General features: G+C 67.8%; 66 protein-coding genes, 2 tRNA genes and 2 pseudogenes. 40 read left to right on the top strand and 30 right to left on the bottom strand.

The window, feature by feature from the left end:
• Positions 1–122 precede the first annotated feature (122 nt).
• Both ACO1BU_RS22500 and ACO1BU_RS22495 read left to right on the top strand, forming a co-directional pair.
• The gene (locus tag ACO1BU_RS22500; RefSeq protein ID WP_424138211.1) at positions 123–278 is read left to right on the top strand and encodes a helix-turn-helix transcriptional regulator; all 156 of its coding nucleotides are present in this window, start codon (positions 123–125) and stop codon (positions 276–278) included.
• Positions 278–1,219 (top strand): annotated as a pseudogene (locus ACO1BU_RS22495) (tyrosine-type recombinase/integrase); the annotation flags it as partial. The gene ACO1BU_RS22500 and the pseudogene ACO1BU_RS22495, both read left to right, overlap by 1 nt.
• Positions 1,220–1,418: 199 nt before the next feature.
• Here the strand turns inward: ACO1BU_RS22495 and ACO1BU_RS22490 are convergent.
• From ACO1BU_RS22490 to ACO1BU_RS22445, 10 genes are all read right to left on the bottom strand, one after another.
• A tRNA-Phe gene (locus ACO1BU_RS22490) sits at positions 1,419–1,494 on the bottom strand.
• A gap of 76 nt (positions 1,495–1,570) precedes the next feature.
• Positions 1,571–1,756, bottom strand: coding sequence for a DNA gyrase inhibitor YacG (gene yacG, locus ACO1BU_RS22485; protein WP_424138210.1), 186 nt, complete (start codon positions 1,754–1,756; stop codon positions 1,571–1,573).
• Complete coding sequence (locus ACO1BU_RS22480) at positions 1,734–2,864, bottom strand: ribonuclease E/G (RefSeq protein WP_424138209.1); 1,131 nt, start codon at positions 2,862–2,864, stop codon at positions 1,734–1,736. The genes yacG and ACO1BU_RS22480 overlap by 23 nt, the downstream gene beginning before the upstream one ends.
• Positions 2,865–2,925: 61 nt before the next feature.
• The gene (locus tag ACO1BU_RS22475; protein ID WP_424138218.1) at positions 2,926–3,540 is read right to left on the bottom strand and encodes a Maf family protein; all 615 of its coding nucleotides are present in this window, start codon (positions 3,538–3,540) and stop codon (positions 2,926–2,928) included.
• Between the two features lie 53 nt (positions 3,541–3,593).
• Positions 3,594–3,812 (bottom strand): translation initiation factor IF-1, encoded by a 219-nt coding sequence (infA, locus tag ACO1BU_RS22470; RefSeq protein WP_007003972.1) that lies wholly within the window; start codon positions 3,810–3,812, stop codon positions 3,594–3,596.
• A 249-nt stretch (positions 3,813–4,061) separates the two neighbouring features.
• Entirely contained in the window at positions 4,062–5,357 is a 1,296-nt protein-coding gene (gene hisD / locus ACO1BU_RS22465) for a histidinol dehydrogenase (RefSeq protein ID WP_424138208.1), read from the bottom strand.
• Positions 5,354–6,049, bottom strand: coding sequence for an ATP phosphoribosyltransferase (gene hisG, locus ACO1BU_RS22460; RefSeq protein WP_424138207.1), 696 nt, complete (start codon positions 6,047–6,049; stop codon positions 5,354–5,356). Before hisG ends, hisD begins: the two co-directional genes overlap by 4 nt.
• A gap of 49 nt (positions 6,050–6,098) precedes the next feature.
• Positions 6,099–7,358, bottom strand: a complete 1,260-nt coding sequence (gene murA / locus ACO1BU_RS22455; protein WP_424138206.1) for a UDP-N-acetylglucosamine 1-carboxyvinyltransferase — start codon at positions 7,356–7,358, stop codon at positions 6,099–6,101.
• Positions 7,359–7,372: 14 nt separating this feature from the next.
• The gene (gene dcd / locus ACO1BU_RS22450; protein WP_424138205.1) at positions 7,373–7,927 is read right to left on the bottom strand and encodes a dCTP deaminase; all 555 of its coding nucleotides are present in this window, start codon (positions 7,925–7,927) and stop codon (positions 7,373–7,375) included.
• A gap of 95 nt (positions 7,928–8,022) precedes the next feature.
• Positions 8,023–8,190, bottom strand: a complete 168-nt coding sequence (locus ACO1BU_RS22445) for a hypothetical protein (RefSeq protein ID WP_424138204.1) — start codon at positions 8,188–8,190, stop codon at positions 8,023–8,025.
• Between the two features lie 110 nt (positions 8,191–8,300).
• Between ACO1BU_RS22445 and ACO1BU_RS22440 the strand changes: the two genes are divergently transcribed.
• Positions 8,301–8,375 (top strand) — tRNA-Thr (locus ACO1BU_RS22440).
• An 80-nt stretch (positions 8,376–8,455) separates the two neighbouring features.
• Here the strand turns inward: ACO1BU_RS22440 and ACO1BU_RS22435 are convergent.
• The 15 genes and pseudogenes from ACO1BU_RS22435 to ACO1BU_RS22365 form a co-directional block, all read right to left on the bottom strand.
• A complete protein-coding gene (locus ACO1BU_RS22435; protein ID WP_424138203.1) occupies positions 8,456–9,577 on the bottom strand; it encodes a site-specific integrase in 1,122 nt (373 codons plus the stop codon).
• 14 nt (positions 9,578–9,591) lie between these two features.
• Positions 9,592–9,747: pseudogene (locus ACO1BU_RS22430) on the bottom strand (helix-turn-helix domain-containing protein); the annotation flags it as partial.
• Positions 9,740–10,198 carry a hypothetical protein gene (locus tag ACO1BU_RS22425; protein ID WP_424138202.1) on the bottom strand — a complete coding sequence of 153 codons (459 nt, stop codon included), beginning with the start codon at positions 10,196–10,198 and terminating at the stop codon, positions 9,740–9,742. The pseudogene ACO1BU_RS22430 and the gene ACO1BU_RS22425, both read right to left, overlap by 8 nt.
• Positions 10,199–10,451: 253 nt before the next feature.
• Positions 10,452–10,817: a hypothetical protein gene (locus ACO1BU_RS22420; RefSeq protein ID WP_424138201.1), complete on the bottom strand. Its 366-nt coding sequence runs from the start codon at positions 10,815–10,817 to the stop codon at positions 10,452–10,454.
• Positions 10,817–11,110 carry a hypothetical protein gene (locus tag ACO1BU_RS22415; RefSeq protein ID WP_424138200.1) on the bottom strand — a complete coding sequence of 98 codons (294 nt, stop codon included), beginning with the start codon at positions 11,108–11,110 and terminating at the stop codon, positions 10,817–10,819. Before ACO1BU_RS22415 ends, ACO1BU_RS22420 begins: the two co-directional genes overlap by 1 nt.
• Positions 11,107–11,310 (bottom strand): hypothetical protein, encoded by a 204-nt coding sequence (locus tag ACO1BU_RS22410; protein WP_424138199.1) that lies wholly within the window; start codon positions 11,308–11,310, stop codon positions 11,107–11,109. Before ACO1BU_RS22410 ends, ACO1BU_RS22415 begins: the two co-directional genes overlap by 4 nt.
• On the bottom strand, positions 11,303–11,548 hold the full coding sequence (locus tag ACO1BU_RS22405) for a hypothetical protein (RefSeq protein ID WP_424138198.1): 246 nt from the start codon (positions 11,546–11,548) through the stop codon (positions 11,303–11,305). Before ACO1BU_RS22405 ends, ACO1BU_RS22410 begins: the two co-directional genes overlap by 8 nt.
• Complete coding sequence (locus ACO1BU_RS22400) at positions 11,538–11,852, bottom strand: hypothetical protein (protein WP_424138197.1); 315 nt, start codon at positions 11,850–11,852, stop codon at positions 11,538–11,540. The genes ACO1BU_RS22405 and ACO1BU_RS22400 overlap by 11 nt, the downstream gene beginning before the upstream one ends.
• Positions 11,852–12,205 (bottom strand): hypothetical protein, encoded by a 354-nt coding sequence (locus ACO1BU_RS22395; protein ID WP_424138196.1) that lies wholly within the window; start codon positions 12,203–12,205, stop codon positions 11,852–11,854. The genes ACO1BU_RS22400 and ACO1BU_RS22395 overlap by 1 nt, the downstream gene beginning before the upstream one ends.
• Positions 12,205–12,480 carry a hypothetical protein gene (locus ACO1BU_RS22390; RefSeq protein ID WP_424138195.1) on the bottom strand — a complete coding sequence of 92 codons (276 nt, stop codon included), beginning with the start codon at positions 12,478–12,480 and terminating at the stop codon, positions 12,205–12,207. The genes ACO1BU_RS22395 and ACO1BU_RS22390 overlap by 1 nt, the downstream gene beginning before the upstream one ends.
• Complete coding sequence (locus ACO1BU_RS22385) at positions 12,477–14,210, bottom strand: hypothetical protein (protein ID WP_424138194.1); 1,734 nt, start codon at positions 14,208–14,210, stop codon at positions 12,477–12,479. The genes ACO1BU_RS22390 and ACO1BU_RS22385 overlap by 4 nt, the downstream gene beginning before the upstream one ends.
• A 122-nt stretch (positions 14,211–14,332) precedes the next feature.
• Positions 14,333–14,698, bottom strand: a complete 366-nt coding sequence (locus ACO1BU_RS22380) for a hypothetical protein (RefSeq protein WP_424138193.1) — start codon at positions 14,696–14,698, stop codon at positions 14,333–14,335.
• A 23-nt stretch (positions 14,699–14,721) separates the two neighbouring features.
• Positions 14,722–15,513 carry a BRO-N domain-containing protein gene (locus tag ACO1BU_RS22375; RefSeq protein WP_424138192.1) on the bottom strand — a complete coding sequence of 264 codons (792 nt, stop codon included), beginning with the start codon at positions 15,511–15,513 and terminating at the stop codon, positions 14,722–14,724.
• Positions 15,514–15,588: 75 nt separating this feature from the next.
• Positions 15,589–16,332, bottom strand: a complete 744-nt coding sequence (locus ACO1BU_RS22370) for a helix-turn-helix domain-containing protein (RefSeq protein WP_424138191.1) — start codon at positions 16,330–16,332, stop codon at positions 15,589–15,591.
• 263 nt (positions 16,333–16,595) lie between these two features.
• The gene (locus tag ACO1BU_RS22365) at positions 16,596–16,949 is read right to left on the bottom strand and encodes a hypothetical protein (protein WP_424138190.1); all 354 of its coding nucleotides are present in this window, start codon (positions 16,947–16,949) and stop codon (positions 16,596–16,598) included.
• Positions 16,950–17,018: 69 nt separating this feature from the next.
• Here ACO1BU_RS22365 and ACO1BU_RS22360 point away from each other — a divergent pair, with 69 nt between their 5' ends.
• The 9 genes from ACO1BU_RS22360 (at position 17,019) to ACO1BU_RS22320 (ending at position 24,212) form a co-directional block, all read left to right on the top strand.
• Positions 17,019–17,486 carry a phage regulatory CII family protein gene (locus tag ACO1BU_RS22360; RefSeq protein WP_424138189.1) on the top strand — a complete coding sequence of 156 codons (468 nt, stop codon included), beginning with the start codon at positions 17,019–17,021 and terminating at the stop codon, positions 17,484–17,486.
• Positions 17,483–18,769, top strand: coding sequence for a hypothetical protein (locus ACO1BU_RS22355; protein ID WP_424138188.1), 1,287 nt, complete (start codon positions 17,483–17,485; stop codon positions 18,767–18,769). The genes ACO1BU_RS22360 and ACO1BU_RS22355 overlap by 4 nt, the downstream gene beginning before the upstream one ends.
• A complete protein-coding gene (locus ACO1BU_RS22350; RefSeq protein ID WP_424138187.1) occupies positions 18,766–19,080 on the top strand; it encodes a hypothetical protein in 315 nt (104 codons plus the stop codon). The genes ACO1BU_RS22355 and ACO1BU_RS22350 overlap by 4 nt, the downstream gene beginning before the upstream one ends.
• Positions 19,077–21,455, top strand: a complete 2,379-nt coding sequence (locus tag ACO1BU_RS22345) for a phage/plasmid primase, P4 family (protein WP_424138186.1) — start codon at positions 19,077–19,079, stop codon at positions 21,453–21,455. Before ACO1BU_RS22350 ends, ACO1BU_RS22345 begins: the two co-directional genes overlap by 4 nt.
• Before the next feature lie 257 nt (positions 21,456–21,712).
• A complete protein-coding gene (locus ACO1BU_RS22340) occupies positions 21,713–22,192 on the top strand; it encodes a hypothetical protein (RefSeq protein ID WP_424138185.1) in 480 nt (159 codons plus the stop codon).
• Entirely contained in the window at positions 22,189–22,575 is a 387-nt protein-coding gene (locus tag ACO1BU_RS22335) for a hypothetical protein (protein WP_424138184.1), read from the top strand. The genes ACO1BU_RS22340 and ACO1BU_RS22335 overlap by 4 nt, the downstream gene beginning before the upstream one ends.
• A complete protein-coding gene (locus ACO1BU_RS22330) occupies positions 22,572–23,090 on the top strand; it encodes a hypothetical protein (RefSeq protein ID WP_424138183.1) in 519 nt (172 codons plus the stop codon). The genes ACO1BU_RS22335 and ACO1BU_RS22330 overlap by 4 nt, the downstream gene beginning before the upstream one ends.
• Positions 23,087–23,812, top strand: coding sequence for a DUF6456 domain-containing protein (locus ACO1BU_RS22325; RefSeq protein ID WP_424138182.1), 726 nt, complete (start codon positions 23,087–23,089; stop codon positions 23,810–23,812). Before ACO1BU_RS22330 ends, ACO1BU_RS22325 begins: the two co-directional genes overlap by 4 nt.
• A gap of 106 nt (positions 23,813–23,918) precedes the next feature.
• Complete coding sequence (locus ACO1BU_RS22320) at positions 23,919–24,212, top strand: hypothetical protein (protein WP_424138181.1); 294 nt, start codon at positions 23,919–23,921, stop codon at positions 24,210–24,212.
• A 727-nt stretch (positions 24,213–24,939) separates the two neighbouring features.
• Here the strand turns inward: ACO1BU_RS22320 and ACO1BU_RS22315 are convergent.
• Positions 24,940–25,197 (bottom strand): hypothetical protein, encoded by a 258-nt coding sequence (locus ACO1BU_RS22315; RefSeq protein ID WP_424138180.1) that lies wholly within the window; start codon positions 25,195–25,197, stop codon positions 24,940–24,942.
• A 44-nt stretch (positions 25,198–25,241) separates the two neighbouring features.
• Positions 25,242–25,499, bottom strand: coding sequence for a hypothetical protein (locus tag ACO1BU_RS22310; RefSeq protein ID WP_424138179.1), 258 nt, complete (start codon positions 25,497–25,499; stop codon positions 25,242–25,244).
• A gap of 91 nt (positions 25,500–25,590) precedes the next feature.
• Here ACO1BU_RS22310 and ACO1BU_RS22305 point away from each other — a divergent pair, with 91 nt between their 5' ends.
• From ACO1BU_RS22305 to ACO1BU_RS22225, 17 genes are all read left to right on the top strand, one after another.
• Positions 25,591–25,905: an AAA family ATPase gene (locus tag ACO1BU_RS22305; RefSeq protein WP_424138178.1), complete on the top strand. Its 315-nt coding sequence runs from the start codon at positions 25,591–25,593 to the stop codon at positions 25,903–25,905.
• Complete coding sequence (locus ACO1BU_RS22300) at positions 25,902–26,675, top strand: hypothetical protein (RefSeq protein WP_424138177.1); 774 nt, start codon at positions 25,902–25,904, stop codon at positions 26,673–26,675. Before ACO1BU_RS22305 ends, ACO1BU_RS22300 begins: the two co-directional genes overlap by 4 nt.
• Positions 26,676–26,966: 291 nt before the next feature.
• Positions 26,967–27,515, top strand: coding sequence for a hypothetical protein (locus ACO1BU_RS22295; protein WP_424138176.1), 549 nt, complete (start codon positions 26,967–26,969; stop codon positions 27,513–27,515).
• Entirely contained in the window at positions 27,508–29,637 is a 2,130-nt protein-coding gene (locus ACO1BU_RS22290; RefSeq protein ID WP_424138175.1) for a terminase gpA endonuclease subunit, read from the top strand. Before ACO1BU_RS22295 ends, ACO1BU_RS22290 begins: the two co-directional genes overlap by 8 nt.
• 3 nt (positions 29,638–29,640) lie before the next feature.
• Positions 29,641–29,865 (top strand): hypothetical protein, encoded by a 225-nt coding sequence (locus ACO1BU_RS22285; RefSeq protein ID WP_424138174.1) that lies wholly within the window; start codon positions 29,641–29,643, stop codon positions 29,863–29,865.
• Between the two features lie 10 nt (positions 29,866–29,875).
• Complete coding sequence (locus ACO1BU_RS22280; protein WP_424138173.1) at positions 29,876–31,543, top strand: phage portal protein; 1,668 nt, start codon at positions 29,876–29,878, stop codon at positions 31,541–31,543.
• Positions 31,544–31,591: 48 nt separating this feature from the next.
• Positions 31,592–33,892 carry a head maturation protease, ClpP-related gene (locus ACO1BU_RS22275; RefSeq protein WP_424138172.1) on the top strand — a complete coding sequence of 767 codons (2,301 nt, stop codon included), beginning with the start codon at positions 31,592–31,594 and terminating at the stop codon, positions 33,890–33,892.
• Between the two features lie 78 nt (positions 33,893–33,970).
• Positions 33,971–34,300 (top strand): DUF2190 family protein, encoded by a 330-nt coding sequence (locus ACO1BU_RS22270; protein WP_424138171.1) that lies wholly within the window; start codon positions 33,971–33,973, stop codon positions 34,298–34,300.
• Positions 34,301–34,317: 17 nt separating this feature from the next.
• Positions 34,318–34,629: a hypothetical protein gene (locus ACO1BU_RS22265; RefSeq protein ID WP_424138170.1), complete on the top strand. Its 312-nt coding sequence runs from the start codon at positions 34,318–34,320 to the stop codon at positions 34,627–34,629.
• Positions 34,626–35,180 carry a hypothetical protein gene (locus ACO1BU_RS22260; RefSeq protein WP_424138169.1) on the top strand — a complete coding sequence of 185 codons (555 nt, stop codon included), beginning with the start codon at positions 34,626–34,628 and terminating at the stop codon, positions 35,178–35,180. Before ACO1BU_RS22265 ends, ACO1BU_RS22260 begins: the two co-directional genes overlap by 4 nt.
• Before the next feature lie 9 nt (positions 35,181–35,189).
• On the top strand, positions 35,190–35,384 hold the full coding sequence (locus ACO1BU_RS22255) for a DUF2635 domain-containing protein (protein WP_424138168.1): 195 nt from the start codon (positions 35,190–35,192) through the stop codon (positions 35,382–35,384).
• 6 nt (positions 35,385–35,390) lie between these two features.
• Positions 35,391–36,872 carry a phage tail sheath subtilisin-like domain-containing protein gene (locus tag ACO1BU_RS22250; protein ID WP_424138167.1) on the top strand — a complete coding sequence of 494 codons (1,482 nt, stop codon included), beginning with the start codon at positions 35,391–35,393 and terminating at the stop codon, positions 36,870–36,872.
• 12 nt (positions 36,873–36,884) lie between these two features.
• Entirely contained in the window at positions 36,885–37,256 is a 372-nt protein-coding gene (locus ACO1BU_RS22245) for a phage tail tube protein (RefSeq protein WP_424138166.1), read from the top strand.
• Positions 37,253–37,771: a phage tail assembly protein gene (locus ACO1BU_RS22240; RefSeq protein ID WP_424138165.1), complete on the top strand. Its 519-nt coding sequence runs from the start codon at positions 37,253–37,255 to the stop codon at positions 37,769–37,771. The genes ACO1BU_RS22245 and ACO1BU_RS22240 overlap by 4 nt, the downstream gene beginning before the upstream one ends.
• A 129-nt stretch (positions 37,772–37,900) precedes the next feature.
• A complete protein-coding gene (locus ACO1BU_RS22235) occupies positions 37,901–39,739 on the top strand; it encodes a hypothetical protein (RefSeq protein WP_424138164.1) in 1,839 nt (612 codons plus the stop codon).
• A complete protein-coding gene (locus ACO1BU_RS22230) occupies positions 39,736–40,518 on the top strand; it encodes a DNA circularization N-terminal domain-containing protein (protein ID WP_424138163.1) in 783 nt (260 codons plus the stop codon). Before ACO1BU_RS22235 ends, ACO1BU_RS22230 begins: the two co-directional genes overlap by 4 nt.
• On the top strand, positions 40,515–41,045 hold the full coding sequence (locus ACO1BU_RS22225; protein WP_424138162.1) for a hypothetical protein: 531 nt from the start codon (positions 40,515–40,517) through the stop codon (positions 41,043–41,045). The genes ACO1BU_RS22230 and ACO1BU_RS22225 overlap by 4 nt, the downstream gene beginning before the upstream one ends.
• A gap of 2 nt (positions 41,046–41,047) precedes the next feature.
• Here the strand turns inward: ACO1BU_RS22225 and ACO1BU_RS22220 are convergent, their stop codons facing one another.
• Complete coding sequence (locus ACO1BU_RS22220) at positions 41,048–41,434, bottom strand: hypothetical protein (protein ID WP_424138161.1); 387 nt, start codon at positions 41,432–41,434, stop codon at positions 41,048–41,050.
• A 53-nt stretch (positions 41,435–41,487) separates the two neighbouring features.
• On the opposite strand from ACO1BU_RS22220, the gene ACO1BU_RS22215 reads away from it, so the two are divergent.
• The 3 genes from ACO1BU_RS22215 to ACO1BU_RS22205 are packed head-to-tail and all read left to right on the top strand — an operon-like array spanning position 41,488 to position 43,645.
• Positions 41,488–42,714: a phage baseplate assembly protein gene (locus tag ACO1BU_RS22215; protein WP_424138160.1), complete on the top strand. Its 1,227-nt coding sequence runs from the start codon at positions 41,488–41,490 to the stop codon at positions 42,712–42,714.
• A complete protein-coding gene (locus ACO1BU_RS22210) occupies positions 42,711–43,193 on the top strand; it encodes a phage baseplate assembly protein domain-containing protein (RefSeq protein WP_424138159.1) in 483 nt (160 codons plus the stop codon). Before ACO1BU_RS22215 ends, ACO1BU_RS22210 begins: the two co-directional genes overlap by 4 nt.
• Positions 43,190–43,645: a phage GP46 family protein gene (locus ACO1BU_RS22205; protein WP_424138158.1), complete on the top strand. Its 456-nt coding sequence runs from the start codon at positions 43,190–43,192 to the stop codon at positions 43,643–43,645. Before ACO1BU_RS22210 ends, ACO1BU_RS22205 begins: the two co-directional genes overlap by 4 nt.
• A 32-nt stretch (positions 43,646–43,677) precedes the next feature.
• Here ACO1BU_RS22205 and ACO1BU_RS22200 read toward each other — a convergent pair whose 3' ends face one another.
• The gene (locus tag ACO1BU_RS22200) at positions 43,678–43,941 is read right to left on the bottom strand and encodes a hypothetical protein (protein WP_424138157.1); all 264 of its coding nucleotides are present in this window, start codon (positions 43,939–43,941) and stop codon (positions 43,678–43,680) included.
• A 97-nt stretch (positions 43,942–44,038) separates the two neighbouring features.
• On the opposite strand from ACO1BU_RS22200, the gene ACO1BU_RS22195 reads away from it, so the two are divergent.
• The 8 genes from ACO1BU_RS22195 to ACO1BU_RS22160 all read left to right on the top strand — a co-directional run bounded on the left by ACO1BU_RS22195 (position 44,039) and on the right by ACO1BU_RS22160 (position 51,340).
• On the top strand, positions 44,039–45,154 hold the full coding sequence (locus ACO1BU_RS22195) for a baseplate J/gp47 family protein (protein ID WP_424138156.1): 1,116 nt from the start codon (positions 44,039–44,041) through the stop codon (positions 45,152–45,154).
• On the top strand, positions 45,154–45,750 hold the full coding sequence (locus tag ACO1BU_RS22190) for a YmfQ family protein (protein ID WP_424138155.1): 597 nt from the start codon (positions 45,154–45,156) through the stop codon (positions 45,748–45,750). Before ACO1BU_RS22195 ends, ACO1BU_RS22190 begins: the two co-directional genes overlap by 1 nt.
• 9 nt (positions 45,751–45,759) lie before the next feature.
• The gene (locus tag ACO1BU_RS22185; RefSeq protein WP_424138154.1) at positions 45,760–46,401 is read left to right on the top strand and encodes a hypothetical protein; all 642 of its coding nucleotides are present in this window, start codon (positions 45,760–45,762) and stop codon (positions 46,399–46,401) included.
• The gene (locus tag ACO1BU_RS22180) at positions 46,401–46,823 is read left to right on the top strand and encodes a hypothetical protein (protein ID WP_424138153.1); all 423 of its coding nucleotides are present in this window, start codon (positions 46,401–46,403) and stop codon (positions 46,821–46,823) included. Before ACO1BU_RS22185 ends, ACO1BU_RS22180 begins: the two co-directional genes overlap by 1 nt.
• Before the next feature lie 75 nt (positions 46,824–46,898).
• Positions 46,899–49,589 (top strand): hypothetical protein, encoded by a 2,691-nt coding sequence (locus ACO1BU_RS22175; protein ID WP_424138152.1) that lies wholly within the window; start codon positions 46,899–46,901, stop codon positions 49,587–49,589.
• Positions 49,590–49,602: 13 nt separating this feature from the next.
• On the top strand, positions 49,603–50,370 hold the full coding sequence (locus ACO1BU_RS22170) for a hypothetical protein (RefSeq protein WP_424138151.1): 768 nt from the start codon (positions 49,603–49,605) through the stop codon (positions 50,368–50,370).
• 56 nt (positions 50,371–50,426) lie between these two features.
• Positions 50,427–50,840 carry a hypothetical protein gene (locus ACO1BU_RS22165; RefSeq protein ID WP_424138150.1) on the top strand — a complete coding sequence of 138 codons (414 nt, stop codon included), beginning with the start codon at positions 50,427–50,429 and terminating at the stop codon, positions 50,838–50,840.
• On the top strand, positions 50,837–51,340 hold the full coding sequence (locus ACO1BU_RS22160; protein WP_424138149.1) for a hypothetical protein: 504 nt from the start codon (positions 50,837–50,839) through the stop codon (positions 51,338–51,340). The genes ACO1BU_RS22165 and ACO1BU_RS22160 overlap by 4 nt, the downstream gene beginning before the upstream one ends.
• Before the next feature lie 382 nt (positions 51,341–51,722).
• On the opposite strand, the gene ACO1BU_RS22155 is transcribed toward ACO1BU_RS22160, so the two are convergent.
• The coding region (locus ACO1BU_RS22155; protein WP_424138148.1) for a hypothetical protein at positions 51,723–51,955 on the bottom strand (233 nt) is incomplete at its 5' end.

Below are 51,955 nucleotides of genomic sequence, written 5' to 3'. Positions count from 1 at the left end.
CTAGCCCGGCCGGCGCCAAAACCGGTGGAAAGGCCAGTGATCTCATGAGGGGGGCCACAGCTCTCCCATACTGGCCGCGTGTGCTGCGTCGTGAGAAGGCGGCTGCTTACCTGGATTTATCGGTGTCCCTCTTTGACCGCGAGGTGGCGGAGGGGCGCCTGCCGCCGCCGGTGGTCATCACCGCTGGCGTGAAGGGCTGGGTACGCGATGTGCTCGATGCCTGGATTGACGACCGGATGGGCGCACCGGCCGAACAGCCGAACCCCTGGGACGCCTAATGATCTACGTCCGCCGCCGATACCGCCATGTGGTGCAGGACCGGGACCGGCACGGCAACGTGCGGACCTATCTGCGCCTGCCTGGCCGGCCGAAGGTGCGGCTGCACCATGAGCCGGGCACGCCCGAGTTTGATGCGGAGTATCGCGCCGCGCTGGAGGCCAGGCCGAAGACGCCCGAGAAGCGGGCGGTGGGGCAGGTGGTGCCGGGCAGCCTGCACGCGGCCTGCATCGCTTACTATGGGTCCGCCGAGTTTAAGCGCATGGCGCCCCGCTCCCAGCAGGTGCGCCGGTTGATCCTGGATCATCTGCAGGAGGCGCATGGCACCAAGCCCGTGAACCGGCTAGAGCCGCATCACGTCCGCAAGTTGAGGGACGACAAGGCCGAGACTCCCGAGGCTGCCAACAGCATCCTCAAGGCGCTACGCGCCGTGTTCCGGCACGCGGTGGCGACGAAGCTGATGCCGAGCAATCCGGCCGAGGCGGTGCCCTACATCCAGACCGGCAGCGAGGGCTTCCACACCTGGACCATCGAGGAGGTGTGCCAGTTCGAGGAGCGCTGGCCGGTGGGCAGCAAGCCCCGCCTCGCGCTGGCTCTTCTTCTCTACACGGGCGTGCGCCGGAGCGATGCGGTGCAGCTTGGTCAGCAGCACATCCGCGATGGGCACTTGCATTTTCTGGTGCAGAAAAATCGGACGCGGAAGCCGGTGCGCCTGGTGCTGCCCATCGTGCCCGAGCTGGCCCGCATCATCGCGGCGACGCCTACGGGCGAGTTGTCGTTCCTGACCAGTGAGTGGAAGCGCCCCTACACGGTGGACAGCTTCGGGAATCGCTTCCGGGGCTGGGCGCGTGCTGCAGGGCTGCCGCACTGTACGCCGCATGGGCTGCGGAAGGCTGCCGCTGTGCGCCTGGCCGAGCTGGGATGCAGTGCCCACGAGATCATGGCCGTGTTGGGCCATGCGACGCTGAAGGAGGCCGCTCGCTACACCGCGAAGGCCGAGCAGCGGCGTCTCGCCGCGAGCGCATTCGCTCGCATGTCCGGTTCGATGCTGGACAAAGAAAAGTCCCACCCTGGCGCTGCAACGCCGGAGTGGGACGAAAACGCTCAACAAGTGCCTGAAAACAATGGAGCCAAAAAATGGATGGTGCCCAGGGGCGGAATCGAACCACCGACACTGCGATTTTCAGTCGCATGCTCTACCAACTGAGCTACCTGGGCCCAAGCAAAGCGGCGGTTGCCGCCGGTAGAGGTGGCGGGGGATATCCGATGCCAAGCGGCCTGTCCAGGGGGCGCGTTACCGTTCCGCCTCGTCATCATCCTTGTCTTCCGGCGCGGCGGGAATGGCATAGGCGCCGCCGAACCAGCGCCCCAGGTCGATCGTCCGGCAGCGCGGCGAACAGAAGGGGCGCGCCTCCGGCCGCGCCGGCTGGCCGCAGACCGGACAGGGACGGGGCGTGTTAGCGGGGGCGGAGCTGTGCATCCTCGATCACCTCCTCACCCGGCGCCAGGGCCGGGTCGGGCTGAAGAAAAATGGGGTGCGCGGCCAGGGTAGAGAAGTCCTCCAGCGCCCCTGGCCAGTCACGCAGTGCCGCCAGAACCCGCGGGTGTGCCCGCAGGGTCAGCGGCGCCCCGGGGCACGCCACCGCTTCCCGCGCCGCCTGCCGCAGGGCGGACAAGCCGCGGGTCAGAGGTGAGGGAGGGGAGCCCAGAACTTCGTGGAGCGGTGGATGAACCCGCGTGCGAACCATTTCCATCAGCCCGAGCCCCGTGAGTCCAACAACACGCAGCAGCGGATCTGCACCTGCCGCGGAGCGCAGCGCCGGGAGCAGCGCCGCGCGGGATTTCGCGGAGCCGCCGGCCAGATCCAGCAGAATCGGCCCGGCGAGATGCCGAAGGCGGATCTGGCGGGCTGCCTCGGCCAGTGCCGTGGCATTGACGGTGCGGTGGGCAGCCGAATCCCGCCCCGCTGCGGCACCCGTATCGACGTCCAGCGCGGTCAGGGCGGGGGTCGGGTGCACCAGCAGGCGTCCTCCACCGGGCAGCGGCACCTCGGGAGAGGCAAGCTGCTCGAAGGCGGCCTCCACCTCCTCATCGAAGGCGGGATGAGAGAGAAGCTGCACGCGGTCATGGCCGAGCGCCGCTCGCAGCCGGGCTGCCTCGCCCGGCTGGTCCACCATCACGGGCAGAGTCGGATGGGCGGCAGCCAGGCGCAGCGCGGCATCCGGCCCGCGGCGCAGCAGGCGTGGCGGCCCATTCCGCGGCAGGTCCTTCGGCAGGCCCGTCCCGGCCAGGCGAGGGCCCTTTCCCCCCTGCGCTGCACGGGTGACGCGGAGCGGGAGATAAGTGCCCTCGGGTAGCCCCTCGCCACCTTGGGCATCGGGCAGGAAGCCGCTCAGGCCGCCTTCCAGCACTACGAAAGAGCCGGACAGGGCGGGCACGCGGGTGGCGATCCGGCCGATATGAATGTCGCCTACCCCGTCTGGACAGGCAGGCCGCTCGATGAAGGCGGCCTGCAGCGTGCCGTCCTGCCAGAGCGCGACACGCCGCTCGCCGGGGGAGGCGGAAACGAGAATGCTGGCGTCAGCCATCACAACCTACTGCAGAGTGCAGCGGCAGAGCGCTCCCTGGTCAGAGAGCGCTCCGCGGGCATCAAGGCCGAAGCCACCCGACGCCCCGCAGGAGCTGCGCCGTCTCGAAGAGCGGCAGCCCGACCACATTGGAATGGCTGCCGGACAGGAAGCGCACGAAGACCTCGGCGCGCTGATGGATGGCATAGCCGCCCGCCTTGCCTTCCCACTCGCCAGAGGCGACGTAATCCTCCGCCTGGGCGTCGGTCAGGCGCTGGAAAGCCACCGTGGTCTCCACCAGCCGGGTCCGCAACTTGCCATCCGGGGTGACCAGGGCCACGCCCGTCGTCACGCGATGCCGGCGGCCGGAAAGAAGCTCAAGGAAGCGCCGGGCCTCCGCCGCATCGGCGGGCTTGCCCAGGATACGGCGGCCCACTCCCACCACCGTGTCGGCGGCCAGGACCAGGGCCCCGGGCGCGCGGGCGGCGACCGCCTCGGCCTTGGCGCGTGCCAGGCGCTGCGCGAGCTGGCGCGGCAACTCCGCTTTTCGCGGGGTTTCGTCGATATCGGCGGGGTCTACGCGGTCGGGGCGGATGCCCATCCGGGCCAGAAGGTCCAACCGGCGCGGGCTGGCGCTGGCAAGAACAAGGGGCGGGCGAGGGGCATCGGCCCCGCCAGCCAGTTCCGCCGGGCGCAGTTCATCGCCCAAGGCGAGGCTCACCGGAAGCGATCCGGTGCCGGCGTCGGCGCTCACTTGAACCGGAAGGTGATCCGGCCCTTGGTCAGGTCATAGGGCGTCATCTCGACGTTCACGCGGTCGCCCGCCAGCACGCGAATGCGGTTCTTGCGCATCTTTCCGCTGGTATGGGCCAGGACCATGTGCTCGTTATCCAGCTTCACGCGGAACATGGCGTTGGGCAGAAGCTCCACCACCTGGCCACTGAACTCGATCATGTCTTCCTTCGACATGCGTATCCTTCATCTCGCGGGGGCGCCGCGATCCCGCGAGGGGGAAGGGCGGCGCATGATATGCGGGCAGCGCGGTTGCGCGTCCGGCCCGGCACGCGAACAGGCGCGGCCCCGGAAGGTGGCCGCGCATCTTGTGACTGAGCGACGGGAACATGATGCGCCGGGCCATCTGGGTCAAGGAATCGAGGCCCGTCAGCCCGGATTCCTCGGCTCCTGTGTCCGGAACAGCTTGGGCGCGGAGGCTTGGGCTCAGGGAACCCCGATTCGCCCCGCCACGCTCCGCGCATGCGCCTCCAACCCCTCGGCTCGGGCCAGGGCCACGGCGGCGGGGCCGGTGGCCCGCAGCCCGGCTTCCTCCGCCGCGATCCAGGTTGTGCGCTTGAGGAAGTCGAAGACCGACAGGCCCGAGGCGAAGCGCGCGGTCCGCCCGGTGGGAAGGACATGGTTCGGCCCGGCCACGTAGTCGCCCAGCGCCTCCGGGCACCAGGGGCCGAGGAAGGCGGCGCCGGCATGGCGAATGCGGGCGAAGAGAGCCGCCGGGTCGGCGACCATGATCTGGAGATGCTCCGGTGCCAGCCGGTCGGTCAGGGCCGCGCCCTCCGTCCAGTCCCGCACCAGGATCACGGCGCCATGCCGGCGCCAGGATTCACCGGCGATGGCGGCGCGGGGCAAGGTGCCAAGTGCCGCCTCAACCGCAACCGGCACCGCCTCGGCTAGGGCCGGGCTGTCGGTGATCAGAATCGATTGGGCGGCCTCGTCATGCTCGGCCTGGGCCATCAGGTCCATGGCTACACGGGCCGGGTCCTGGTCGCCATCGGCCAGCACCACCACCTCCGACGGGCCGGCGATGGAATCGATGCCGACCCGGCCAAAGACCTGCCGCTTGGCTTCGGCGACATAGGCATTGCCGGGGCCAGTGATTTTGTCCACGGGCGCGATGCTGGCTGTGCCCCAGGCCAGGGCGGCGATCGCCTGGGCGCCACCGATGCGCCACACCTCGGTTACCCCCGCGCGCCCGCAGGCCGCGAGAACCAGCGGGTTGAGTTCTCCGTCCGGTGTCGGCACCGCCACTGCGACGCGCTGCACCCCCGCCACGCGGGCCGGGATGGCGTTCATCAGGACGGAAGACGGATAGGCTGCCTTTCCGCCCGGCACATACAGGCCGGCTGCGTCCACGGCGCCCCAGCGCATGCCCAGGGTGAGCCCGGCCGGGTCCGGCACGGTGATGTCGGCCGGCATCTGGGCGCGGTGGAAGGTCTCGATGCGGGTCGCGGCCGTATCCAGGGCTTCCATCAGGGCTGGATCGACGGAGGCGATGGCGTCCGCGATCTCCTCGGCCGTCACGCGCAGCGCGGCGGCATCCTGGGGCTGCCACCGGTCGAATTGGGCGGTCAGGTCCAGCAGGGCGGCGTCGCCCTCCTTGCGGACACGGGCGATGATCTCCGCCACCGCGCCATCCACCCGGGCGGTGGTGTCGCGGGCGGTGTCCAGCAGCGCGGCGAAGTCGGCCTCGAACCCGGCCTCTCGCGTATCCAGCTTCCTCATGCCGAAAGGGCTTCCCGGAAACGCGCCAGCCAGGCGCCGATCAACTCCGGCTCCGTCTTCAGCGCCGTGCGGTTGACGATAAGGCGGGAGGTGACCTGCGCGATGACCTCGCGCTCCACCAACCCGTTCGCCTTCAGGGTCGAGCCGGTCTGGACGAGATCCACGATCAGCCGGGCCAGCCCGAGAGAGGGGGCCAACTCCATTGCGCCGTTCAGGTGCACGATCTCCGCCTGTACGCCACGGGCGGCGAAATGGCGCTGGGCGATGCCGGGATACTTGGTCGCCACCGTTACGCGGGACCAGCGGCAGGCCTCCTCGGCAATCGGGTCGTCGGCCGGACCGGCGACGCTGACGCGGCAGCGGCCCACGCCCAGGTCCAGCGGGGCATAGATCTCGGGGTAGTCGAATTCCATCAGCACATCGGCGCCGCAGATACCGATCTGCGCCCCGCCATGGGCCACGAAGGTGGCCACGTCGAAGGGCCGCACCCGCACGACATCCACGCCCTCGTGGTTTGTGGGGAAGCGGAGATGGCGGCTGTCCTCGTCATGGAAGTCGCTGCCCGGCACCAGCCCGGCGCGGGCAAGGAGGGGCTGCACCTCCTTGAGGATGCGTCCCTTGGGCAGCGCGAGGATCAGGTTTGAGGTCCCGGCCGTGCCGGGAAGGAGGGGAGAGGTGATGGGGTGGTCCATGGGCGAGCCTAGCACCGCTCGCGCGGCACTCTAATGAAGGATTCTTGAGCTATCCGGGGATGCGTTCGATATCGGCGCCCACGGCGGCCAGCTTGGCCTCCAGCCGCTCATAGCCGCGGTCCAGGTGGTAGACGCGGTTGACGATCGTCTCGCCCCCCGCCGCCAGCCCGGCCAGGATGAGGGAGACAGAGGCCCGCAGGTCCGTCGCCATGACCGGCGCTCCGGAAAGACGGGAGACGCCGCGCACGATGGCCGAACGGCCCTGCACATTGATGCGCGCGCCCATGCGGTTCATCTCCGGCACGTGCATGAAGCGGTTCTCGAAGATCGTCTCGGTGATCATCGAGGCGCCCTCCGCCACCGCCATCACGGCCATGAACTGGGCTTGCATGTCAGTCGCGAAGCCCGGGAAGGGTTCCGTCATCACGTCCACGCCGCGCAGGCCGGACTTGCGCTGCACCAGCACGCCGTCTGGCGCCTCGTCCAGTTCCACGCCCGCCTCCCGCAGCACGCGGGCGACAGTGCCCAGATGCTCCATCCGGGCACCCTTAAGCAGGACCTCGCCACCCGCGACACCCACGGCGCAGGCGAAGCTTCCCGCCTCGATCCGGTCGGGCACGATGGCATGGGTGGCGCCGTGCAGTTCCTTCACCCCCTCGATCCGCAGGCGGTCGGTGCCGATGCCCTCGATCCTCGCGCCCATGGCGACCAGGCAATGGGCCAGATCATCGATCTCTGGCTCCCGCGCCGCGTTGACCAGCTCGGTCATGCCATCGGCCAGGGTGGCGGCCATCAGCAGGTTCTCGGTGGCGCCCACGGAGACCTGGGGGAAGTAGATCTTGGCTCCGCGCAGCCCTTCCGGCGCGCGGGCATGCATGTAGCCGGCGTCCAGCTCGATCCGGGCGCCCATCTGCTCCAGCCCCTTGAGGTGGAGGTCCACCGGGCGGGTTCCAATGGCGCAGCCACCGGGAAGGGACACCTTCGCGTCCCCATAACGGGCCACCAGGGGACCCAGCACCAGCACCGAGGCGCGCATCCTCCGCACGAGGTCATAGGGCGCGACCAGATTCGTCGCCGTCCCGCCCAACTCCATGGTGCGGGTTTCAAGGTTGTGGGAGACGGACAGCCCGTGCTGCTCCAGCAGCCTGGCCATGGTGCGGGTGTCGTCCAGTGCCGGGGCGTTGGTCAGCTTCAGCGTGCCGTCGGTCAGCAGGGCGGCGGCCATCAGAGGCAGGGCGGCATTCTTGGCGCCCCCGATGGGAATGGTGCCCTTCAGCGGCCGACCGCCGCGGAGACGGATGCGATCCATGTTGCTGGCTCCCCCTAGAGCCGCGGCAGCGCGACGCCGCGCTGGCCCATGTATTTCCCGGCCCGGTCAGCATAGGACACGTCCGGCGCGCCATCCCCCTTCAGGAAGAGGAACTGGCAGATCCCCTCATTCGCGTAGATGCGGGCGGGCAGGGGAGTGGTGTTGCTGATCTCGATGGTCACTTGCCCCTCCCATTCCGGCTCCAGCGGCGTGACATTCACGATCAGGCCGCAGCGGGCATAGGTCGACTTGCCCAGGCAGATCACCAGCACGTCCCGGGGAATGCGGAAATATTCGACCGTATGGGTCAGGACGAAGGAGTTAGGCGGGACGATGCAGGTATCGCCCGTGCGGGTCACGAACCCTTCCTCTGAGAAGGCCTTCGGGTCGACGATGGCATTGTCGACATTGGTAAAAATCTTGAACTCGCCGGCAGCGCGGGCGTCGTAGCCATAGCTGGACAGGCCGTAGGAGATCACCCCCTCCCGCCGCTGGGCCTCCACGAAGGGCTCGATCATGCCGTGTTCCGTCGCCATGCGGCGAATCCAGTGGTCGGGCATGATGGGCATGATGGGGTTCCCCTGACGCACCCCGGATGGGAGCAGTATCGGGCGGGATAGCCCCTGGGGTGCGGCCCGGCAACCGGCGGGGAAAGGGGGGCTGCCTAGCCCTTTTCAGGGGGAGACGGGGGGACGGGCGTGGCACGCTCGCGGGACTGGGCCTTGCGGCGTTTCAGGTTTTCCCGCAGGGCGGCAGCCAGGCGCTGCTCGCGCTCGGACTGCGCGGGCCGGGGGGGCTTGGGGGCAGGGGGGCTGGGTGGTTCTTCGGTCATGATGGGGCAGCCATTCGGCCTTCCTTCAGGAAGGTCAAGCGGCAGGGTTGCGCGGACCGGGCGCAGCGGCTAGTTAGCGCCTCGCCCACGGGCCCCGCCCGGTTTGGTTCGCTGCCGTAGCTCAGTGGTAGAGCACTCCCTTGGTAAGGGAGAGGTCGAGAGTTCAATCCTCTCTGGCAGCACCATTTCTTTTCAAGAGCTTGGACAGACTATCCACAGGGTTTAACCTGACGGTTGTCTCTCGGATTGCCTCTCCATTCCGCCTTCAGGCCGATTTTATCCTCCTCTTCCGCGGCGCCCGCGTCGGCTCGGCCGCGTCCGCAGTGATCTGCCCAATAGCCCCGGAAGCTTTGCGCAGGTGGTCCGGGCAGTGGTGCCCGTATACCCGCTCCATCATCGTCATGTCCTTGTGGCCCAGGAAGCCGGCCACCTCCCACAGCGGTACGCCGGCTTGACACATCCAGGTCGCGGCGGTGTGGCGCAGAGTGTGAGGGGTCACGTCCTTCAGGTCGGCGCGGACACAGGCTGCCCGGAAGCCGGTCTTGACCGACCCGACCTGCTCCCCGGCGTACTCCACCACATAGTCGGAGGTGGCCAGCTCGCGCGCGGTGGTCAGGGCGGCATGGAGTTCGTCCGAGATCGGCACCGATCGCGCTCGGTTCTTCTTCCCAGCCCCCTGGCCGAGGTCGATGCGGCGTTGCTCCAGATCTACTTGGTCCCAGGTCAGTCCAAGGATCGCCCCGCGCCGGGCTGCGGTGTGCAGGGCCAACAGGATGAAGAGGCGGACGTGGAACTCCTGGGACTGGTTGACCAGCCTGGCGGCCTCGCCCCGCCGGAGCCACCGGTCCCGGGCAGCTGGCGCCGGAATGCCCTCCACCTGCGGGGCGCTGGTTAGCCACTTCGCCCCCACGGCCCAGTTCAGCGCCGCCCGGAGGGTGTTCAGCTCCTTCAGGATGGTGCCGTCACTGACCGGCTTCGTCCGGCGCTTCTCGGCCGGACCGACCTCGTACCCCTCCGCGCGGCGCTTCCGAACATAGGCCCGGCTCTGTTCGCGGGAGAGGTGGTCCGGCTCCAGGTCCGCCAAGTGCCGCTTCAGGGCTTTCACTGCAAACTGGATGCCTTGGGGCGCGGCGACGCCGCCTTCCTCGCGGGGGCGGGTCCGATCCTTCTCGTAGGCGTCCAGGATGGCGCCCAGGGTCGGGTTCTGCGGCGGGGTGGGCGTATCCCAGCCTGCCTCGAACTGCGCTAGCTCGCGCCTGGCCTCTCCCTCATCCTCTTTCCCCGTTGGAACGCGCCAAGAGCGGCCCTCCCACCAGTATTCGATGGACCAGAACCTACCGCGCCGGGCGAGCTTGAAGGCTGGTCGGGTGAGGCGGGGGCGTGCCATGTGCGTTCCTCGTAGGCGGCCACGTCCTGGGCGCGGATGCGAATGGCCGAACCGATGCGAATGTGGCCGAGGTCACCCTTGCCGATCAGGGCATAGACGTGGCTCTCGCTCACGTCCCAAAGGGCGGCCAGGGATTTGACGGTGTGATGGCGGGCGGGGGTCTCAGGCACGGGCAGTCTCCTTCCCGTTCCGACGGGCCTGAACCCGCTGCACCAGATAATCAGCGGTGGCGGACTGCCTGCGGGTCAGGCGCCGGTGGCTCGCCGCAATGCCAAGCAGCTCGCGCAACTCTCCCTCCTTCAGGTGGTGCCGGTTTACGTAGAGGAAGCCGATGCGCCCATCTGGGTGGTGCTGAGGCTCCCGGCGGCGCTGGACATCGCGTGCGGCACGCAAGCAGTCCGCCACCGCCTTCGCCATCACTCGGTTGGGATGGAAGTCGTGCATGAACGGTGGAAAGGGCGGACGCATTTTGTACGCGCCCAGGAGCCCTGGCAGGTCCGCCCGCGTCTTCCCGCCCGCCTTCAGGATGCCGTCCACCTTCGACCAGGCCACGGCCGCCTCGTGCGGGTTCGGGCTGCTGGTCATCGCGTGGACCTTGCGGAGCTTTGCGATGTCGATCACTGACCGCCCTCCCCCTTCAGCCCTGGCCGCCCGGATACCGGGGGCGCCCCACTATTCCGCACCTGCACAAGAACCCGCGATCCGGCGCGCATGAGCGTTGACGTCGCCGCCCCAGGAGGCTGCACTGTTCGACATGGAGAGGGCCGACAATACCTCCGGCTTCCTATGACATCTCGTTCCTTGGACTTCGCACGGCCTGGACCGGCACGATCGACCACAAGTCGGACGTGCCGGTCCCCCTCCTTCTTGCCGTTCATGCTCCTTCTTCCGCCGCGCGCCGCCGCTCGATCAGCTCGCCCACGATCCGGTCGAAGGTCTGCCAGTACGCTTCGCCGGGCCGACGCTCGCGCGTGATGAAGGCGTGCGCCTCGCGCGTGATGTTCAAGGTTCCACGAGAACGGCCGGGCTGAGGCGTGCGCATGGCCAGCAGCGCCTTCTCCACCACCTCCAGCGGCAGGGTCAGTGTCCTGGCGATCTGGTCCGGATCCTGCCCCTTCTTCCGTTCACGACGGATGGCAATCACCAGTTCTTCGGACAAGCCGATGTCTGGACGCAGCCGCTTGGTCCGCGGCGAGATGTCGCCGGCATGGAAGCCGGGCGGGGTTCCCTGGAAGGTCATCAGTTCAGCACCCCCATGGACCCCGCGAGCGTGATCTCCATGGCCTTCGCGAAATCCACGCTCGGCGCCGGGAAGTACATGACCTTGCAGTCCCGGGTCTCGCCGGTCGCGATGATCTCTTCGAGTATGGCGAGACCCTTCACCACGACAGTGCTTTCGTCCGGCAGGACGGCGATCACGATCTGAGCGTCCCGCAGGGCCGTAAGCGACGCCCAGAATTCCCGCATGCCTGGGCTGGGCTTGAGGCGCATCGCCTCCTGCTTGCGGAGGGCTCTTCTTTCGGCGCGGTTCATTCCCCGAATGCCTCCCTGATCTTGCGGCGGAGCCGGTCGTCGCGGATGCGCGCCACCACGCGCGCTGCGACGTCTCCAATGCTGTTGAAGGCTTGTGGCGGTGGCGCCGGCAGCGCCCGGCAGGGGTCCTGCCAGAGGCGCCGGAAGGCCGGGTTCCTGTCCGGGTCGGACATGGCGGCGTAGCGCGCGGCGTCAGCCATGGCCGGCGCCTCCCGTCTCTTCGATGCACCCGCCGCCGCAGGCCTCAGCGCCCGGGTGGCAGGTCGTGCAGAACCAGCCGTTCTCGTTGCCATACCAGCGCTGGTCATTGCACTTGCCGCAGAAGGCGCCCCGACCCGGGACAGCGTCCGCGCCGGGCCAGCAGGACGGGCGCATCATGGCGGAGCGCCGGCGCCCGGCCCCGGTCGGGTCGTGGTTTTCCATGAAGTCAGGCGGCATTGGGTGCCTCCGCGCGGTCGATCGCGCGCTCCACCTGCATGGCGTCACGGGCCTCGGCCTCCCGCACAAGCGCCGCGAGGGTCACGACCGCCCTGCGCGCCCGCTCCAGCGATGCGATCCGCTCAGCCTGGTGCGTGGTGTCCGCGGGGTCGATCGCCCCAACATCGAAGCGGCGCTGGATCATGCGGATCGTGCGAGCGCCGGCATTGGACAGACGGAAAAGGTCCGCCGCCGTCGCGCCGCCCAAGACTAAGCGACGGATCTGCAGCACGCCGCGCGGCAGTTCCTGGATACGCCTCGGCATCACGCGGCCTCCGGTGGCGGGATCTGGCGCAGGTGCGCCGGCTGGCGGGGGCAGACGGGGTTGGCGCAGGAAAGCTCGGCCATGGCTAGGCAGGCGCAGGTGCCGGGTACGGCATCAGAAGCGGCGAGGCGAGGCTTCGGCCAGTCACCGTCCTCGACGTAGATGACCGCTCGCTTCACCCCGACCGCGGCCAGCATACCGGGACTGGGATGCCGATTGCCCTTCATGGCTTCGTGCACCTCCTGCCGGGTGAGCCCGTGTTTCCTGGCGAAGGCAGCCTCGCCGCCCGCGCCATTCACCTCCGTGTTCAGCCGCAGGTAGATGGCCGGGAGTGTGATCGTGCGCGGGGGCATTACGTCCGCCCTCCGCGCATGCGGCGGATTGGACGGTTCACGTCCGGGCAGAGGGTGAGCGGCTGAAGGCTCACCTCCGCCAGGTCGTCGTCATCCTCTTCCGGTTCCAGGTCCTCGATGGCGGCTTCGGCCGCGTCGAGCTGGGCGATGAGGCGGTCCGCTTCGTCCAGCAGATGCGTCTCCGACTGCACCGCCACGAAGATCATGGCGGCGGCCGGGGGCACGCCGAGGATTAGGGCGGCGGTCGCCGCCCAGGCGAGAACGCCCCGGGTCACGACGTCTTCTCCGGGAAGTAGGAGCCGCCCGGAACGGGGACAGGAAGCCGGGCCCCATTGTCGGCGCTGTGAAAGTGGAACTCAGCATCCGCCACCAGAGGGTGTGCGCCCCCCTTCAGGCTCCGCAGCAGCCGGAGCGCAGCATCGGCCTGCAGGGGCGTGCAGCGGCGGAACATCGCGAGCAGTTCAGCTTCGTCAGAGGCCTGCGCCTGGCTGTTCCGGGCGTGCGCGAACGGGTCGAGTTGCGCTGGGAAATAGTATTCCTGGATGCGGTCCGGAAGATGTCCGCCCCGCGCTCGCAAACCATCGTGCAACGACCACGCGAGGCGCCGCGCGCGGTTCAGCGCCGCGTCCGTGCAAGCGTCCTGCGGAGACCGGTCGTAAAGCTCCTGAACCTCGGCCAGGAGAATGCCGACCTGCAGCAGCATGCCCTTGAAGCTGTGCGGTGTGATGTCGGCGGCCGTGCTTTCGTCAGTGTCGAGCGGTCCCGTGTTCTTGTCCCATCCCGCGTCGATCTCTCCGATGAGATCCGCCAGCATGCAGTGCTCGGCCGGCGGGGCGTCCGGCACCAGCGCCAGAATGTTGTCGATCAGGGTGCCAGCCGCCGCGCAGTCCGCCGGCCAACTGCCGTCCACGTTGCGGAGAAGGTGCGCCTCCATGGCGCGGGCCTTGGCACGGAGGCCCTGCGGCGTCCCAGCCGTGTATCCGATGATCTCGTCCAGCCGATCGTGGTAGTCGGCCGATAGGGCCTCGATCCGCGACCGGATCTCAGCGGGTACCACTTCGGATTTTCCGAAGAACGGTTCCTCCAATGTCCAGGCCTCGCGCTTGCGCCGCACGAAATCGTCGCACCGCTCGATCAGATCGTGGTCGTCCACGCCGTCAATCGGTCGGAAGGTCAGGGCAGGAAGCGGGACGTCGAGCGTGCCGAAACCCGCATCGCCGACCAGCCCGCGCAGGATTTTCCCGGCGAGGATCAGCTCATCATTCTCTGACCAAGCCGGCGGTGAGAGATTGCAGCGCGCACACTCGGCCTCGTAGAGCGCGACGCGTGCGATGGCGGCGAGCCCCAACACCGTTTGCGGTTTGGCTTCGTGGATGGCCCGCTCATCCTCCCTGAGCGCCGGATACTCGCTAATCTCCTCGAACTCCTTGCCCGCCTCGGGGTGGCGCTCGGAGTTCATCCAGCGAGAGCGATTGATGTAGCGCTCGCAGGTCGCAATCAGATCGGCGTCCGCGCCTGTGGTCGGCAGAATAGCGCGCTCGCTCATCTCATCCCGGACGCGAGCGATCAGGCGTTGGTTCGTCTTGCAGAGCCGGTTACCTTCGTCCTGCAGGACCAAATCCAGCACGCGGGCGGCGATGTCCGCCGGATACCTTCCGGGCGTCTTTTCGAGCTTCGCCCAGAGCCGTTCGAGCAGGCGACAGTACCGCGCCGAGTAGCGGTCGGCGGCTTTTGCGCCCCCAGGCCACGGCGGCGCGCCGGGCACCCCGAAGGCGCTCACCCGCTCGATCAGGTCGAGGATGGCTTCGGGCGTGGCGGCGCTCTTGGCTGCGGCCTCCGAAGCTCGCAGAGCGCGCACCTTCTGCTGCGAGCCGATCGGATCGGCCTCGGCCGTAGTGGCCGCCGCCTTGACCTTCACCCCCGGCGCGACCCGGAAGCCCTGCGGTCTGGGCGCATGTTTCCTACCCGCCCCGGAGGCGGTATCAATCTCGGTAGCCACTGACATCGGGAGGATCCTGGCCTTTGTTGGTGGTCAGGCCGGGTGCGGAGGGTTCAGATCCGCACCCGGCCGCTCTCGTCCGGAAAAACCTGGGCAACTTGCCCACCTTTTCCGCCGGACGCGGGGTCTCAGGCGGTAGCGGCGGGCGAGAGGGCGAGCGCCAGGTCCTCTACGGACAGAAGGCGCCGCACAGACGGAGCCGGCTGGATCGTCTCTTCCAGCAGCTGGGGAGAGGCATCTCCCGCAACCACAACGAAGGCGTAGATGCCTTGCGGGGTGCGCGTGGCGTGGAACTCGAACATGCTAGAGCAGGTGGCGGCCCAGGCGGCGTCCGGCTGATCAAGCAGATCGGCAGCCGTGTCGCGCGCCTTCTGCTCCAGCGCTTCCCTGAGGTCGAGGCCTTCTTCCTCGTACGGGTTCAGCGGCCAGACTGCCTTGCAGCAACCCTCGATGCCGAACACGCCGCGCAGCTTGGGCGTGGTAGGGGTGTCCATATCAATCTCCTGATGTGAAAGGTTCAGGCCGCCTCGGTTTGGAGGGCATCCACGACGTCCTCAAACCAGCGGAGTTGCGCGATCGTCGTCCCGTCGCTGCGGCTCTTGCCGGTCAGGTCCCAGTGGCTGAATGCCTCGCCCTTCTTCGTGGGCTTCCACTCGCCATCGGCTTCCTTCGTCTGGTAGCCGCGATCCTGCAGGAGCTTGTTCGCGACCTGGGCAGACTTGAGGCCCATGCGTTGCGCGATCTGCGTCGGGGTGACGATAGCGCGCTGCTTCGCCGCCTCAATGTGCGTGATGCCCAGCGCCTGCATCGGGTTCAGGCCGACCTCGGCCTGCGTCGCACGCGACGCCGCGAGCAACGCGGTCGGCTCGTCCAGCCCGAAGCGCTTGGCCATGTTGACGAAGCTGTCGAGCGTTTTCTCGGCCGCCGGGGCGCGGAGGAAGTGAGAGGTGCTGGGCGCCGAGTAGGAGCCGGTCTTGCGGATGGTGGGCAGCACCTCCTCGAACACGAAGCGCTCGAAGCGCTCAGCCGCCGGGAGGTTGCTGCTGATGATGAGGCGGAGGACGTCGGGTTCGGTGAGGACCCGCGCCTTCTGTTCCCGTCCGAGAGCATCCACGATGGGGTGGTGTTTCACCACCCCACGGCAGTGCTGCTTCATTGCATTGGTTGCGTCGGCGTAGCCCAGCCTATCGGCCACATCCCGGCCAGCGAAATGCGGCTCACCGCCGATGGTGACGACCCGGACCTCCTTTCCCTCGAAGGCGAAGGGGAGCAGGGCGGGGGTAAGCTGGTCGGACGCGGTCTCGGACATGCGTGCCTCCGGGGTGGTGGAGGCACACTCGCATTCTAATGCGGGTTGGTCAAGCGAAACCGCATTAGAATGCGATTACTCTGGCCGATAGCTTGCGATGACCAAGCCGGCGACCAAGACCACGTTCTGTCCTTCGATAAGGTGCGGCTCGTGGTCCAGGTCGTTCCAATCGCGGCTGTTCATGTTTGGTACCTCAATCGGCTGGTGCCACCGCGGAGACCGAGAGCGAAGCGCAAGCCAGTCGCGACCATCAGAACGAACGATCTCCCGAATACTTATTCTTGTGTGCGTCCAGTCAACGATCCGGAACCACCCCGGCTTTTGGTCCTTCAACTCCACGCAGACAACTTTATCGCCCACGCTCGGTGCGCGCCCTACATACTTAAAGCGCGTATAAATGAGGATTGAACCTGGCGGGAAATACTCATCGAACGCATCGTCGCCAACAGAAATGGCCTGCCTCTCTACACCTGGATATCGTGGGTCTTCTGGAACTTCTATCCATCCTGCTCCGTGGGAAGGCTGCACGTCCTCCCAGTGCCTACTGGGCTTCCATATATCGGCTTTCGCTTCATTCATGATGTAGATGCGTTGAGGCGCGGTGGCAGGATCTATAAGGTCGCTTACTTGCAGATCGACTGCGCGGGCCAGGGCCAACAGGGTCGCGTAGGTCAGTGTCTCGGACCTGCCCGCGAAGAAATTTCGTAGGGTGCTCTCCGGTAGACCGGCCCGCTGAGACCATGCGGTCACTGATAGGTTCTTGTCATTCATCCGGGATCTAAGGACCGATCGCAGGCGGTCCGCATCATCGCTGGCCATGACCTCTCCTGCGATAAGTCCAGGCCGTGCGCGAGCGCATCTTAATGCGATCCTCCTTGAAATCGCATTTTAATGCGGCTAAGCGTTGGTCATGGAGATTGAGGCATCCATCAGGCGCATTCGGGCCTACGCGCAGGCAGCGGGGCTCAGCAAGGGGCGGCTGGCGGTCCGGGCTGGCCTCAGAGACACAACGTTGAGACGGTTCGACCACGTCGACTGGAACCCTACGCTCGAGACGTTGCGGAAGCTTCAGGCAGTGGTGCCTACGGACTTCCCCGACCAGCCAGATGCGAGCGTACAGATTGCTCAGGGCGAGACCGCCCTTTGATGGCATCGGACGGCGCCCCCACCCAGCCCAGCCCCGAATGCATCACCGCGATGACCTCGCGCCCGTCCGCATGCGTGGTGACAACGGCCTCGCCCAGGTTGATCCGGCTGCCCTCGAACATGAAGGCGGTGCGCTTCGGCAGCATCGCGGCCCGGCAGGCAGCCAGTTCCCAGATCAGCGTCTCCACGCCGGCCGCGTCGAGCAGCACCGTCTCCGCGCACAGGGCTACGCGGGACAGCATCCCGTCCTCGGCCACCAGGCATTCCACACGTCCCATCGTCTCGCTCATCGCATGCCCCTCGGCTGATGGCGGGAACGTCTCGCACCACGCCAACCCTGTCATGTGGGACCTTCGCACATGAGCTTCGTGCTCACCCCCGAAGACGCCAAGCTGAAGCACCTCACCCGTGCCCTGAATGAGGATGCAGGCGGCACGGAGGCGGCAGCAGCCGCTCTTCGCGGCCGTGTGGGCGCCACGATGCTGGGCAATTACCAGAGCCTTAACCATGCGCAGATGATGCCGATCGATGTGCTGATCCGGCTGACGCTGGTGACCGGAAACGCCGAGCTGCTGGAGGAGGTGGCGCGGCGCGCTGGCTACCGGATCGAGAAGATCGGCGGCGCGTCGGTCGGGAACGCCATCGCGAAGGTCGCGGCGGTCGCCAGAGAGACCAACGAAGCGCTGCAGGCGCTCGCGGCAGGGCTATCCGATGGGCATCTCAGCGATCAGGACAACGCGGCGATCCAGGGCGAAATGCTGGATGTAGTTCGCGCTGCCACCGAGGCAGTGGCGGCGTTCACCCCTGCGCCGGGCGGTGAGGCATGAGCACCACCCTGCTTCCCGCCAGGACCCGCGACGGTGGGTTCAGCGTCGCCGCAGCTCTGCAGGCAGCCGAGGAAGGTGGCGAGCGCGTCCGGATCGACGTCGAGGGCGCCCGCGCCTGGGCGAAGGCCAATGGCGTGCACGCGGTGGATGGGCGGCTGGAGGTCGGCCGGGTCAACGCGCGCCGCGCGGAGCTGGGTCTGCCTCTCTTCCAGGTCGTGCGCGGCATGGCGGCGCTCCGCATGCCCCAGGACAGCCCCAGTCGGCAGGAGACGCCAATGCCCAGCCCGAGCACGGCCGCACTCGATCATGCTCGGCGGGAGGCTTTCGGGGCAGCCGCCGAGGGTAGTGCCGGGAAATCCGGCAATGAGGTTCCTGCTACGGCGACAGAAACCGCCCCGCATGCCGGTATCCCGCACGGCGCCGAAGACCTCGCGCCCATAGCTGCCACCGAGGACGAGTTCCTTGACCTCGTCCTGACCTTCAACGGCACGAAGACGGGCCTTGTGACACCCGCCCTCGCCGGGTGGGCACTGAAGATCAACACGGCGAACCGGCCGATGAACCACAAGGCCGTGGATGGCTTTGTGCGGATCCTGAAGGAGGGGCGTTGGCACCTCACGGGAGAGCCGGCCATCTGCAGCAGGGACGGCATCCTCTCGGATGGGCAGCACCGCCTGGAGGCCATCCGCCGAAGCGGCATCGCGGCTCCGCTCGATATCCGCTTCGGCATCGAGCGGGCCGCCTTCGTCGCCACGGGCCGCGGGATGCGGCGCACCGCAGGCGCCATCCTGTCTATGGCCGGCGAGCGCTTTGCCAGCTCTCAAGCCGGAATTGCGCGCCTCCTGGCCATGTACGACGCCGGGCAGATGGCTCGGTACAGCGGCCAGATTGAGCCGGACCGCCTGATGGAGATCGTCCAGGGCACGCCGGACATCCGCCGGGTGGCCGAGGTGATCCAGCGCCACCGCTTCGCGCCCGCGCGCACGGCGCCCTTCGGCATGGTGCTGGTGGTCGCGCTCCGGCACCACCCTGAGGAGAAGGTGTTCGAGTTCGCCGAGCTGGTGAACAGCGGACGCGCGCCGGAGGAAACCGATCCGGCTTACCAACTGCACCTGCGCCTCCGCGACGCCCTGGGCCGCAAGGAGCGGATCGCGCAGATCGACGCGGCGGCGCTGGCCGTCATCGCCTTCAACGCCAGGGTGAGGGGCAAGGCGCTGTCCAGGCTGCACCTGCCGGACGCATCGAGAACGAACGAGGGTTTCCCGCGGGTGGTGCTCGCATGAGCGCCACTCGAGAGCAGGGAGCCTCGCAGCCCCTGGTGACCTTCATGGCAGCGGTCCTGGAGGCCGGCGCCACCTACGCCGAGTTGGGCGAGCAATACGGCATCAGCCGTGACGCTGCCCGGATGCGCGCCGTCCGGGCCGGGCTGCGGTCGAAGCACTCCTGCCGGACGCCGCGGCCCATCACCGCGCGGCGCCTACGGATCGCCCGGGAGATGAAGGCCCAGGGCCATGATCACGCCGGGATCGGCGAACGGCTCGGGATGAGCCGCGACGCCGTGCGGATGATGCTGAAGCGGGCGGGGGATGCTTGAGCACCGCCGGCGAAATCGACTTTGGTCGCTACATCGGCCCGGTGGCGCGCAAGCTCTTCGGGGAGCCGAACGAGCACCTTTCCAGCAAGGACGAGCTGCGCTTCGGGTCTCATGGCAGCCTCTCGGTCTGCCTCAGCGGCGAGAAGCGCGGCACTTGGTTCGATCATGAGGCGAACGAGGGCGGGGGCGTCCTGAAACTGCTGGAGCGGGAGAGGCGGCTAAAGGGCGGAGACGCAATTGATTGGCTCCGGCGTGAGGTCGGGGCCGACATTCCCGATCGCGAGGAAGCGGAGCGCGGCGCCCGTTCAGGGGGCCTCGGTACGCTGGTGGCGACCTACGACTACACGGATGCCGACGGGAAGCTGCTGTTCCAGGTCTGCCGCTTTCGGACCCCGGATGGCGGCAAGACTTTCCGCCAGCGCAGGCCGGACCCGCAGGGTCGGGATGGCTGGAACTGGAGTGTCAAAGGTATCGCTCCCGTTCCCTACCGTCTGCCGAAGCTTATGGCGGCGGAGGGACTGATCTTCATCGTCGAAGGCGAGAAGGACGTCCACACACTGGAGCGGCTAGGCTTCGTCGCTACGTGCAATCCTGGCGGGGCCGGGAAGGAACCTGAGAGCGGACGCCCCTACAAGCCGAAGTGGCCGCATTCCTTTGCGCAGTTCTTCCGCGACAAAGACGTGGTGATCCTGCCGGACAACGATGCGGTGGGTCGGTCGCATGCCAAGGCGGCGGCGGCAAACGTCGGGGGCACCGCCCGGCGTGTCCGAATACTCAGTCTGCCGGCGCTCGCCCCCAAAGGTGACGTCTCGGATTGGGTGGAGGACGGCGGTACTGCTGAAGAGCTTCTCAAGCTTGTAGAGGACCAAGCTGAGGCGGAGGCGCCGAAATTCCGCCCTGCATCTAACCGCCCACCCGAGAGCGAGGGCGGCGCCCCGGCCATCTGGCTGAATATTGGCTCGGATGCGGAGATCGCTCAGCGCGTAGCCGACGACCTTGCCGCCACCCTAGGCGAGGTTGTCCATGACGAGGGGGAGTTCTGGCACCACAACGGCCGGCATTGGGCCAAGATCGAGCCTGACCGTCTCTGGCGCTCCGTCTTCATCTACGATGGCGCCCTCTTCAAGACGGCGAAAGGTGAGGTCTCCAACGTCAAAATCAGCAAGGCGAGAGTGGAGAGCGTGCTGGCTTGCATGCGGGCGTTGCTCGTCAGGACGCGCTTCTTCGCGCAGGCCGCGATCGGCATCAACTGTGCCACCGGGTTCATCACCTTCGATGAGGCGGGAGTGGCTTCCATCCGGGGGCATCATCCGGACCATCGGCAGCGCCACATGCTGGTCGGGGCATGGCCGCGGAAGTTCAGCCGCGAGGAGCGCGAGCGATCCCTGCTGAACAAGCTGCTGACCGGCTGCTTCATGGAGGAAGCTGAGGAGGAAGAGACGCCCGAGCAGATGGAGTTGCGACGGGAGGACCGGCGAAAGAAGATCGACCTACTGGCCGAAGTCGCCGGCATCGCGGCTCTGGGGTCTGCTACGCGGCTGATCCAGCCAAAAGCGCTCGTCATGCACGGGAAGAACGCCGAGAACGGCAAATCCCAGATCCTTGCCCTGCTCCGCTCTCTGCTTCCGAAGGATGCGGTCGCTACAATCTCCCCCGCGAAGTTCGATGATCGGACTTTCCTGTGCCACCTGGCGGGGAAGCTGCTCAACGCTCCCGACGAGCTATCACTCTCAGACGCCATCGCGTCGGAGACCTTCAAGCAGGTGATCACCGGCGAGCCTATGACAGTCCGGGATGTCTACAAGAGCGCATTCGAGATGGAGCCCCGCGCCCAGCACGTCTACGCCACAAACAACCTGCCCGCCTTCAAGGGTGGCATGGACCGCGGTGTCCGGCGGCGGCTGATGATGTTGGTCTTCAACCGCGTGATCCCCCTCGAAGAGCGCGTCGAGCATATCGGGCAGAGGATCGGGGAAGAGGAGGCTGATCTCCTGCTGGATTGGGCCGTGCGCGGAGCCAGCCGCCTTATCGCGGCGCGCACCTTCACCACGCCTGCGTCTTCGGTCACAGCACTCACTGAGTGGATTTTCACGTCGGACCCGGTGCTTGGCTGGCTGGAGAGCGACGAGGTGGAATACGCGAAGGGCAACTATATTCCACAGGCCCGCACGCGCGACGCCTACGACAAGTTCTCCCGCTGGGCGCTGGACGAGGGCTTCAAGAACCTGCCTGGGATGAATTCCTTCACGCAGCGGGTTGAGGCAGCGGGCAAAGGCATCACCCGAAAGCGGCTGGCGGACGGTCCCCGCTTCTTTGGCCTGGGCTGCAAGGGCGCGGGGATGCGTCAGGAGCAGTCCGGCATGTGGCGGCAGTGAAGCAGGAGTGTATCACCGATGAACCAGTTTTCTTCGCAAGTCATTGATAGTGCAGCAAGTGCATCACTTCAGGCCGAAAACTTTCCCCATGTGCGCGTGCACAGACGTGCCAGCGCGTGCGTCTGCGCGCCTGCGCGCACGTATGGAAGTTTTGGGGCCAAAGTGATGCATAGCCAACACTATCAAAGGTTTACGGCCGAAAGTGATGCACTGGTGCTTCACTGGTGGTGCACTGGCAACGATCTTCGGAGGCGCTGATGTCCCGCGACCTAGAGCGTTCCCTGCCGGTCGGCACGCTGGTTCGCTGCAGCTGGTGGCGAGTGGGCAGACATGCCCGCGCTGCTCAGGTGGTCGAACACCTTGGCAATCTGATCCTACTGACCCACGCCTGCCGGGAGCTGGAGGCAACGCCTTCGGAAGTCCGGAAGATCACGCCGCAGCCGATCCCGGTCCCGTTCGTGTCGATGCGCCTGGCGCTCCCCTGTGGCGTCTACGTCAATGACGAGACCGGCAGGGAGGTCCTCTACAACCGCGATTACGAGCCGATCTGGGAACGGACGGGCGAGGTGGCGCCGCTGCGTTGCGACCCCGCGGAGCGGATCAGGCATAACCGTCAGGAGTGGTTCTACAACGACGGGAACCCGCCCTGGCGCGACATCAAGTCCATGCGCCGCTGCCTGGACGTGCTGGCATCCTGGGGAGCAGAGCGGCCGGCCCTGACGGGGGTGCCCCGGTGAGCGCCGAGATGATCGCGGCCTGCATGGCCGCCTATCGCCAGCACTGCATTGCCCAGGATGAGGAGGTGAAGCGGAAACGAGCGGCCGGGGAGCCGTTGCCGCCCTTCGAAGTCCTGACCATTGCCGACCTTTGTCGGGAGAGGAGCCCGGAAGAGCGGGTGGCCGGCCTGCTCAAGGATCCGGTCCGCTCCGCGCTCAAAGGCTACGTCCGCGAGCGTGGCCTGAAGCTCTGGATCAACGGCGGTACCGACCTGATGCAAACCGTGTCGGACAGGGTGGAAGACCTGTGTCCAGGCTTCTCCAATTTCGCCGGGGCCACCCTCGACAAATGGTGGGACGGCATCGGTGACCTGAACGATCCGAAAGGGATGTGGTGCGCATGACGATCGAGGCGTTGACCCTGGACCAGATCCAGGCGGACCCGCAGGTGGTGATCCAGGCGGCGCTCGACGCCGACCCGTTGCTCTGGTGGGGAGGCATCTTCGACTGGGCCTTCGAGCGGCGGCGGGGTGATCTGCATGGTCAGTCCCCTGAAGAGCGCTATGCCGTTCGCCGGGAGGGGACGCTCATCGAGAGCGGTGTTGGCCAGGTGCTGCGTGCCGCCGAGTTCATCGAGTGGGCGCCGCGGATCAAGAGCGTGAACCGCGCCCGCGGCACATACGGCTGGAAGCACGTCGCCGAGCGCTTCCATAAGGCGAGGGACCCCGAGGCGAACTACTATGTGGGCGAGGGTGCGTTCATCATCGCCGCGCGTGCCATGGGGCTGACCGTTGCGCCGGACAGCATCTGGCACTTCCGGGTGAACCTCAGCGAGAAGGCCGCCACCGAGGCACGCCGGCTTGATGATGAGAGGTTCCGGCGGCGCTGGGGCCGTGTTCCGGAGCGGATCGGCGCATGAGCCACATGCAGCGCCCCGCCCCTCCCGACATGTCCCCCGAAGGCTTGGCACGGCGGCAGGCTCGGCTGGCCCGTGCCGAGGCGGAATTCACCCGTGCCCGCGCGGTCGCCGTCGCTGACGCCCACCCGGGCAATCCGGACCCGTTGCTGGCCGGCGCGGACCTGGGGCCGGCACACCAGCGGCGCAGCCGACGCCTGATCGCAGTGGATGCGGTGGACCCAGCCCAGCCGAAAGGTCCGCGCATTCGTCGTGCCCGGCTGCGTGACCCCCTCCGGCGCATGGTGAAGACGGGTGCGATCGACTACCGCCTCTACGTCGCGGCTGACGAGTTCCGGGAGGACCTGGACCGGGCGGACGGCGTTAGGGATCAGGCCGAGGCGCTGGCCCGCGCCTTGTCTCGTATGGCGACCGGCCTGCCTGCCCCGCCGCCCCGTCACCCTCACACCCACTCCAACGAGGGCGCGCCGGGCCAGTGGGCGGCCCAGCAGCGCGTGCAGCGGGCGTGGCGGCAGGCCATTGGGCTGGTGGCCGCCGGCGTCTTCCATTGGGTGGTGATCAGCCGCGGCACGCTGAAGGACTACACGGCCTGCAGGGGCATCCGGAAAGGCGAGGCGGCTGTCACCCTGAAGGAGGCCTTGGCACGGCTGGCTGACTTCTACGCCGTAGGGGATGTCACCCCGCCTCCGGACTGGGACGCCGATCCAGCCGATGAAGGCGCTTGACGGCGGGGGACCAAACGGGGCAGAAATTGTCACGCTTCTCCGAAGCTGTGCCCCGGGGTACACTGGACTGCCGGGGCGCTTCGTTTCTGACCCCTGCAACATCGATGTGGACATCATCCGCTCACCATCCGCGGTGGTCGGCGTTATTGCCTCATACAGATCCTGGTGTCCCATGTCTGACCCAGCACTCGGCGCCTATCACGCTGCACATGAGCGCATGGAAGTTCGTGTGCTCAAGATGGGGCCTGGAAAGGCCTCATGGCACTGGATTGTTCAGCGCGGCAGCAAGGTGCTGGAGCGGTCCGCCGATGGTTACAAGGGAGCGGAAGAGGCCTTCGAGGCAGGACGCAAGGTTGTGCAGCAGAAGGAACGAGGCCGTCGCTGTCACAAATCTTTCTGAGCGCCCGGGGCCAGTTTATGGCCCGGGCGCTGCGCGTTTCAGGCCCGTGCAACACGGATGTGGACAGGCCTGTGGGCGCGATTTAATCGCCTCGGTCGATTGGCAGTTTGCCGGTATCTAACCAAAGGTCGATTGCCCTCACGGCTGCACCCAGATGGGTCAGGCCGCCCCATGATGCCTGTGGGGAGCCACTGTGACTGGTCAGGCTCACGACGAAGTTCGTGCCAGCGCCATTGGAATGGATGGTGGCGCCCCGGTATTCGTAGATGGGGCCGGATGTGCCAGATGCAGGGGTAATCAGGCGAGGCTGGGGCCTCGACGGGGGGTTGGTAGGCATCGCTGCTCCAGAAGGGGCTGAAGCGAGTGGTTTCTGCTTCGAGCGGCCCGCAGGTGGTGTGTGCTAATGGCCGTTGCTGGGCGAGAACAAGATATTTTGGCCATAGGTGTGGCGCGCTGCCACATTCGTGCCTCTGCCTTAGAAGGCTGGGGTTATGGCGACACGAAAGCACATCGACGCGCTTCCGCCGGACAGCAGGGTGGTGGTGGAGAGACGAGGCCGTGTTTCTGACCGCTGGCAATGACGCATCATGATGGACGGCAAGACGGTGGCCACGAGCCCGAGGTCATTCCAAGGCAGCGAGGAGGCGCTCGAGGCTGGGAGGGCGGAGCTGAAGCGCTTGCAGCCAAGCTCCAGTCCCTCTCAGGTCCCTTAGCGCTGCTTTCCGTATCACCGTTCGGGGTCGACAAGCCGAAGAGGTGGTAGCTTCCCGGTGTCCAGCCAAGCATCCACCAGCCGGATGATCTGCTCGATGTCGGCGATGTTGCCCCATCCTCTTGGGGGGAAGCCTCCCAAGGTGAACGAGTAAACCGCCCGCAGAGGGTTCACCTCAATGATAGCGCCCCGATACTCGTAGGTCGGCCCGCCCATCGGTCCCCAGCGAGAGAAGACACGTAGTCGGGGGTTACGGGGAGGGTCGTGGGACATCTGAGGAGCGTAGCATGGCGAAGCCAAGGCGCGCCCCCCGCTTCTCAGGTCCAACCGCCCAAAGATAGATCGTCCGCTGGTGGCTTGGACCGGCAAAACTGTTCTCGCATGCGTTCCAGGGTGTCCCGAAGTTCCTGCAGAACAGCGGCCGTCGCGGAAGCGTCCTCGGGCGAGATGTGGGTGTTGAAGCTGGCGAGCAGTCGTTCTTGCTCGGCGAGATGAGCCTCGACCGCCTGAAGGAAGCGCTCGGTCTGCGGCGCTGGCTCCTTACTGCTGTCGTCGTACTTTTTGCGCTCCGGCATCGGTCAGCGTTAACATCTGGGGCAGGGGAAAGCTGCGCCGTCTCGTTACCGTGATCAGGAAAGCGCGGTTGGTAAAGGCCAGGGAGGCGGGATGGTGAAGCCGGTCCTGACCGTCATCGCTGGCGGCCCCGACACCGGCAAGTCCCTGATTGCGGAGGCGCTGGTCGCTTACCGTGGCCAAGCCATGATTGCCCGGGACCATGTGCGTGACCTGCTGCGCCACCCGGTGGACGAGTGGCACATCACCCTCGCCACCTTCGGGATGGCCAGGGAGCTTCTCCGGGCCGGCGTCAGCGTCTGCGCCGTGGGTTGGAACCTGGAACCGGCGGACCGTGCCGGGTGGCTTGCGGTGGCCCGGGAGACCGGAGCGGATTGCCGCTGGGTGCAGGTGGAGGTGGCGGCATGATCAAGCTCGATATCCGCGCCGACATTCGGGAGGTGTCCCGAGGGCTGGATGCGTTGGCCAAGAAGCAGATCCCGTTCGCCACTCGATTGGCCCTCAATGCCTCGGCCCGGCAGGCGAAGGTGGACTTGCAGGCGAAGATGCGAAGCGTCTTCGATGAGCCTGTGCCCTTCACGCTCAACTCGGTTGCAATCCGTCCAGCTGGGCGGGACCGACTGACGGCCGAGGTTGGCTTTCGAGATTTTGCGCCCAAGGGCGTGCCGGCCGGGCGCTATCTCCGCCCAGAAGTCGAGGGTGGCGCCCGCGTGGCGAAGTCCACGGAACGGCGCCTGAGGGCGGCGGGCATCGTGCCGGGCAACGGCTTCCTTGTCCCGGGACCGGGCGCACAGATCGATCGCCACGGCAACGTGCGGACCGGGCAGATCGTGAAGATGCTGTCCTCTCTGCAAGCCTTGGGGGGATCGGGGTTCAACGGAAATGCTAACTCGCGTCGCCGCAGTCGAGGCTCGCGGCGCGGGCAGGAATACTTCGCCATCATTCCAGGCCAGAAGCAGGGCCTGGGTGGCCGGGGTGGAGGGCTCAAGCCCGGCATCTATCAGCGCTTCCGCTTCGGATTTGGGCAGGCGGTGAAGCCGGTCTTCCTGATCACGGAGGCCACGCCGACCTATGCAGCGCGCTTCCAGTTCTTCGCAGTTGCGACCCAGAGCATGAAGGCCAGCTTTCCGCGGGAGATGCGGGCAGCCCTTGCTAAGGCGATCAGGACGGCACGCTGATCCTTCGCTGCGCTGCCGAAGTGCGTATAGCCCGTGAATGGCGCATGAAAATGAATGCGTCGGGCGCAGGCTGACAGGGCTGGCTTAACACCTCACGCATGGCGGTCGAACTCAGGCCAGGGTTCAGGGGCTGAACTTTGGTCAGGGTAGGTGAGCAACAAAGTTACCCGATCAAGCAATATTATTGCGCGGGTCCTTCCCAGGGTTGCTCACCGCCACGGGCTGTTCGAACCCCGGCTCTCTCGTGCCTGGGACCGAAAATTGCTTGGACAACAACAATGAGGTGTCTGGATGAGCGCCGCGCTGGCGGCCGAGCCGAAGCGCACGCGCCGCGTTCCGCAGTCGCCGATCGCTCCGCCTAAGCCGAGGATCGTCAACAAGCGGGACCTCTGCCGAGAGGCCGGTATCTCGCGGACGACGCTGGATGAGCGCATCGCGCGGGACCCGCTCTTCCCGGTCCTTCGCCGGGGCAGCGGGAACGGCGATAGCTGGGAATTCGACGCTGAGGCGGCGCTGGCGCGTCTCGCGGAGGATCTGCCGAAGGACGACGGCGAGCTTTCGCCGAACCAGCAGTTCATGGCCCTCCGCGTGCTGCGGATGGAGCGGGAGATGGCGATCGAGGCTGGCGGCCTCCTGATCGCGGAGCAGATGCAGGGCGCTCTGGTGCGCGGCCTGACGGGTCTGAGGCGCGAGTTCACCGGCGCTTTCGTTGCGGATGTCGCGAAGGCGCTGGGCCTCACGAAGGAGCAGCAGCGGCTTCTGCGGGGAATGGTCGAGGATCGGCTCCGCACTTTCGTGGCGGGACTGGCGCAGACGGGTCTGCCTGATGCTGATGAATGACCCGGGTCCGTTCGCGGACGCGGACGCCCTGGTACTGGATGCTTTCCAGGCCCTGATCCCGCCGGAGCGGCTAGCGCTCTCGGAGTATGCGGCCCGGAACCGCTACCTCACGGACGGTATCGGCGAAGAGCCGGTGAAGTTCGATGCCTCGCGCGTACCTTATCTGGCAGGCCCTTCTGACGCCCTGACCTCGGGCTTGTACCGGACCGTTGCAGTGCCTGGTCCCGGGCAGTGCGCGAAGACGACGATCGCGGAGAACTGGTTCCAGTTGTCGGTGGAGACCGATCCGGCCTCCTTTCTCTGGTACATGCAGACCGATCCGGGCGTGAAGGCATACGTCAAGAAGCGGATCGAGCCCATGATCCGAGCCCATCCGCGGATGGCGGAGCGCCTCGGAACGGACCCTGCGGCGGACAGCATGGGGTTCAAGGACTTCGGCTCCATGCAGGCCGAGTTCCTGAGCTTCAACAAGAACAACCTCATCAATAAGAACGGCGTGCGGATCGTCGCTGATGAGGTGGACAACTACGACCTGTCCGAATTAGGCGAGGCCAAGCCTGTTCTTGACGTGCGGAAGCAGGTCTTCGGTGACGACGGCTGCCTCTTCATGCTGTCTCACCCGGACCTGGCCGTGGGACTGTCCCCGGCCGGTTGGAAGAAGGGCATCATGGCCGTGTACCGCGACAGTACGCGGTGCATGTGGTGGTGGCCCTGCCCGCGCTGTGGGGCGCACAGCAGCCCGAACCCGGGCGCGTCGCGCTTCATGGCGCTGCATTATGACGCCGATGCGCCGCTGGACGAGGTGCGGGACATGGCCCGCCTCCGCTGCCCGGTGTGCGAGGGCGACATCGAGGACGGCGAGCGCGAGGCGATGAACGCCGCCGGCCGCTGGGTCGGGATCGGCGAAGAGATCGGCCGGGACGGGCGGGTGACCGGCGCGCTGTTGCCGAACCCGACCTATGGCGCCTGGATCGTCGGGGTGATGAGCCCCTTCGCGGATGGGGGACTTGGTGGTCTGGCCCGTGCGCGGGTCTCGGCCGAGCGCGACGCGGAACAGTCGGGCGACGAGAAGACGGCCCGTCAGGTCGTGGTGAAGCAGTGGGGGTTCCCCTTCGTGCCGTCCCGCAAGATTGGCGCGGTCGAGGCGGAGGTGCTGGTGGAGCGGGCGGACCCTGCGCTGAAGCTGGGGGTAGTGCCGGCGTGGGTCCGGTTCGTCACGGTCTGGGCGGACGTGCAGGCCAATCGCTTCGAGCCGATGTGGCGCGGCTGGGGCGTGGGTGGCGAGAGCGTGGTGCTGCGGGTCGAGAGGCCAGAGGCGGAGAGCGCGACCGACCCAAAGGCCTGGGACGACCTGCTGGATCTGATGCAGACCCCGTTGCCGCTGGCCGACGGGTCCGGGCGGCTGTTGCGGCCGCGGGCCGTCGGCATGGACATGGGCGGCGCGGCCGGGGTCACGTCCCGCGCCTATGAGGCATGGCTGCGCTGGCAGCGTGCCGGGAAGGTTCGGAAGCTGGGTGTGGCGAGCGGGCGCGACGTCTGGGACGTGGTTCTGACCCAGGGCGCACCCACTCTGAACGCGCCCCGTCTGCAGGTGGTCTACCCGGATGAGGTTAGGAAGGACCGGGCAGCCAGCGCCGTGGCCAAGGGGCGTGTTCCGGTCGCACGGTTCAACGCGAACCTGTTCAAGGACGACCTGGCCCTCGCGCTGACCCGGGCGGAGCCCGGCCCCTGGTACGTGCACCTGCCCGAGGGGCTGAAGGATCGCTCTGGTCCGCCGCATCCCTGGTTCGAGCAACTCGTCGCTGAGCAGCGTCGGCCGAACGGCACCTGGCGCAAGGCAGTCACGGGTGGGCGGAACGAGGCTGCGGACCAGATGGTTGGGACGCACGTCCTGGCACGGCTGCACGGCATCGGTCGGATTAACTGGGACAGCCCGCCCCCCTGGGCGGCACCGCATGACGTGAACCCGCTGGTGGTCGCTGATGTTGCAGTCGTGCCTGCCCCGCCGACACTACGCGCCCCGCGCCCCGCGGCGGCACCTGCCGCTGCGGCGACAAGGAAGCCCGAGGGCTACCTGGGTCGGCCCGGCGGCCGTCCTGGTGGGGGCTATTTCAGGAGGTAAGCCATGGCTCGCAGCGTGGAGGAGATCGAGGCGGACCTCGCCGCCGTGCGCAAGCGGATGGTGGGCGGCGTGTCGCTGGTCAGCGTCGGCGACATGACAACTCGCTTCGACGGCTCCAACGACGCGAAGACGCTGGAGAACTTGCAGGCCGAGTTGGACGCTGTCCGCCGCGGAGCGCCGGTCACTACGCGGATGTCGTTCACCCGCATCAACATGCGCCGGTTCTGAGCCGCGCCGCATGAACTGGATCGACCGGGCCGTCGCGGCAGTCTCGCCGCACCGCGGCCTGGAACGGGCCCGTGCACGCGCACAGCTGCACCGGCAGATCCGGGCCTTCGAGGCCGGGCAGCCGGCGCCGCGAGGCCGAGACTGGCCAGCGTCGGCGCGGGGACCGAACGCCGAGCTCGGCCCGGCGCTACGTTACCTGCGGCGCCGGTCGCGCGAGGTGATCCGTGACGGCTCCTACGGCGCCCGGGCGGTGCAGATCCGCGTGGCCCACGAGATCGGCTACGGCATCGCGCCCCGGAGCAAGACGGGCGATGCCGCGACGGACAAGACCGTCCTGGCCCTCTGGGACCGCTTCGTCGCCCAGTCCGACATTTCGGGGCGGCTGAACCTCTACGGCCAGCAAGCCCTGGCTGCCCGGACCCGGCTGGAGGCCGGAGAGGCGCTGGTCCGGCTCATCCGCCTGCCCGGCGCCGAAGCGCGCCAGCTCGGGCTAGCCGTGCCGCTGCAGCTGGAGGTGCTGGAGCCGGACCTGCTGGACGATGCGACGCCACTCTTTGCGGAGCCGCCGGCGGACGGCTCGCGGGTGGTGGACGGAGTGGTGTTCGACCGCAGGGGGCGGCGGGCAGGCTACCGCCTGCTGCGTCGTCATCCGGGAGAGAGCGCCGCGGCGGCCGACCTGGCGGGAGGTGTCCGGCACGACACGATCCCGGCGGCCGACATGATCCACTTGGTCCGGGCCCACGCCCAGCGGGCCGGGCAGGTCCGCGGCGTGCCGGACGCAGCAACGGTGCTGCTAAGGCTCCGCCGGCTGGAGGAGTACGAGGAGACCGCCGTCGAGCAGGCGAAGGTGCAGGCGCTGGTTGGCGTCTTCACCACGACGCCGAACCCAATGGAAATGGACTTCGGCCAGGAGGCCGCGCCGGCGGAGCCGCAGGAGCGCGCCGTCCCGGCCGAAGTCTGGCCCGGCATGGTGGCGAACCTGCCGGTCGGCAGTGACGTGAAGTTCCTTGAGCCCTCGGGGCCGGGGCCGTTCGAGCCGTTCGCTCTTCATGAGCTGATGGCGATCGCGAGCGGCTTCCGGGTTACCTACGACCAGCTGACCGGCGATTTGCGCCAGGCGAATTACAGCAGCCTGCGGGCCGGCAAGATCGAGTTCCGCCGCGATGTCGAGCAGGACCAGTGGCTCATGCACATTCCCATGATGTGCCAGCCGATCTGGGACGCTTTCATTCAAGCGGCCATCCTGTTCGGAGCCCTGCCCGAGCGCGAGGGCGGCTATCCGGTCGAATGGTCGCCGCCACGTGCCGAGATGGTGGACCCGACCCGGGAGATCCCGGCGATGGTCGCCTCGGTCCGTGCTGGCTTCGAGACCTGGCCGCAGGCCGTCACCTCCATGGGCTACGACCCGCAGGCCCAGGCAGATGAGATCGCGGACGCGAACGCGATGCTGGATGACCGCGGCATCATCCTCGACAGCGATCCGCGGCGTATAACCAACGCCGGCGGGGCGCAGAACCCGGCTCAGAACGCCGCCGTCGAGATCGCGGCCACGGGCGCGGCGATCCCCCGGCCCGGCGCGGTTCCGCCAGAGGAGCGCGACGACGGCCCCGTGTCATGGGTCCGTCACTACCTTGCCCGCCGCGGCGACCGGCGAGCCGCCCGGAAGACAGCGGCCTGAACCAGCACGGTGCGGGAGCCCGCGCCCAGCAACAGACATGAGGCAACCATGACCCATTCCGGGCCCCGTTTGGGCATCGGCTCCTTGCTGCGTCCGCTGCGCGGCGGACCGCGCACCATTCTCGCGAGCGCGGTTCCCAACCCGCCCCAGCCCGCGTCTCCGGCGGCGCGCATCGCCGCATTTCTGCGGGAGCGCGGTGCTGAGCAGGACCGGACCGCCATCGTCGCGGCCTCACCCCTCTCCGAGCGGAGCGTGGCGCCGAACGTCCGGGCCGCCGACACCGGTCCGCTCGAGATCCTCATCATGGGGGAGATCGGCTGGGAGGTGACCGCGCAGGGCGTGCTGGAGACCATGCGCGACGCGGGCGACCGCGAGCTGCTGATCCGCATCAACTCGCCGGGCGGGAACGCCTTCGAGGGCTTCGCGATCTACAACATCCTGGCGCGCCATCCTGGTCGCAAGGTGGTCGTGGTGGAGAGTGTGGCGGCGTCCAGCGCCACCTTCGTCGCCATGGCGGGCGACGAGATCGTCATGGCGCCCGCCTCCTTCCTGATGATCCACAACAGCGCCGCCCTCACGATGGGTGATCGCGCGGCGCACGAGGCCACCATCGCCGTCCTGGAGAAGGTCGACGCGACGATGGCCGGGCTCTATGCGGCCCGCACTGGCAAGAGCCTGGAGGACATCCAGGCCCTGATGGCGGCAGAGACCTGGATGACCGCCGAGGAGGCGGTCACCGAGGGCTTCGCCGACCGCGTGGAAACGCTGGTCGAGCCGGTTCAGCCCTCAGGCCCGGCTGACCCGGCCGATCCGCCGCCCAGCACCGAGCCGGCACCGGCTGAGGACACGCCCGAGGCGCGCGGGCGCCGCGTCGCGGCCCGCTCCACCGCTGTGCTGCAGACCTTCAAGCATCCGCCGGCGGAGGCCTTTCGCGCGGTGGCGGCCCTGACGGCGCCGGCCGCCCCGCTGGCGTCCCGCCCCGCCGCACTCCCGCCGGCGCACAGCCGCGCCCCCTTCAGCCCCACGGCGCACAACCCCGCCCCTAGCAACCCGCCGGCTCCTCCGGCGCAGGAGGACCCCCGTATGAAGGCCACCCTCGCCCAGCTCCAGGCCATCGCGGCCCGGGCGAAGCTGTCGAACGACTGGGTGGTAGCCCAGCTCGTTGCCGGCGCCACCGAGGCGCAGGCCCGCGACGCCGCGCTCGACGCGCTGTCGGGCGATCACGCCGGCCGCCCGGCCATCATCGGGGCGACCACCGCCGCATCGCCGGCCGCCACCACGAAGGCCATCGTCGCCGCCATGGCGAAGAAGGGCGGCGTGAAGCGCCAGGAGATCGTCGCCGCGGCCGCGCCAATGCAGGGCCTGTCCATGCGCGATATGGCGGCCGAGTTCCACGAGATGCGGACGGGCCAGCGCGCCCGCCTCTCCACCGAGGCGCTGTACCGAGCGGTCTTCGCCTCGGCGACGGTTGGCATGCAGACGACCAGCGACTTCGGTCAGCTGCTCGGGCAGGCGATCGAGACAATCGTCATCGACACGGCGCAGCGGACCTCGCAGGAGTGGCGCAAGATCGCCCGCACCTACGACTTCGACAATTTCCGCCCGCGCGACGTGGCCGGCGCCTTCGACACGCCGGACCTGCAGGAAGTGCTGGAGCACGAGGAGGTCACCTACGGCCAGATCGCCCGCGCGCTGGGTCGTCTGGGCCTGAAGACCTTCGCCAAGGCCTTCGCCTTCTCTCGTCAGGCCATCATCAACAACGACCTGACCCAGTTCACCCAGGACGGGGTGACCTACGGCGCCATGGCGGCCCGCAGCCTCTCCAGCCGCGTGTGGCGGCCGTTCCTGCTCGGCACCACGTCCGAGTATGCCATGACGGACGGCCAGCCCTGGCTGAGCTCCGCGCACGGCAATCTCGCCGCCTCCGGCTCCGCCATCACGGAGGCTAGCCTGACGGCAGCGGAGCAGGCGCTGGCGAACCAGGCGCGTGTCGCGGGCAAGCCGCTGGGTCTCGGCGCCCGCTACCTGATCGTCGGCATCAATCGCCGCCGCGAGGCCATGAAGATCCTGAGCAGCGAGAAGTCGGCCGGGGACAACAGCAACAACACGTTCCAGGGCAACTACGAGCTGGTCTACGAGCCATCGTTCCCCGCGAACGCCTGGGCGCTGATGGCCGACCCCGATGTGCATCCGGTGATCGCGGTCTCCCTGCTGAACGGCGTCGAGGATCCGCAGGTCGCGACTGAGGCGAGCTTCGAGACCTTCGGCCTGAAGGTCCGCGTCAGCCTCGACTACGAGGCCGCGCCGATCGACTGGGTCGGTGTCTACTACAACCCCGGCCCGGCCTGATCGGCCACCGTCCTCTCCCTCCCGCAACCCTGATGGCGGTGCCGGTGCCTTGCGGGGCCCGGCCCGCGGAGCAGTGCCATGAACAACTTCGTCCAGGTCGGCGAGCAGCTTCGCTTCACGGCCGACGTCGACCGCGCTTCCGGCGAGGCCTTCGTCCTCGGCGCCTACTTCCTCGTCTCCACCACCGCCGTGAAGACCGGCGAAGATGGCGTTGGCCGCCGGGTCGGGGTGGTGCGGCTTCCAAAGGCCACCGGGGCCGTCACCCAATTCCAGAAGGTTTACTGGGACGCAACCAACAAGGTGGTCTCCACCACGGCCACCGGGAACCGCCTGATCGGCGCCGCGACCAAGGCCCAGGCCTCGGCGGACACGACCGTCGAGGTCTGCCTCGCCGGCCAGCCGGTTTAACCATGGAGTTCGGGGCGATGCTGGACGCGGTCATGGCCGTCTATGGCCAGCCGGTCCAGTATCTCTCGCCGGACGGGATGGTGAGCCTGCCCGGGCTGACCGGCGTCCTGCTTCGTGCCGGCGTGCCACTCTCGTCTGACGCCGAAGATACGGGCGGCATTGCGCAGTTCCGGGACGTGCTGCGCCTGCGCGCCGCGGATTTCCCTGAGTGGGTCGAGCCGGAGCAGGGCGGCTTCGTTGTCGTTGCCGGCGGGCGAAGCATCGTCACCGATGTTCTGAACGACCCGCGTGGCTGGTACGATCTGCCCCTGGCGGACGCACCCGAATGAGCGCGGCCCAGCCTGTCGGCCCCGGTTGGCGGGCCGACGTCCGGAATGTCGTCGCTCGCATCCTGAAGGAGCGCATCCCTGATGTCGGGGAGCGCGTCTACCGTGCCCGGGTCTGGCCGGTGGGCGGCAACGCCAAGCCGGCCCTGCTGGTCTATGGCTATGCCGAGAAGAAGCAGCTCGTGAACCAGGGCGGCTGGCAACACCAGTTCGATGTTGCCGCCAACATGGTCGTGCGCGTCCTCGTGGAGGGCACGGTGCCTGAGCAGGTCGAAGCGCGCTGCGAGGCGCTGGCCGGTCAGGTCGAGCGCGTGATCCTGCGCGCCCCGGAGCTCTTCGCGCCTCAGGGCGGCATCATTCGTCGTTGCGCCGCCGTCGATACGCAGATTGAGGCGGCGCAGAAAGAGGGCGCCGTCGAGGTGGAAGCGACCATGCAGTTCCAACTCGTCTGGGACGAGATCTTCACCTTGGCCGAGCCCGACGCGTCCGAATGCGAGACCGTGACGGTGCACCTCGGTGACCCCGCAATCGATCCATCCATTCCGACCGCGTAGGAGCCCGCCATGTTTGTGAAGCCCGCCAGGGGCCTGCAGGTGCCCGACCCGGAGCTGCGCGACTTCCTGCCGAAGGAAGGCCGCGAGGTGACACCCTCCGAATACTGGACCCGCCGCGTCCTCGATAAGGACGTGACGGAGACGCACCCGCCCTCCACCCCTGCTCCGCAGCGCGCGGCGGCCACCAACACCGCGAAGGAGTAAGGCCCGGTGGTTTCCTTCAACGAGATCCCGGGCGGCGGCCAGCTGCGCACGCCGCTCTTCTTCGCCGAGCTGGACGCGACCCGGGCAAACCGTGGCAGCGCCCTGCCGAAGGCCCTCATCATCGGCCAGCAGCTCGCCACCGGCACGCTGACTGCCGGCGTGCCGGTGCTCATGCAGGGTGTCGGCTGGGTGAAGCAGAAGGCCGGACAGGGCTCCATGCTGGCCCTCATGGCGGAGAAGTACCGCAATCGCGACGACTTCGGCCCGGTCTACCTCCTGCCCCTCGCCGACGATGGCGCGGGTGCGGTAGCGGCCGGCAGCATCGCCTTCACGGCCCCGGCCACCGCGGCGGGCACCTTCGTCCGGAAGGTCGCCGGCCAGCGTGTGGCGATCGCCGTCTCGGCCGCCATGACCACGGCCCAGGCCGCTACCGCCTTCGCCGCAGCGGTGAGCGCTCTGCCCGATCTACCGGTCACGGCCGCTGCCGATGGCACCACGGTCACGCTGACGGCCAAGAACAAAGGCCTGGGCGGGAACGAGATCACCGTTACCGGCACGGACGACGCGGTTCCGCATGGCCTTGCCTGGACGGTGACCCAGCCGGCTGGGGGCGCTGGCAACCCGGTGACGCCCCTGACGAACGCGCTGGCGCTCCTCGGTGACACCAACTTCGACTTCATCGCCATGCCCTACACGGATGCGGCGAGCCTGGATGCCCTCAAGGCGCATCTGGCCGCCCGGTGGTCGTGGTCGAAGATGCTCTATGGCGGGGCCTTCGCTGGCGCGGGCGGCACGCTCGGGACGGTCACGACGCTCGGCACCAGCCGGAACGACCCACACGTCTGCATCATGGGCGCCGACAGCGCGCCGGAGCCGGGCTGGATCTGGGCGGCGGACATCACGGCCGCTGCGGCGGTCAGCCTGCGCGCCGACCCCGGCTTGCCGCTGCAGACGGTGGCGCTGAACGTGCAGGCGCCTCCGCTGGAGAAGCAGTGGGGCCTCGCGGACAGGAACGCGCTGCTCTTTTCGGGCATCGGGACCTTCACGGTCGGTGACGACGGGCAGGTCCGGATCGAGCGCCTGATCACCACCTACCAGAAGAATGCCTTCGACCAGCCTGACGACAGCCTGCTCGACGTCGAGCGGAACTACCTGATCGCGGAGATACTGCGGCGCCAGCGGATCTATGTGGAAAGCACCTGGCCTCGCGCGAAGCTGGCCGATGACGGGACCAGTTTCATCCCGGGCAACCGCATCGTCACGCCCTCGATGATCAAGCGCGGCCTGATCGCCCATTATCGCAGCATGGAGGCGGACGGGCTGGTGCAGAACAGCGACGCCTACGCCGCCGCGCTGGTGGTGGAGCGCGATAGCCAGAACCGGTGCCGGGTGAACGGCATCGAGCCAATCGTGCCAATCGACCAGCTGCGGCAGGTGGCGATCCAGGCGCAACTCCGGGACGCCGTGGGCGTCGCCGGCGCGCTGTAAGGAGGAAGGACCATGTCCGACACCACGCGCCGCCTCGCCGGCGGCGCCTATCTCACCACCGACGGCATCGGCTGGGCGGTGGTGGGCGAACCGGGTTACCGGCTCAGCTCGGTCACCCGCGAGACCATGGCCAGCATGTCAGGGATCGACGGTTACAGTGAGAAGCCGCAGGCGCCCTACATCAAGGCCCAGGTGCGCGACATGCCCGGTCTCTCCATCGCTGATCTTGGCGACATGACCAATGTCACGGTGGAGCTGCAGCTGAACAACGGCAAGATCGTCACCGGCATCGGCATGTGGCTGGCGGGTGCCCCTGAGGTGAACTCGACCGATGCCACATGCTCCGTCCAGTTTGAGGGCGGCACCGTGGTGATCAGTGAATGAGCGAGACCGCCGTGGAAAAGGTGAAGACCATCACCTTCGATGAGCCGATCTCGTTCAACGGCACCTCCTACACGGAGGTAACCCTGCGCGAACCCACCTCGACCGAGTATGACGAGGCTTCGACCAAGCCCGGTTTCGGGCTGGTGCGGCACCTCATGACGGTGATTGGCAAGCTACCGCCCGGCGTCGCCGCGAAGGTGCCGCTCAGCAAGGCTCGGGAAGCGGATGAATTTGTCGGGCGCTTTCTCCGGCCGGCCTCACCGCCCACTGCGCCGCAGCCCGAGCCGCCCCAGGAAGGGGACGCGGCTATCTTCGACGCCATGCAGCTGCGCGAGCCGACGCTGGCGGAGCTGGAGGCAGCCGGGGTTGGGCCGATCGGCTGCGCCCGGCTGGTGCACTTCACCACTGGCATCCCGCTGGAGGTGGCGCTGCGCATGCCGATGTCTCTCTCGAAGCGCTGTGACGCCTACTTCGCGGGTTTCGCAAAGCCCGCCCAGGAAACTGGGAACAGCTGATCGCCGATCTGACGGCGATCTTCCCCGGCTGGGGTCCGGAGGATGGGTGGAACCTGACCGTCACCCGGCTCTGGTGGTGGGTGAACCAGGCGAACAGGATCTTTAAAAAGCGGGCGGAGGGAGGTGGCCATGGCTGAAGCGATCGGCAACCTCGCCGTCATCATCACGGCAACCGACAAGGCCACCGCGACGATTGGCCGGGTCCGGGACAGCTTGAGTACGACGCTGGAGCCAAGCAGGCAGCTGAGCGCCGCCTTTGGCCGTCTGGGAGAGGTGTCGGGCCTGGCGCGCGTCGGTGGGTGGCTGGGCGCCGCGCGAACCCAGGCTGCGGGCCTCGTCGGCACGCTGAGTTCTGCGGCATTCCCGCTCGCCGCCGGCGGCGTCGTGGCCAGCGCCGCAGCGATGGCGACGAACTTCGTCAGCACCAGCAAGGGGCTGCTGGAAGGCTCGCGCAGCCTCGGCATGTCGGTGGAGGACCTGGGCGCCTTTCGCAATGCTGCCCGGCTCGCCGGGTTGGGTGCGGATGAGGCGCAGGGCGGCCTTGAGCGTTTCGACGCGGTGCTGACGGACGCCTTCTTTGGGCGGAACCCCGCCGCAGTGGCGGCCTCGCAGATGCGGGTGATCGGCTTCTCGATCCGGGACGCGGAAGGCAGGGCCCGCTCCGGCGCGGATGCGCTGGGCGACCTGGCCGAAGCCTATGCCAAGCTGAACCACGATCCGAATGCGCAGGGGGAACTCGCCCGGATTTGGGGCGTGGAGGCGCTGGACAAGTTCCTGCGCCGGGGACGTGAGGGCGTGGCGGATCTGCTGCGCCAGGGCCGCGAACGCGGCGTCATCACGCGAGAGCAGGCTGAGCAGGCGAAGCGGATTGGGCAGGTGTGGGACAGTCTCGGGGTCAGTGCTGACCGCCTGACCCTGTCTGTCGGAATTGGGATGGCGCCCTCTCTGGACCGCGCGTCCGCGTCTCTCGATCGGTTCTCACGCGCGCGGGCCAACGCCTTCGGGGAGCAGATCGGCCGCGAGATCGATGATCTGCTCGGCACCCTGGAGCGGCTCGTCACGACTGGCCGTGATCTCTACACGGCCTATGACCGCCTGACCGATACGCCTTTCTGGCGTTGGTTCTTCGATCGCGACCCCGCAACCCCTGCGACCAGCCAGCCCTGGAGCCTCTCTGGCCCAATTGGTCGTCTCTCCACAGAGGAGACGATTGGAGGGCGGGAGCCCCGCACCGGGCTGGCGAACCGGGCCACGCGAGAGCGCGAGCACGACTGGGAAGCCGCAGGCGCCCCCCGCGGCATCCGGAACAACAACCCGCTGAACCTCACCTTCGCGGGCCAGGCCGGGGCCGTGCGGGAGCCCGGCGAAGGCCGGTTCGCCCGCTTCGGCACCATGGAGGAGGGCGTGGCCGCCAACGTGCGGCAGATGATGCGGCATGCGGAGCGGCGTGGCGCCGACACCCTGCAGAAGCTTATCGGCATCTGGGCACCACCCGGCGACGGGAATGACACGCAGAGCTACGTGGCCTCGGTGGCGTTCCGATCCGGCATCGGCCCCAACGAGCGGATCGACTTCTCCAATGCCTCGCAAGTCGGGCGCATCGTCGCTGCCATGGCGCAGCGCGAGAATGGGCAGGACATTGATCCGAATGCCATCGCGAGCGGCGTGGCGATGGCGCTTGGCCGCCCGGTTTCCGCCCCTGTGCCGCGGGCCAGCGCGGCCCCCAGCGCTCCGTCTCCTGCTTCCGGCCCGGCGACACCGGGTCAATCCGCCTCTGCTGCCACGCCGACGGCCGCATCAGCACCCCCGGCGTCCGTTCCCGCGCCTTTGAGCCTCAATGGCGCGGTCGCAGTGACGGTGCGCCTGCCCAATGCGCCAACCGGCACGACGGCATCGGCCAGCGCCGACGGGATCGCAAGCGTCGAGCCTCCGCGCATTGAGCGCGGGATGGGAGTGGGCGAGCCATGAGCGCCTGGCGCGAGAGCCTCCGGACGGCTACCTGGCGAGACCTGGCGTTCAAGGTCTCGACCAGCGACGGCATCGTGGGGCGCCGGGTCCATGTCCATGAGTACCCTTTCCGGGACGACCCATGGGCGGAGGATCTTGGCCGGCGCACTCGCGCCTTCACCGTCCGGGGCTATCTCATCGGCGACGATGTCGCCGACCAGTTGAAGGCCTTCGAGGAAGCCGCGGAGCAATCCGGCTCGGGCGAGTTGGTCCATCCGTTCCGTGAGACGAAGACCGTCACGCTGCTGGGCTGCACCTCCAGCGACAGCTGGGAGGAGGGCCGAATGGTCCGTCTCACCCTGGAGTTCGTGGAAACCGGTGAGCGACGCTACCCGAGCAGCGAGACCAATAGCCGGTCAGGTGTCGCTTCTGCCGCCACCCGCCTGGATCAGGTCTGCGCCGCCTCTGGGGTCCAGGGAGTGGCCACGACGCTGAAGAGCGGGGTGGCGGGCACGCAAAGCATCGTCCGGACGGCGCAGTCCTACGTTTCGCAGGCGCGCAGCCTTGTCAGCAGCGCCACTGGCGCCATTCGCAGCGTCTCGGCGTTCGCTGGGTTGGCAATCCCGGGCGTCTCCAGCCTGGGGCGCTATCTCAATGCGGCGACGAGCTCCACCAGCGTGCTGGGGCGGGTGACAAGCCTGTCCAGCGGCGTCACGGGCGCCCTGAGCCGCTTCAACAGCGCGCGCAGCGCGGTAACGACCCTGGGGAGCAAGGTCATGTTCCTGGCGAACAGCCTGTGAGCACCCCGGCGGAGCTGGTAGGCGCAGTCCAGGGCCTTGTGGCAGCCGTGGGCGAGACGGCCTCTGACCCGGCCGACCGCGTGCGCCTGATGGGCGCGCTCGCCACGACCCAGGCGCCGAAGGGCGGGCACGAGGCGCTGGCGGCTGTGGTGCGCCGTGCCGCCCTGGGCGCCTTAGCCCGCGCCTCGGCCGAGTACCGCCTCGGCAGCTATGACGAGGCCATGGCCCTTCGCAGCACCGTCTGCGGCTTGCTGGCGGATGAGGAGATCGCGGCGGCCGACGCCGGAGAGGACGTGGTGGCGGGCGCGCTGCGCGACCTGCGGGGTGCCGTGTATCGGGACTTGACGTCCCGCGGTGCCAGCCTGTCGCCCATGCGATCCCTTAGCGTGCCCGCACCAGTTCCGGCCCTGATCCTGGCCCAGCGGCTCTACGGGGACGCGACCCGGGCGGACGAGCTGGTCGCGGAGTGCGGGGACGCTCCGAACCCGGTCTTTATCGGCGGCGAGTTCAAGGTGCTGGCGAGATAGGGTCAGCGAAGGCCGGCTAGGCTCGGGATCTGCCCCGCGCCTCGTGCCCGCTCCATCTCGGCCAGGGCGGCCGGGTTGTAGCGCCGGGCACAGTTGCCGCGTAGGTCGCCATTCATGATCTCGCGGGCTGCAGCGTCCTTGGTGGAAATGACGAAGTCACTCGCCGCCCGAGCAATTCGTGTCTTACCAGCGACTTCCTGCACGATGAACAGCAAGTAGTCCTGCGCCCAGGCATTACTGCGCCACTCACAGAAGGCGGCGAAAGTCGCATTGCTCACTACAGCCCGGGCGTTCTCGGTTTCTTCGGCGTTGAAACCGGGTAGCGAGGGCTGCGCCATGGCGGGCGGGCTGAAGATAAGCGTGAGGAACAAGGCGGCGATCAGGCGCATAGCGCCACCATAACGCGCAATGACCACCAAGGCAGCAACCAACGGAGACCTTCATGTCGGACAGCACGGTGCAGGTGCCGGAAGTGAAGGTCACGGCCTCCGAACCAGATGACCTTCCGCTCCCCCCGCCGCCAGCCCCGGGCGCCGATGTCGATCCGGACGACCTGTCACTGATCGTCAACGGGCAGGTGTGGCGCGGATGGGACACCATCACTGTCGTCCGCAGCTGCGAGCGTCTGCCCTCGGTCTTCACCGTCACCCTAACGGAGCGCTTCCCTGGCGAAGCGGACCTATCCTTCATGCCGGGGGACCGCTGCCTCGTCCGGCTTGGGCGGGACACGGTCATCACCGGCCGGATCGACAAGCACGCGCCGGCCATCGACGCGAACAGCCATACGGTCACGGTGATCGGCCGGAGCAATTGCCGAGAACTGGTGGACTGTGCCGCCATGTTCCCGGGCTGGCAGATCAGCGCCAAGACCGTGAAGGGCATCGTGGAGGCGCTCGCGAGCTATTACGGGGTCCAGGTCTCGGCGCCACAGGGCGACGGCCCCCTGGTGCCCCAGATGAACCTGATCCCGGGTGAGACGGTTTGGTCCGTGATCGAGCGCCTGTGCCGCTTCGGCAAGCTGCTGGCCTATGACGACCCGGACGGAAATCTCGTCCTCTCCGGCGTCGGGACGGAGAAGCACGCCAGCGGTGTCAGAGAGGGTGTGAACGTCCAGGCGGCAGCGACGACCCTGGCGGCGGACCAGCGCTACAGCGAGTATTGGGTCTACCTGCAGAGCACCACTGCGCTGTTCTCGCAGCTCTCCCTTGCCACGGGCGGGGATGGCATGCAGCCGCCCGCCGGTCTCGCCAAGGACGAGGCGGTCCAGAACAAGCGCATCTTCATCATCATGATGGAGCATGCGGGGCCCTATGACACGCGCGAGATCGCACAGCAGCGTGCCGAGTGGGAAGCTGCCCGGCGCCGCGGACGCGCGGAAGCCATCCGCGTGCGGGTTGATAGCTGGCGGGACAGCACGGGCGAACTCTGGCAGCCAAATAAGCGCTTGGACGTGCATGTCCCGTCCTGCAAGGTCTCCAATGCCGAGTGGATCATCGCGGAGGTGACCTACCGACGCGGGCTGCGTGGGACGACGGCGGATCTGCTGCTGATGCCACCCACAGCGTTCGATCCGGCCTATCAGCCTTACCTGCCGTATAACGCGCAGCTTGAGGAGGCAGCGCGCCAGCGTGTGGAAATGGACCAGCGCCGGTCGGAACTCGGCCAGTGAGCGGTGCACGCGGCTGGATGGAGCGCCTGGGCACGACATTCGGGATGGGGCTGATTGCTGCGACGCGGGTTGACCGTGGTCGAGGCCGGAAGACGATCACAGCGCAGGTTCAGCTCGCCGAGACCGGCGAGACCCGTGACGACCTGCCGCTGTTGGGCGTGTATGGCTTCTTCGCGCGCCCGCGTGCCGGTGCCGATGCGGCGGTGGTGTTCCTCGGCGGGAACCGCGGCGCCGGCGTGGTCATCGCGACAGGGGATGGCCGCTACGGGCCGGATCTGGCGGAGGGCGAGTTCGGCTGGGCCCATCCAGACGGCGCCAGCATCATTTTCAGGAACGGCGGGGTGATCGAGCTGACGGCGCCAGGCGGCTTCACGCAGACTGGCGGACCGCTGACCCACAACGGGGTGAATGTTGGTGCCACCCACAAGCACTCCGGCGTTCAGCAGGGCGGCTCGCAGACGGGGGAGCCGCTTCCGTGAGCACGATCGCCATCGCCTGGGACAACCTGACCGGCCAGGGCGGCTGGGCGCGCGACGCCGCCGGCAATCTGGCACTCGGATCCGACCTGGAGGCGGCTGTCTGGATCAGCCTCTTCAGCGACCGCCGCGCGCTGCCGGACGATGTGATCCCGGACGGCACCGACGATCGGCGCGGCTGGTGGGGGAACACCTACGCCGACAAGCCGATCGGCTCCCGGCTGTGGCTGCTGGACCGCGCCAAGCGGATCCCGGAGACGCTGCGCCGCGCCGAGGATTATGCCCGCGAGGCGCTGGCCTGGCTGGTGGAGGACGGGGTGGCCGCACGGGTGGAGGTGGCCGCCATCTGGGCCACGAACATCGGCCCGAACGCCATGGCCATCCTGCCCGTGATCATCCACCGCGACGGGCGGCGCCTGGATTTCCGCTTCGACTGGGCCTGGCAGGGAGCCTGACCATATGCAGATTACGCGCCGCCCTCAGCCGTTCAGCGCGGCTTGGATGAACTCATGCGCAGCGTCGCTTCAGCGCGAGATCGAGCGTGGTCCACGGCCGCCTGCCCGTCGGGAGGCAACATCGCCCTCTGCCGCTCCAGGATCAGCATCAGGCCGTCCAGCAGCCTCTCGGTCTCCTCGTCTTTCAGGACGCCCTTCTTCGTGAGCAGGGTGACAAGGGAGCCCACGACCAGGCCTGCGAACATGGCTTCGCCCTGGGCTGTTATGAGCGCCTTCCGTAGCTCATCCTCTTCCATGATCTTCTCCGATGGTTGGGTGGCACCGTCCATCGTGGAGGCAGTCGGGGCGGCGCGCCAGCGCCGCCCTGGCCGAGCCATCGAGGTCTGACCCCGCATGCCTTTCGCGCGACCGACCCGCACGGAGCTGATCCGGGCGGCGCTGGCCGATCTTGCCCAATCCCTGGGCCTCACCGCCGTGCTGCGCTTCCGGCCCGAGTTCGCCATGGGCACCGCGCTGGCAGGGCTGGTGAACGGCCTCTACGGCTATCTGGACTGGATCGCGAAACAGGCGGTGCCTGCCACCTCCACGGGCGAGTTCCGTGCCGCCTGGGCGGCGCTCAAGGGCGTGTTTCCGAAGGAAGAGACCTACGCCACCGGCACGGGCACCTGGCCGGGGACGGCGGGCTTCGTCCTCCCCACCGGCACGGCCCTGTCGCTGGCCGATGGCAGCGCGGCCTATGTGACAACCGCCGACGCCACCGTGGACATCAACGGCACGGTCTCGGCGCCCATCACGGCCACGACGGCCGGGGCGCTGGCGAATGTGGCGGGGGGCGCGGCCCTCGTGATCTCCGGCTCCGTGCCGGGCGTCACCTCGACCGGCGTGGCTGACGGCCCGATCACCGGCGGTGCGCCTGCCGAGGACGTGGACAGCGACGGGTTCCTGACCCGCATGCTGTTGGCCTACGCCGAGCCGGCCCAGGGCGGCGCCGCTGGCGACTACCTCGACTGGGCCCTGGCCGTGCCGGGCGTCACGCGTGCCTGGGTCACGCCGAACGGCATGGGCGCAGGCACGGTGGTGGTGCGCTTCATGATGGATGAGGCGCAGGCCGCGAATGGCGGCTTCCCGCAGGGCAGCGATGGCGTGGCAGCGGCGGAGACGCGCGCCGCGCCCGCCACGGGAGACCAGCTGGCGGTTGCGAACGCCATCTTCCCCGTGCGGCCCGTGACTGCCCTGGTCTATGCCGTCGCGCCCTCGGACGAGCCGATCGACTTCGTCATTACAGACCTCGCGGAGAACACCGCGGCGAACCGCGCGGCGGTTGAGGCGGCGCTGGCCAAGATGCTGAAGGATCTGGGCGAGCCGGGCGGGACCATCTACCCGAACCAGAGCAACGCAGCGATCGATGCTGTGCCTGGGGTCACCCGGTTCACTCTCGTATCCCCAACCGCGCCGGTCACGGTGGCAGCCGGTGCGCTGCCTACTCTTGGCAACGTGGCCTTTACCTGATGGCCGCCATCGCGCGCACGGTCGCGGAATACTCGGTCGCGCTCCTGGCCCTTCTCCCTCGCGGGAGGATCTGGCCTCGCGATCCCGACGCGACGTTGGCCGCCGTTGCACGTGGCCTGGCGCCCTCGGCGCAGCGCCTGGACGGCCGGGCGGTGGCGCTACTGACCGACGCCTTTCCGGGCACCGCCTATGAGCTGCTGCCCGAGTGGGAGGCGTCGCTCGGCCTTCCTGATCCTTGCGCCGGCCCGTCACCTTCGCTGCAGCAGCGCCGCGCGCAGGTGGTGGCGCGGCTGACCGCGACGGGCGGGCAGAGCGTACCCTACTTCATCGAAGTGGCGGCAAATCTCGGATACGGCATCTCGGTCAAGGAGTACGCACCGGCGCGCGTCGGCCTGCTCCGGGCTGGAGATCGCCTCTACGGCGCGGCCTGGGCCCATGCCTGGGCGATCCAGGCACCCGAAACCACGGTGACGCCCTTCCGGGCGGGGCAAAGTGCCGCCGGAGAGCGGCTGCGTACCTTCGGCAACGATGTCCTGGAATGCCAGCTGCGTTCGTTGGCGCCAGCGCACACGGTTCTTCTTTTCCAATACGTTTGAGGAGCAGCCATGCGGCTTTTGGCTAATGGGACGCAGGTCACGAACCTGCCGACCCCGTCTGCTGCTGTCGGAACACCTGGGTACTTCACTGGAGGTGACCCAGGTGCCGGGCAGCAGGCGAGCATTGTCGACCAGGACTTTCTCAACATCCTGCTGGACGAGTTTCGTAACCTTATTGAGGGAGCCGGGCTCACTCTCGATGCCACCGGGCTCAACAGGGCGCAGATCCGCGCTGCGCTCGACATCACCATCATCCGCGCCGCCAACGCTGCCACCGATGTCGCGTACAACCCGGGTGCCGGCCAGGATAGCACCTCTAACGGCGGCACAGTCCTCGGCTCGGCGACGCTCCCCGCCGGCCACCGCCGCGCCAGCATATCCGCCAATGTCTACATCGGGGGCGCGACGACCGCCGACACGACTGTGCATCTCGGGATTTTCTACCGCCTCCAGGGCTCAAGTTCCTGGATCTTTCTGGAGGGGCAGAGCGACACCAAGCCTGCGGGCAAGCTGATGAGTATGAGCCGTTGGGCGCTGACCTCACTCGATCCGACCCAGGCCTACGACTTCGCCGCCTTCTTAATGAAGGATACGCAGACGGGCGTCGCCGCCGGCCCTTCCGGCACAATCAGCATTCAGGGGTTCCACTGATGGCGCGCTTCGGCCTTCCCGCGGACGGCATCGTGTCCCGCGTGCTAGAGATCGCAGACGGGCTGGACCTTGCCCTGGTGGCCGGTGGTAGCGCCGACGGCTGGGTCGAGATTGAGCCGAAAGTGCAGGCTGGGTGGCTCTACGACGGCAGCACCTTCAGCGCGCCGCCCGCCCCTGAGGCACCGCCCTCCGAGGCGATCGTCCGTACTCTCAAATCCGACATCTGGCGCCGCTGTACAGATGAGGAGGCCGAGGCCCTTGAGGCGGCACTGAACGCCGCTCCGGTGCGGCTGCGTCGGCTGTTCGATGACAGCACGATCCTCGAAAGCAACTGGCCTGAGTACGAGGCGCTGCGATCTGGCATTGTCCAGGCCGTAGGTGAAGAGCGCGCCGCCGAACTGCTGGCCGCGAGCCAAGTCTAACCACCCCTCTCACAACCTGTCCCTTCGAACCGCGCGCCTCCTGGCTGCGCGGCAATACCTGCTTGCGAGGTGCTGATGGACCAGACGTCCTATCCCGTGGACGTGGTGCTGACCGTCGAGGCTGGCCCCACGACCGGGGTCCGTCTCTCGGTGCCGCGGTTCCTTGTTGGCGAAGCGGTGGTGCTGCGCATCTCGGCGGCCGGTCAGGGCTCGGGGCAGGTCGTCAACCCGTCTGGGTGGTCGGTCGAGGTGCTCCGCCCAGACCTCCCTGACTGGTTGGAGATCGTCCTCCCCGTCGTTCACAAGGTGGCCGACGGGGAGTTTCGCTTTGTCCTCACCCTGGACGTGGCGGGGCCCTGGATCGTGCGCATCAGGTGCTCCGAGCCGAGTGCTTCCGTCGGCCTGGTGCGTATGCTGGCGGTGGATGCCGGCGCACCTCTCGGTCCCGCACTGCTCGCCAGTCCCGATACGCTGCTGACCACGCCGAGCGTTCAGCCCTTTCGGGCGTCGCTGGTCACCAGCCTAGCGCCAATGGCTCCCCTGGCCGGCGACGAGACTATGGTCGGCGTGCAGTTGGATGGAGAAGGCATTCCGCAGGCTCGCACGCTCACTGTCCAGACCGTGCGCAACGATGTGCTGGCCGTCGTCCAGCCCATCGCCACCGAGGTCACCGAGACCGGCAAAGCCGTGCAGGAGGCGCGGGTGGAGGTGGAGGGGAACAGGGAGGCGGTGGCGGGGGACCTGACCCTGTCGAACACGGCCCGCAACGCTTCCCTGGCGGCGCGGGATGCCGCGTCGGACTTCGCTGCCCAGGCCGCAGCGGCCGTCCTGCCCGTAAATCCGCAGCCGGACGACACCTCCAAGGGCTTTACGCTCACGGATCAGGATGGCTTTACGAGTGCCGAGGGATCGCTCGACGGCCTGACCCTGAAGTTGATGATGGCGACGCTGCAGGGGCTGGCTGATGGCACCCTGAACATCAGCCGACGCGACGGGGCGCAGCTTCTCCAGATCCTGGCCGATGGTGTGGGCCTGGGCGGGGCCGTCATCGGGGCGTCGACCGACGGCGCGCTGACGGCGCGGGATCAGGACGGCTTCATCGGCATGCAGCTCGAGGCGGCCGGGGCCGCCTTCGCCGCGGCTGGCTTCCGATGGGCTAACCTCGGCGGCAACGTTGCGGTGTTCTACGGCCCGGATGGGGCCGAGGTCATGCGGACCACTGGATCTGGCAGCTTGGCACTGGCTGCCCCTACGCTGGCGGGCGCCTCGTTTTCTTCCGACGCCCGCACCGACTACTCGGTTATCTTCCCGGACAGCGAGGGCTTCTTCAGCTTTGCGCTGGACAAGGATGGCAAGCCGCTAGGTAACGCAAGCGGCGGTGCCGCTACCTCGGACTTCTCCGTCGCGGAGGTGATGGGCTTCGACGCGGACGTGCTTGCGGCCGGGCAGCGGCTGGCCAGCACGCGCAAGATGCTGACCCAGCCTGTCATCGAGGGCACGCGGAACGCCATCAATGCCTATGGCCAGAGCCTCTCGGTCTCGGCCGGCAACACCAACCCGCTGAGCACGACGGCCTTCTCCACCACCTGGATGGTCGGCACGACCCCGCGCTTCGCCAGCAGCGGCGGCTCCCTTAGCCCGGTCGGGGACGGAGCCTTCCACCCGCTGGTGACGGTCGGGGGCGAGCTCTTCGTGGTCTCGGCCGTGAACGGCTTCCGGCGCTACGACGCCGCGCTGCATGGCCTACCACTCACCAGCAACCGGCGCCTGGTTGGCACGAACACGGCTGGCGTGCCTGGGCGCACCCTGGAGGCGCTGTCCTATGGCGCGGCCGCCGAGAGTGGGAACACCCAGAATTACTGGACCGGCCTCCAGCAGGTGTTCCAGGCCCAGAAGGCCGCCGCCCAGGCCGAAGGTGTGGCGCTGGTCTGCCCCGTCATGCTGTTCGACCAGGGGCAGGCAAATGCCGGCGGCAGCAGCTCGGACGGCCTGGCCCACACAGCGGAAGCCTGGTGCGCGAAGTTCCTGCAGCTTGTGGCGGATTTCGACACCTACATCACCGGCCCGATCCTAGGGCAGGACTACTCGCCCCTCTGGCTCATCAACCAGACCGGCGGCCGGTTCCAGTCGGACGCCTTCCAGCTTGGGGTGTCGCAGGGCCAGCTCCTGGCGGCGCAGCGCGACGCGCGGGTCGTGCTGGTGCAGGGCGCGGGCAACTTGCAGTCCAGCGGGACTGACGCGCACCCGACAGCGAACGCCTATCGCCAGCTTGGCGAGAAATTTGCGCAGGCCATGACCGGGGCGCTGCACCACGGGCGCGGCTGGGACTTCATGCGGCCGGTCTCGGTTGTCTACCGCGGCACCACGGTCCTGATTGGCGTGTTGCCCCGCAAAGGTCCGATCCATTGGGCAACCCCGTTCAGCGGCTATACCCAGGTTGATCCCACGGCCTACGCGAGCCGCGGCTTCGCGGCCAGGGACAGCCTGGGCGCAATCGACGTCATTGGCGTGACCCTGGCCGGCCAGGGCACGATCAAGCTGACCCTGGCCCGGGCGCCGGTTGATGCACCCTTTGTCTCGGCCGGCAGCGTGGCAGCGGGCGGCGGCATGACCTTCGTGGAGGACAGCGACGATCAGCGCCCCTTCAACAACTACGTCTTCGCCAGCGGCATGAACGACGCCGAGAACATCGCGGCCCTTGTCGGCAAGCCGCTCTCCATGGCGAACCAGCTAGCAACTTTCTACCAGCAAGCCACCGCGATCTGAGGAGACCGGCCGCATGGCCACGAATATCACCATTGTCGGCGCGGACTTCTCGGCCAACCCGGTCGGCTTCTCGCCTCCTGTGGCGCGCGGCCTGATCGGGTTCGGGCTTCCTGGTGTCGGCGCCTTGACTGGCGCCGCGGCACAGGTCAAGGCCGCGAAGAACCTGGCGCCGGGCGCGTCTCCGAGCGCTGGGAGCTTGGTCGGCTCGCCCACACTGGAAGCGCTGGATGCGATCTTTGTCGGGCAGAGCAAGTATCTCGACACGCTCCTGGCCGAGACGAAGAATGCCACGTTGATGGTGGTGGCAAGTACGGCGGCCACCTTGAGCGGGACGGACATTCCGGCGTTGATTGGGAACTTTCAGACAGCCTCCGTCTCGCACGCGTTCATGAACATCACGGCAGGCGCCGGAGCCCCGGCTGGAGTGCTGCGTATGGGCGCCGCGCTAACCGCGAATGGCACCACCAGCAGTGTGAATGCTCAGCGGCCGGTGCCAGATGTAACGGTGCCGCGCTTCTACGCTGGCAGGGTCGAGGACGGCGTCGGGATTACCGCCTATGATAAAACGGGCGGCACCAACACAGCGGTCGCTAACGTGAACCCGAGGCCAACGCCGTCGGCAAACACGATCCGGGTCGGCAGTCTCTTCAGCAACTCCTACGTAGGGACGCACAAGAATTACTTCTGGGCCGCGCACAACGTGGCGCTGACCGATGCCGAGATCGAGAAGACCTACCAGTGGGCGAAGGGGTACTTCTCACGGCGCGGTCTGACGATTTGACCCGCCCCGCCGCGCTGATCGGAGGGTGACGATGCCGGGAAGGGGGAGGAAGAAGATTGCGACGCCGGATACTGGCCGCACAACGACTGGACCCTACGTCGTTCGTGCTGGCCTTCGCCTTCTGGGCGGGCATCATGGGTGCGTCCATGGTCGCCTCGGAAGACGTCATGGCGCGGACCATCATCTACCAGTGGCTCCGCGATATTCCGCTCTCCGAGGACTGGTGGGGGGCGCTCATGGTGGCGGATGCTCTGGCGCTCCTCTGGGCGGCTGACCAGCCCCACCCGCTGCGGCGCGCCGCCACATGTCTCGTGTCCGGCTTGTTCTGGTTCTTCTGGGGCGGTGGGCAGATCATCGGTGGGCTGATCAGCGGCATCGTCTCAAGCAACGGCGTCTGGAACATGATCGCCGGCATTGGGCTGTGCGTGGCCGGCGTCCAATGGATAAACCGATCGGGGGCGCCGGCATGACATCCATCCCGGTCTGGCTGGCGATCCTCTTCCCCTCTGCCACCCTGATCCTGGGCGCCTTCATGGCAGCCTGGACGGTCTACGCCTGGGTACGGAGGCAGGGCGCCGACCGGGACGCTCAGTACGACGCCAAGCTGGTCGCGGTGAGCACCCGCATGGACAGCCTGGCCAAGGACATCGCGCAGACGCGCGAGACCTCTGATCTCAAGCTGACCTCCGCGATCGAGAAGGAAAGCAAGAGCCGCCACGACAGCGCCAATGCCATGGCGAATGCGCTGGCGGCCCTGCAGCAGCGGTTCGATGCGGGAATGCGTGAGACAGCCAGCCGCGAGGAAGTGCGGTCGGTGGAGACGCGCCTGACCACCGCGCTCGGCAAGGTCGAGATGAAGGTGGACCAGCTCTCCGCGCTGGTGCCCGAGATGAACGCCACCCTCAACGGCGTGGCGAAGCAGGTCGAGCGGATGGTGAGCCGCCTCGAAACTCGCCTCAGCGGCGACTGACCCGCCGGAGCGGCCCGCGGCACTAAGGCGTGGGCATCGGAACGGGCGTCTGGTCTCGAAAGGCCCGGATGAGATCGAGTTCTTTAACGCGCTCCGGGCTAAGCAGGATCGCGTTCTCCGTCGAGAGTGTGCGGTACGCCACCATAACCAAAGACCTACCGTCCCCATTCGGGTCGAGCAGGTAATTCAAGCCTTCGATCAGGACCTGGCCGGCTGGCGGAACGGCACTTGCCATGGGGGCGAATGTGCAGCCCCGACCGACCTCTGACGATCACTTAGGTTTACTGCCGCTGGGCTTGCCCCCGGCACCCCTAACAACCCGGAGAACGAAGATAGCACCCCTGGTGGCCATCGGTGCCTCGCTGCTGCCCAGCCTCATCGGCTAGGGCTTCGGGATGGGAATAGGCCGCCCAGTCAGAAGGGCATCCAGGACCCCGAGTTCTCTGAAGCGTCGCGGCGAGAGCCTGACCTGCCGCATGCCGTCATGTGCTTCGAACTCGACTATGAAGGGAGGCTTATTGAGGATGCTTGCGTCGCTGGCGATCCGGACATCAGCAATCAACGCGAAACCAGGCGGAACCGAGAAAAACACCAAGTCTTTCCTCGGCTGTGGAA

Origin of the sequence: Roseomonas chloroacetimidivorans (assembly GCF_049629625.1) — a bacterium.
Classification (GTDB): Bacteria; Pseudomonadota; Alphaproteobacteria; order Acetobacterales; family Acetobacteraceae; genus Roseomonas; species Roseomonas chloroacetimidivorans.
This window is presented reverse-complemented; position numbering and strand designations above follow the sequence as displayed.

Excerpts from the sequence above, each read along its gene's own strand:
- ACO1BU_RS22195 (WP_424138156.1), top strand. The coding sequence starts at position 44,039 with ATGCCTTTCGCGCGACCGACCCGCACGGAGCTGATCCGGGCGGCGCTG.
- ACO1BU_RS22285 (WP_424138174.1), top strand. The coding sequence starts at position 29,641 with ATGGCTCGCAGCGTGGAGGAGATCGAGGCGGACCTCGCCGCCGTGCGC.
- ACO1BU_RS22200 (WP_424138157.1), bottom strand. The coding sequence starts at position 43,941 with ATGGAAGAGGATGAGCTACGGAAGGCGCTCATAACAGCCCAGGGCGAA.
- ACO1BU_RS22360 (WP_424138189.1), top strand. The coding sequence starts at position 17,019 with ATGAGCTTCGTGCTCACCCCCGAAGACGCCAAGCTGAAGCACCTCACC.
- ACO1BU_RS22260 (WP_424138169.1), top strand. The coding sequence starts at position 34,626 with ATGAGCGCGGCCCAGCCTGTCGGCCCCGGTTGGCGGGCCGACGTCCGG.
- ACO1BU_RS22350 (WP_424138187.1), top strand. The coding sequence starts at position 18,766 with ATGAGCGCCACTCGAGAGCAGGGAGCCTCGCAGCCCCTGGTGACCTTC.
- ACO1BU_RS22230 (WP_424138163.1), top strand. The coding sequence starts at position 39,736 with ATGAGCGCCTGGCGCGAGAGCCTCCGGACGGCTACCTGGCGAGACCTG.
- ACO1BU_RS22375 (WP_424138192.1), bottom strand. The coding sequence starts at position 15,513 with ATGTCCGAGACCGCGTCCGACCAGCTTACCCCCGCCCTGCTCCCCTTC.
- ACO1BU_RS22160 (WP_424138149.1), top strand. The coding sequence starts at position 50,837 with ATGACATCCATCCCGGTCTGGCTGGCGATCCTCTTCCCCTCTGCCACC.
- ACO1BU_RS22410 (WP_424138199.1), bottom strand. The coding sequence starts at position 11,310 with ATGGCTGACGCCGCGCGCTACGCCGCCATGTCCGACCCGGACAGGAAC.
- murA (WP_424138206.1), bottom strand. The coding sequence starts at position 7,358 with ATGGATCGCATCCGTCTCCGCGGCGGTCGGCCGCTGAAGGGCACCATT.
- ACO1BU_RS22175 (WP_424138152.1), top strand. The coding sequence starts at position 46,899 with ATGGACCAGACGTCCTATCCCGTGGACGTGGTGCTGACCGTCGAGGCT.
- infA (WP_007003972.1), bottom strand. The coding sequence starts at position 3,812 with ATGTCGAAGGAAGACATGATCGAGTTCAGTGGCCAGGTGGTGGAGCTT.
- ACO1BU_RS22275 (WP_424138172.1), top strand. The coding sequence starts at position 31,592 with ATGACCCATTCCGGGCCCCGTTTGGGCATCGGCTCCTTGCTGCGTCCG.
- ACO1BU_RS22325 (WP_424138182.1), top strand. The coding sequence starts at position 23,087 with ATGAGCCACATGCAGCGCCCCGCCCCTCCCGACATGTCCCCCGAAGGC.
- ACO1BU_RS22445 (WP_424138204.1), bottom strand. The coding sequence starts at position 8,190 with ATGACCGAAGAACCACCCAGCCCCCCTGCCCCCAAGCCCCCCCGGCCC.
- ACO1BU_RS22220 (WP_424138161.1), bottom strand. The coding sequence starts at position 41,434 with ATGCGCCTGATCGCCGCCTTGTTCCTCACGCTTATCTTCAGCCCGCCC.
- ACO1BU_RS22330 (WP_424138183.1), top strand. The coding sequence starts at position 22,572 with ATGACGATCGAGGCGTTGACCCTGGACCAGATCCAGGCGGACCCGCAG.
- dcd (WP_424138205.1), bottom strand. The coding sequence starts at position 7,927 with ATGCCCATCATGCCCGACCACTGGATTCGCCGCATGGCGACGGAACAC.
- yacG (WP_424138210.1), bottom strand. The coding sequence starts at position 1,756 with ATGCACAGCTCCGCCCCCGCTAACACGCCCCGTCCCTGTCCGGTCTGC.
- ACO1BU_RS22295 (WP_424138176.1), top strand. The coding sequence starts at position 26,967 with ATGAGCGCCGCGCTGGCGGCCGAGCCGAAGCGCACGCGCCGCGTTCCG.
- ACO1BU_RS22395 (WP_424138196.1), bottom strand. The coding sequence starts at position 12,205 with ATGCCCCCGCGCACGATCACACTCCCGGCCATCTACCTGCGGCTGAAC.
- ACO1BU_RS22270 (WP_424138171.1), top strand. The coding sequence starts at position 33,971 with ATGAACAACTTCGTCCAGGTCGGCGAGCAGCTTCGCTTCACGGCCGAC.
- ACO1BU_RS22435 (WP_424138203.1), bottom strand. The coding sequence starts at position 9,577 with ATGGCACGCCCCCGCCTCACCCGACCAGCCTTCAAGCTCGCCCGGCGC.
- ACO1BU_RS22370 (WP_424138191.1), bottom strand. The coding sequence starts at position 16,332 with ATGGCCAGCGATGATGCGGACCGCCTGCGATCGGTCCTTAGATCCCGG.
- hisG (WP_424138207.1), bottom strand. The coding sequence starts at position 6,049 with ATGGACCACCCCATCACCTCTCCCCTCCTTCCCGGCACGGCCGGGACC.
- ACO1BU_RS22180 (WP_424138153.1), top strand. The coding sequence starts at position 46,401 with ATGGCGCGCTTCGGCCTTCCCGCGGACGGCATCGTGTCCCGCGTGCTA.
- ACO1BU_RS22255 (WP_424138168.1), top strand. The coding sequence starts at position 35,190 with ATGTTTGTGAAGCCCGCCAGGGGCCTGCAGGTGCCCGACCCGGAGCTG.
- ACO1BU_RS22300 (WP_424138177.1), top strand. The coding sequence starts at position 25,902 with ATGATCAAGCTCGATATCCGCGCCGACATTCGGGAGGTGTCCCGAGGG.
- ACO1BU_RS22415 (WP_424138200.1), bottom strand. The coding sequence starts at position 11,110 with ATGAACCGCGCCGAAAGAAGAGCCCTCCGCAAGCAGGAGGCGATGCGC.
- ACO1BU_RS22315 (WP_424138180.1), bottom strand. The coding sequence starts at position 25,197 with ATGTCCCACGACCCTCCCCGTAACCCCCGACTACGTGTCTTCTCTCGC.
- ACO1BU_RS22385 (WP_424138194.1), bottom strand. The coding sequence starts at position 14,210 with ATGTCAGTGGCTACCGAGATTGATACCGCCTCCGGGGCGGGTAGGAAA.
- ACO1BU_RS22355 (WP_424138188.1), top strand. The coding sequence starts at position 17,483 with ATGAGCACCACCCTGCTTCCCGCCAGGACCCGCGACGGTGGGTTCAGC.
- ACO1BU_RS22185 (WP_424138154.1), top strand. The coding sequence starts at position 45,760 with ATGCGGCTTTTGGCTAATGGGACGCAGGTCACGAACCTGCCGACCCCG.
- ACO1BU_RS22290 (WP_424138175.1), top strand. The coding sequence starts at position 27,508 with ATGAATGACCCGGGTCCGTTCGCGGACGCGGACGCCCTGGTACTGGAT.
- ACO1BU_RS22400 (WP_424138197.1), bottom strand. The coding sequence starts at position 11,852 with ATGCCGAGGCGTATCCAGGAACTGCCGCGCGGCGTGCTGCAGATCCGT.
- ACO1BU_RS22310 (WP_424138179.1), bottom strand. The coding sequence starts at position 25,499 with ATGCCGGAGCGCAAAAAGTACGACGACAGCAGTAAGGAGCCAGCGCCG.
- ACO1BU_RS22240 (WP_424138165.1), top strand. The coding sequence starts at position 37,253 with ATGAGCGAGACCGCCGTGGAAAAGGTGAAGACCATCACCTTCGATGAG.
- ACO1BU_RS22245 (WP_424138166.1), top strand. The coding sequence starts at position 36,885 with ATGTCCGACACCACGCGCCGCCTCGCCGGCGGCGCCTATCTCACCACC.
- ACO1BU_RS22480 (WP_424138209.1), bottom strand. The coding sequence starts at position 2,864 with ATGGCTGACGCCAGCATTCTCGTTTCCGCCTCCCCCGGCGAGCGGCGT.
- ACO1BU_RS22420 (WP_424138201.1), bottom strand. The coding sequence starts at position 10,817 with ATGACCTTCCAGGGAACCCCGCCCGGCTTCCATGCCGGCGACATCTCG.
- ACO1BU_RS22380 (WP_424138193.1), bottom strand. The coding sequence starts at position 14,698 with ATGGACACCCCTACCACGCCCAAGCTGCGCGGCGTGTTCGGCATCGAG.
- ACO1BU_RS22405 (WP_424138198.1), bottom strand. The coding sequence starts at position 11,548 with ATGCCGCCTGACTTCATGGAAAACCACGACCCGACCGGGGCCGGGCGC.
- ACO1BU_RS22215 (WP_424138160.1), top strand. The coding sequence starts at position 41,488 with ATGTCGGACAGCACGGTGCAGGTGCCGGAAGTGAAGGTCACGGCCTCC.
- ACO1BU_RS22280 (WP_424138173.1), top strand. The coding sequence starts at position 29,876 with ATGAACTGGATCGACCGGGCCGTCGCGGCAGTCTCGCCGCACCGCGGC.
- hisD (WP_424138208.1), bottom strand. The coding sequence starts at position 5,357 with ATGAGGAAGCTGGATACGCGAGAGGCCGGGTTCGAGGCCGACTTCGCC.
- ACO1BU_RS22305 (WP_424138178.1), top strand. The coding sequence starts at position 25,591 with ATGGTGAAGCCGGTCCTGACCGTCATCGCTGGCGGCCCCGACACCGGC.
- ACO1BU_RS22365 (WP_424138190.1), bottom strand. The coding sequence starts at position 16,949 with ATGAGCGAGACGATGGGACGTGTGGAATGCCTGGTGGCCGAGGACGGG.
- ACO1BU_RS22340 (WP_424138185.1), top strand. The coding sequence starts at position 21,713 with ATGTCCCGCGACCTAGAGCGTTCCCTGCCGGTCGGCACGCTGGTTCGC.
- ACO1BU_RS22170 (WP_424138151.1), top strand. The coding sequence starts at position 49,603 with ATGGCCACGAATATCACCATTGTCGGCGCGGACTTCTCGGCCAACCCG.
- ACO1BU_RS22235 (WP_424138164.1), top strand. The coding sequence starts at position 37,901 with ATGGCTGAAGCGATCGGCAACCTCGCCGTCATCATCACGGCAACCGAC.
- ACO1BU_RS22265 (WP_424138170.1), top strand. The coding sequence starts at position 34,318 with ATGCTGGACGCGGTCATGGCCGTCTATGGCCAGCCGGTCCAGTATCTC.
- ACO1BU_RS22190 (WP_424138155.1), top strand. The coding sequence starts at position 45,154 with ATGGCCGCCATCGCGCGCACGGTCGCGGAATACTCGGTCGCGCTCCTG.